Raw genomic sequence first — 56230 nt, 5'->3', positions numbered from 1 at the left:
AAGGAAATGGGAGCGATGAACCATTGAATCGTCAAAACGCATATAAAGGTCATGGGCATATAAGTGATTAGGCAGTGTCACCAACGCTCCAAGCGGGATGCGCAACATACTTGCGAGATGATAAATTAAGGGGGCGAGATGATAAATTAAGGGGGCGAGATGACAAATAAGGGGGCAAGATAGCGAGCGATTTTATCCTTATTGGAAAATGAATCTTGCTCAATGTCAAGGGAGAGAGAATCTATGTCACGCATCCCTCTATATCTTAGAGGATTTTCAAGAAGAATTTACAAAAAAGCTGCATAATCGGTGCAGCTTTTTTATTGGTTCTATATTTTATGAAGGAAAAGTTTTTAAAACTTGAAAGAACCTCTACGGCTTCTGTAACCATAATAACCACATACACTCGAAATAACGGCACCAATCAGGCTGCCTAGAAAACCCCACCATCCCATATGTGATGCTTTTGTAACAGCTTTATTCGCAGTATGACGGGCATCTTTTATCGAGCTATCAAGCTTTTTAGAGAGTTTTTCAGTTTGTTCTTCGAGGGCTTCAATTGCCTGGGCAGTTTTTTCCTCTGCTGTTTGATAAATATGAAGCGCAGTGTTGGCAGTTTTTTGTGCCTGTGCACGCGACATGCCATTGTTCATAAGGCCATTGATGATATCGCTTCGATCAAACTTTGCCGTGATGGCTTGTGCACGATCAGAAAGACGATCACCTAGGTCTTTTAAGATAGTGCGGTAGTGAGAAGGATCATTCTTAAAAGCCGTTACCGCAGAACCAATATCCTTGAGAGCTGCCTGATAAGACTGTTTCAAGCGCTCAGGGTTAAGAGAAGGAATGTCACTTTCGTTGAGAAATGTGTGCAATTCACCGCGTAGTTTATCAAAATCAACGATCTTATCTGTTTTCGTTGTTAAAAACTTTTCAAAGTCTTCGCTATTGAATTTTGAAAAAAGGGGGGAAATATTCGTTTTGAAGCTGTCTAGGGGTTGTTGAATCATGGAGCTATTTTCTAGGGCAGCTTTAGCACCTATTTTTGTTGTACTTGAAACAACGTGAATGGCTTGGATGGTCATGAGAAGTGTTAACAGAGCCCAAGTGAGAAAGCCGTGAAGGCTTCCTGACGATTCTGCAAAACGTCCAGCAACAAATCCTCCCAACGCAAGGCTGATTAGTGCAATGATAAGAGAGCCAATGCCAAAAGACAAAAAAGAGCCTTCAAAAGGGGTTGAAGAGGTGAAATCCATTTGACTTAAGCCTAACGCTGCAACCAAAAAAGAGAGGCAGATCGATGTGGCGAGGGATGTCACAAGTCCAGCAAAGATTGCCGACCATGAAATGGGTGTGTAAAAAAGTGGATACTTTTCTTCTAGTGAGCTTTCTCCTAAAAAGTGTGTATCGAATGATGTTTCTATCGGAATACGGGTTTCCATGTGTTTATCTCCTTGAATGATGCTGGAGATAAAATGAACCTTTAGCAATTATGTTCCAAAAGTGAATAAATATGCACTCAAAAGAAAAAAAACAAAAAAATAGTGATTATGATGGATTTTTATCGTAGGTGGGTATCAAGGATTTTGATAATGGAACTATTATGGTTAAATCTTTTTTTGCGAAATTTTGCTCCAGAGAACAGTTTATTGAGAATTTGAATTACTAGAGATGGTTTGGAGGAAAGAAACAGAAGGGTGCATAACGAGGTTGTTTTATGAAATGATTGCTTGTTCTGTTTGCGATGTTGTGAAATTGGAAAATATTTTCAAATTTTATGAAAACATACTACCGGTCGTTTCGATAAATTAATTCCTTTGCGATTGTATCAGAAAGTTTAAAGAGAGGTTGTGTTAGGGTGAAGAATGTTTTGTTCAACTTTTTTTAAACAGAGAGAAAAATATGGACCGCTTTGTATCGGTTTTGATCCTAGCCATAAAGTCTTGCAATCATGGAATTTAAGCTGTGATTATAAAGGCTTAAGAGAGTTTTGTGATATCCTCTTAACAGCGGTTATTGGAAAAGTGGGTATCATAAAGCCGCAAGTTGCATTTTTTGAATTATATGGCGTTGAAGGACTTCAAGCTCTCAAAGAACTTATTGAAAATGCACATGAACAAGGTTTATTGGTTCTGGCTGATGCAAAAAGGGGGGATATTGGCTCTACTGCTGAAGCTTATGGTCAAGCTTGGCTCGGTCCAAACAGTGCGTTTAAAGCTGATGCCATGACAGTCAATTCTTTTTTGGGTTTTGATGCTCTTATTCCTCTGATCAAGATTGCAGAGGAAACAGGAGCAGGGGTTTTTGTGGTTGTTCAGTCCTCTAATCCAGAGGGAAAACAAATACGAAATGCGCGCATTGGTGATCAAATACTTTCTATTCATTTGGCACAACGTATTTGTGATTATAATTCTCAGTCTCCGGTTCTCCATCATAATATTGGCCCCATAGGTGCGGTTATAGGAGCAACGTTGGGATCTGAATCAAAAGACACAATCGAACAGTTAAAAAGAGGAAAACTTTGTAAACGCTTCTCCATCATTGATTGTGTTTGAAGGTAAAAAGTGAAATTCTGGAGTCTTTATTTTATTATTTCATTTTTTGTAAAACAATGTGTTTTCTAAAATTTTAGTTTTTTGTACTGTACTTATAATTAAAAGAATGCTTCAATTATTTAAAATAAATATCAAAAGTATTCAATTTAAAAATCTATGAGAGATAAAAGAGAAGAAAGAAACATTGGTGTTCTAAGCTGTTTTTCGTTCTCTTATTTCTCTATATCAAAACAATGCTAGAAAAATTTTCTAAGTTATTTGAGTAAAAACTTCCAGAACCAGGGAGGAAAATTCAAAAATTTTGAGACAATGTTTAAAAGTTTTAAGGTTATCTCCAAAGGTTGTCTTTTAGTTTCGCACTCAGGTTTTTTATACAATATAAAATCACTTTGGTTTGATGGACCGTTTTGTATTGAATAGATAGTACAATTTATAAAAGTTGTGCGATCTTGGGTATTGAGAGGATTATGTGTTATAATCGGTTCATAGATGTTATAGGTCTCAATTTTTGCATTTATGGCCGTCATGCGTTCTGTTTCAACTGTGCCTTTATAAACGTTGCTTTGCACTCTTTGAGTTTACTGCCGGTTAAAGTATATTCACCGACTATTCTTTTCATGAACGCATCGATGTTATTTATTTTGATTGTAAAATTTTTGAAATATTTAACAGATAGGATTTCTATGATCGTTTTCATTTTATCAAGCGTTTTAGACATCTTTTCTGCTAAAGGCTCAAGAATGCCTTTAATGTTTAAAAAGTCGAGAGCATCAAGTTCATTGATGGTATCATAAGGCCAACCTGAAAGACAGGCAAGCATTTCATATGATCGTTCGATGCCTTCCTTTCTCTCTATTGCTTTTAAGTCTTCACATTTTGGGCGACGTAAGGTAATTTCTGTGTATGTTTTTCCTTCAACTTTAATGGGTACAAGTAACGAGTATGTGATTGGTAGCTCCATATTCATTAATAGTTTCCCCTTTTTTCTAAGTTAGATATAGATTGATTCATGAAAGCAATAATATATGATATTTATCAATAAGTTGTACAATAAAATTTTGAGGATTATGTAAGATGAAAACTTAAAAAAATGTACAAGATGAATTTGGATTTTAGGGGGAGACAGAAACACAATTTACTTTATAATATTAGTGGATTATTAAGTTTATTCGTTCAATTATTTGTGTTGATAAAGGCTTTTCCATGAGCCACTATTATATGCTGTATTGTTATAATAATATTTGCGTGGATAGTTTTTTAGGGGAGGGTTTGTATGTTTATCTTTTTTTGGAGCGTTGTAAACCAATTCTGATAAAAGATGTTGTCGAGAGGGTGATGTTGTTATTATGGAGAGGGGATAGAGTTTAGGAGCGTTTTTATTGATAATATCAATGAAAAAAGCTGATGACTGTAGAGAGACATGAATACAACAAAATGCGCTATTTCGGATTGGGAAATATATCTCTGAAGGGGGGGTTTGATCTTTTAGATTCTTTTGCGTATAGTTTTAAAATTGCGATTTGCGCTGCTTTAAAGTTAATTATAAAGTGAAGTACTAAGTGTTTATTTACGTGTTGAGTGTGTGTGCAGATCATACATTGGATTTATACATCAACAAGATGAATTATTATCAAATAAAGTAAAATAATAATTAAAAGTTATTATTATATTATCTGTGTATAAAGTTAAAATAGATTTATATTTATAAATATAAACTATTATTTTGCTAAACAAGTAAAATTAAATATTTTTAAGTTTAATAAATGTGAATTTCCTGATGAATCATAAATATACATTACCGTTCATTATACTTATCGTATGTTTATTAACAGGAGGTTTGATTTCTACCGATATTTTTCTTCCGGCCCTTGAAGATATGCGTCAATCTTACCAAGTTACGGAATCCAAGATCCAGAGTGCGGTAGCAATTTTTCTCTTTGCATTAGCTATTGGGCAGCTCATTTATGGACCACTTAGTGATAATTTCGGGCGTAAAAAAACGCTTCTTTTTGGCTTGTTTTTGTGGCTTTTTACTACACTTAGTGTGATTTATACTGCTAATGTTCACGCTTTTCTTGCGTTACGATTTTTGCAAGGTCTTGGAGCTTGTGCTGGTATTGTTTTAAGTCGTGCCATTATTAATGATTTATTTGATAAACAAGCAGCAGGAAAGCTTTACTTGATTGTTTTCCCCTTTGTTGGGCTGTCACCAGCGATTGCACCTTTAGTTGGTGGGTTGTTGGTACAGGCTTTTCATTGGCATGCTACTTTTATCTTTTTAAGTTTTTTTATATTCCTGACTATTTTACTATGTTGTTTTGTATTAACGGAAACTCTACCACTTCAAAAGCGGCAGCACTTTTCTTCTAGAGGATTTGTGAAGGGGTGTTTGGGAGTTCTCAGAAATAAACAATTTATTTTTTATGCACTTATTCCGTGTTTCTCTTATATGACTTATTTTGCTTATATTGTGGAATCGCCTTTTTTACTGACAATTTTGGGTTTATCACCGGTATATATTGGTTACAGTTACATTGGGGTTTCATTGTCCTATATTGTGGGAAATCTCATGGCACGGTGGTTCTTCAAACGAGAATCTATGGAAAGAACTGTATGGCGAGGGTATATCATTTTTGTTATAGGGGGAATGCTATTTGCTTTGCAAATGTATATGAGTCCATGGCCACTTGTGACGAGTTTTGTAGCTATCGCTGTTCTTACTTTTGGGAATGGTTTTTTATTGCCATTAGGGACAGCATTGGCTATTTCATCACATCCACAAGCTGCTGGGGCTGCATCTGGTATGATGGGGGCTTTACAATTAGGGAGTGCAGCATTGAGTGCTGCGGTTATTGGAAAGATATCTGGGCACAATCCACAAACTATGGCAGCTTTATTGGCTTCCTGTTGTTTATTAGGTTTTATAATTTATATCTGCAAAGCGCGTAGTTTTATGCATTCGGAAATGGACTGAGTGAGATGAGAAATAGAGAGCATCATGCATAAACATTTTGGTGTTATTTTGCTTGAGTGGAAGTGATCATAGCTGAGAATGAATTTTAATTAAGCTGGTGGCATTGAGGATACTTAAAATTTATCCTAGCTTATTTAGTTTTAGTATAATTGACTATTCTTAGCGATTTTACGGGGAGGAGGATTTTATGCATGATAGAGCTCCATCATGTTTGGGTTTTCAGAGTTATCCTCACTGGGGATGTTGCTGCTACAATCTACATTTTAAAATAAAGAGGGGCGGGAGATAGATAATGAGCCGTCGTGTTGTTATTCTTTCTCCTGTGATGCCAATTTGGGATCATGGTGTTTTTTGTTCTTCCTTTACAAAGCTATGTTTGGCAAAAGGATTCTCAATTACTCTACTTGATACATTGTCCCTTTTTCCCCATAATTCTGCTTTTTATAATGAATTTCCTATGGGAATTTTGCCTTTTATTACAGAGAAACTTGAAAGATATCTTAAAGAGCCTTCAATTCTTGTGGGTTTTTCTATGGCTGGAATGTTGGTACAGATATTGGCTGCGCAACTTCCAAATGTTCGAGCTTTGCTTGCCGTGAATGCGCCAGGCTATCCAGACGCTCTTTTGCAACGGCGTGTTGGATGTGTTCTTAATTTTCTGAAAAATAAAGATTTATCAGGAGCTCTAGAAACACTCAATGCTTTTATGCACCCTCGTGGTGTTATGAAGAAAAGAGCCTTATTGGAGATTTCTGATGCGCAAAAAAGCATAGCCATTGAACGTATGACAAGAGGATTTAAATTGTTGTTAGGAATGGATGCTCGAAATGAGATTATCAAGTACGCTGGAAAATTTTTAGCTTTGATAGGTGAAGAGTCGCAACTTGCAACCGTAGATAATCAAACAAGAAGTCATTGTTTCAATCATGAATATAAGATCATCTCTGGTGCTGGTACGCGTTTGTGGGATGATAATCCTGTTATGACGAATAGAATTCTTGCTGAATGGATGAGTGGATTATGAAAAAGAAGGTTCTTGTGTTACCTGGTGATGGGATAGGATCAGAGGTTTGTGATGCTGCACTGATGATCTTAGAGCAATTCCAATTGCCGATTGAATTAACTTATGGCGATATTGGTTGGGAATGTTGGAAACAGGAAGGAGATCCTGTTCCTCAAGCGACGTGGCAAAAAATCACTGAGAGTGATGCTATTTTGCTTGGTGCTGTGACCAATAAAGGAAAAGAAGCTGCTTTAAAAGAACTTGAGCCGCATTTGAGAGAGCGTAAACCTACGTATGTTTCTCCTGTACTTCAACTACGCCAAAAGTTAGGTCTGTTTGCCAATGTATGCCCTGTCAGATACATCTTTGGTCCGAGAAAGCCTTTTCATTTTTGTGTTATCAGAGAGAATAGTGAAGGTCTCTATGCGGGGTTAGATTTTCGAGGCATAACATCTGAAACAGCGGCATGGCTAAGACATCCCAATTTAGAAAAATATGGTCTTAAGGAGGCGGCGTGGACAGTCAGTTTGCAGACACGCTTTGGTTTAGAGCGGTTGTTTGAATACGCTTTTTCTTATGCACGAAGGTATGATTTTAAGAGGGTTACTTTTGCTGATAAGCCAAATATTGTGCGGGAGAGTGGTCAATTTACTCAAGAGATTTTTGAGAAAATTGCTAAAAATTATCCGGAGATCGAAACAGATATTCACAATGTAGATGCGGTTGCTCTGTGGATTTCAACCAAGCCAGAGCAATTTGGGGTGATTGTTACTGAAAACATGTTTGGCGATATTCTCTCTGATCTTGCCGCTGGAGTCATGGGAGGATTAGGGCTTGCACCTAGTGCAAATGTGGGAAGCAAAATTGCTTATTTTGAGCCTGTTCATGGAAGCGTACCGCGTATTGCTGGACAGAATAGAGCAAATCCTTCTGCCATGCTTTATACCACGGCTTTACTTCTAGATCATTTAGGTTTTAAAGATGCCGCACAACAATTATCTGAGAGTGTTGATCAGGTTATTCGCGCTGGAAAAACTGTATCTTATGATTTAGGAGGCTTAGCCTCTACACGTCAAATGGCTGAAGCTGTTCTCAAATCTGTTGTAAATCCTGTCTCTGTTTGTCGTGCTGCGATTATTACTGTTGGTGATGAACTTCTTTCAGGGCAATGTTTGAATACAAATTTGCAGGATTTGAGTCAGAGCTTGAATAAAAGAAATATTCAAGTTACGCGTCATTTTGTTTGCGCCGATCAATTACAGCAAATTAGTGAAACAGTGATTGCTTGTCTTGGGCAAGAAGATCTCATAATTATCAGTGGCGGATTGGGTCCAACATCGGATGACATAACACGCGATGCGGTTGCAAAAGCCGTGCAGCGGCCTTTGATTCATCATGAAGCTGTTTGGCAAACGATAAAAGGTCAATTGCAGCGATTAGGGATCGCACCGGATAAGAGTAATGCTCGTCAAGCGTTGTTTCCTGAAACAGCAAAAGTGCTTGATAACCCTATCGGTACAGCGCCTGGTTTTTATCTCTCTTGTGATGGGAGTTCCCTTGTTGTCTTACCTGGTCCACCTACGCAAGCTCTTGCGCTTTTAGAACATTATTTAGAACATGGTGAGAAGAAGTATTCTTCTGTATCGCGCGCTCAATATGCGTGGACTTTGATTGGAATTGATGAAAGTACCGTTGCACATTGGGTTGATGATCATCTCGCCAATGAACCCTTTGAGCGGCATTTTTTATGGAAAAGTCCTTATGTTCTTGTGCAGTTTGTTGGTCAGTCATCGGCACCCTTGGCACAGCATTTAATCGAACAATTTGAAGATCGTTTTCGTCCATATTTGGTTGGTGCAGAAATTACCACTGCCCGTGAACAACTGGAAAATCATGCAGAGGTTCATTGGTTTGCCAATGATCCACACCTTTTAAAATATTTTCAACCAATAGAAAAAGGGATAAAAGATATTCAACAACTTGAGGTTGAGGTTAGCTTGTTACCTTCTTTGGAGACATTGGAAAATCAGAAGGAAAGTCTTGGACATGCCATCATGACTGTACGGATAAAGGGCTATGGTGAGGATCATATTTCTTTTCCCTATACGCGACCACTTCTAGGTGTGGTTTTACAGGAATATGCGGCTTGGTCTGTTTTAAAAAGATATTTGAAAAGGGAGTGTGATAGTCAATAATATCTTGTGAGATTAATGCAAAAATACGCAAAAAAATTATTTGCTGTATCCTCTTTATTTTGAGAAAAAATCTATGGGGCGTATTCTTTAAAGAGATATTTCAGCTGTATCTCTCAAACCTTTTTTCTATCTGGTTTGTGAATGTATAGTGAAAGTTCTATTGCTACCACTTCCTTTACGTTTATAAGGGGAAAAGCCAGCCGTATCATTATTTGACCAGTTTCCAATGTTGGCACCCTTTGCAGTAAGATGGTTGATGAAGGGCACATTTAGTTCTTTCGCCAATGATTTTTATTCACATGCCGATCCCTCTCTTGATCTCTGATTAAACAATTTTTGCTTATTGAATGTGAGGATTTGAGATAACAAATCTTACTGTATTGGGTGTTCGCATTTACTTTGCAAATGATGAATTATCTTTATAAATCAATTTATTGATTTGAAGATGTAGAGGGAAGTAAAAAATTTAACGGAGATAGAATTCTTTATTGAACAAAAAAAGAATCTTTATCGCTTTTGTTATGCTCAGGAAAGAGCCTTTTAAATTCCATTGAAATAGATGCCCATGAAAGATTAATTGCACATATGATTAACCAGCTTTTGTCAAGAAATTGCCGCAAAGTTTTTTAAGGGTATTTTTTGATAAGTCAGAAGTATTGTGATGAAAATGAATGCTCTTGGCTACTCGTAATAGGAAATGCAAAGTGTAGCTATACATTATTTCAGATTTATAACAAAAATAACTTTGTAAGGTGCATATTTTAGATAAATATTAAATGAGTAATTTTGTGAATGTTTTGCCTATTGTGCTAATTAATTTATAAACATTATATTAATAAATAAAATTATTAAAATATATTTTTAGTATATCTGTAAGTTTTTTATTATATTTTGATATAATGTTGATATTTTATTGTTTTTTGATAATTATTTTATTTTATAGATATTTTATTATTCATGTAAATACTAATAACTTGTTAGATATGTATTTAAAATAATTGTTCTCCAATGGCGTTAAGGCTCGTTTTGAATATGATCTGTTGTAATGTGTGATGGCACAAGTGAATTAGACAAGAAGAAAGGATTTTTCTATGTATCATATTGATTATAATAGTTATCGTGCTGTCAAAAGCTTTAATCGTCGCGTTCATTTTCTTGTAATGCATTACACCTCTATTGACTTTAAGGCTTCCATCGAAGCCCTTACAGGGCTTAAGGTCAGTGCTCACTATCTTGTGCCTGATCCTTCAGAAAAAACGTATATTGAAGCGGGGTTTAAGGATATGCGTATTTTTAATCTTGTTGATGAAAACGAACGTGCATGGCATGCTGGTGTTAGCTCATGGGCTGGACGTAATAATCTAAATGATACATCTATTGGCATTGAAATAGTCAATTTAGCGACTGAACATACAGATTATTTTGAGGAAACGTATCTTAAAGCCGGACTGAAGGATATGCGTGGTTTTAATCCGGTTGATAAAGATAAGCATGCACAACATGTTGGTGTCCACTTATTGTCTAAGGATAGCAAATTAAATGATAAAGCTGGTGAGCTTGGGTCAGTTGATTTAGTTCCCTATGATAATGAGGTATATACGTTTCCTCCCTATAATCCGATACAGATTGATGCAGTTAAACAGCTTGCGTTGAATATCCTTCAACGTTATCCAGATATTATGCCAACCGATGTCGTTGGACACAGTGATATTGCTGTTGGGCGAAAAAGTGATCCAGGGGCTGCTTTTCCTTGGAAAGAACTTTATAAAGCGGGTATAGGCGCATGGTATGATGATGAATTAAAAGATCACTATCAGAAGCAGTTTTGTAAAATTCTTCCAGATAAAGCGGATATTTTAGCTAAACTAAAACAATATGGATACGATATTTCGATTGCCTCTACAGAAAGCGGGTATAAGAATTTAATACGAGCTTTTCAGCTCCATTTTCGTCAAGAGAATTATGATGGGGTTCTCGATATTGAAACAGCCGCAATTGTCTATGCATTGGTAGATAAGTATTTTCCGTTGGATTAATTCAGCTCACCTTAGTTTAAATATGTATAAATTACTACAGCATACTTTTTTTGTTAACAGTGGTTTTTTAGGTTCTGGAGATTGGTTCTTGTGTAAAAGAAAGAAGATTACTTGTGGTGTGAGCACAAAATGGTAAGTACAGGAATTAATGGGAAAAAGAAGAAAAGGCGGCTTTGTTTGTAGAGGCAGACTTTAAGGTTACGTTTCTTTACCATAGTGACTACACTTCTCATTAAAAAAAGATACATGAAGTTAAAGTGTTGTGCACAATACAAAAGAACATGGTTACCAAGAGTGCTTAGAGAAGAAGTGGCGTGTTAGATTAATGCACATCTATGTATAATATCAGATATGAAAAGCAAAGATTGCTGGATTTACATTTTTGGCATGCAAGCAAAAACCGATAATGTGTGAAAGAAGAGAGCAAGAAAGGCACATGTGTTGCGGAAAATGGGGGTGTCATCCCTTCCATAATTGTGAAAAAGAGACAGTGCCGCTCTTTTGTGAATATTTTAACATATTCACAAATTACTGGAGATACAAAAAATTCTGTTCTTCATTTTAGCAATGTCATTTTTATATGATCTATTATTTTGAAAATATATCCAGCTTGTTTTTGATGATGCTAAGCTGGGAGGTGTATAGGCATAATTTTGATAATAAATGCAATGATAAAATTTATATTCTTTGAATCACGTGTGAAAAACCTATGAAGTGTGTGCGGCAGTATTCGTTTGGTTAATTTGTTTGGATGGTTTTTGAAAGGTAAACTGTTTTTTGTCAGAGATAGTATCTCATAAATATCATGAGATATTGTTATGTGATTATAGATGGTTAAAAAATAAAAACTGGCAACAGACGCTGCCAGTTTCAAAAAAGTGTAAACTTATAAGATTAGAATGAGCGCTGAAAGCGAATCATACCTTGCAAAGCACTTTTTCCTTTCAGAGCATGTGTATATGTATCACTGTTTACATTCTTGAGAGTGCGATCATCATTCCAGGAAACATAAGTTAATTCAGGTGTAATTACGAATCCTGGAACCAGCGTGTATTGAATATTTACAGAAGTTGCAAAGGTTTTTGCAGCACTATAAGAAACTTGAGCATTCAAATTTGCTTTTGGAGTAAGTTTGTAAGTTGCACCAGCCCAAGCAGCCCACTTTCCTCCCCAATTTGCATAAATCGTTGTGCTCTGTCGTGATAGCACATTGTTATCATCCTTTGTGTAGTAATCAACGTTATTTTTATAGCCACCCATTACCCACAGGTTGAAACGATCGTTAACATTGAAATCTATGCGCACTTTACCAGCCCACTTTTTATAATAAGCATCGTAAGCTGCAACCGTTGAAAAACCACCCCATTTTTGCATGAATTTTATACCGAAGACTATATTGGGAGTATATTTTTTTATTCTTTTACTTGGAAGCTGATCGTTAGGAACGCCAGCAATCTTATCATCTTTATCTATGTAATAGTATGTATCTTCGATAGGGGCGGGACCATCGGCATTACCTAATTCAGCTCCGATAATGGCAGAAAAGCCAGTGTCGCCACTAAAGGTGTAAGAAACAAAGTTGGTGCGTGTTGCACCTGCCGGAGCTATGCTGTCGCTGTTCATAACATTACCATAGCCGCCGGTCCAGTTGTTGAAAATTGTATCATCAAGACCTATACGAAAACCACCAAGTTCGATGTAAGCGGCTGCGAGTTTTGTACCAGATCCGTTACTACCATTTTTCCAGTCTGAGGAAATTCGCGCATACGAACGAAGTGTTCCTAATTCTGTTTCAGAAGCAGCTTGAAAAACAAGAGTTAAGCGTGATGATGCACCATAGGTTTTCCTTTTTTTAGCTAATTCAGCATCAGTTTTTGCACCGATGTTATCACCACCTAGAAAATCAGCGCGAACATTTCCTGACAAACGCATGCAGGTCTCTGTTCCAGGGATGTAGAAATATCCTTTACCATATGCATCGCAAACACGAACATATTCTACAGGTTCTGGTTCTGGAATCACTTTTGAATCTGCTTGTGCTCCAGAAACAACTAGCAAAGCTGCTGTAGAGCTTAAAAAGAAGGACTTAACACTCATGTGGATCTCCAATGAAGATAGTTTATCTTTTTTGTTAGGGAATATTATTTATTCAACTTATTAAAGGCAAAAATACGCGATACTCATAATCCGTTCTAGCTATACTGATCTTTTTTAGATATACAAATATGAAATTAACTTTTTGAAAGATATTTGTTTACTATTCAAGGTAATGTGGCAAAAAAGACACAATTTTATTCTCTTAACTTTTATCCTATTGGATCAAAAAAGAAAAATCTCAGATATTTTTGAAAAAAATCGAAAATGTCTTGAACTTTCTGTTGATACCATTTATGCACTCCCTTGGAGAGGTGGCCGAGTGGTCGAAGGCGCTCCCCTGCTAAGGGAGTAGGGCTCAAAAGGCTCTCGAGAGTTCGAATCTCTTCCTCTCCGCCATTTTCAGTAAAATCAATGATTCATAAATAGGGTTGGAAATTTTTGGTGCTTTGATCGCTTAATTTGCTTTTTACCCATCTCCGATCTTTTCGTAGTTTCTCGATTTTTTCCATTGTGAGCCTTTTTCTTTTCAGTTATTTTGATGGAGAGCAATGCTGTATTATATTCACTTCAGCCTAAAAGCGTATTCATTTATGAAAGTATAGTTCTTACATTTATCGTATGCATTACTACTAACTTTTTCTTAATCCATGTGCTTATTTTATAATTTTCTAGATTATAACGTGCTGCACAAAGTAAGTTGCAAAGACTTTTTTTGGTAAATTTATTTTCGCTTTTCTCACAAGTGAATGTTTCTTTTGATAGTTAAATTTCAAGGATTATGGTGTGTTCAGGTCAAATAGAAAGGCACTTGTTTAGAGTTGAAACTTTTGGTCTTAAAGTGAAAAGTGCACCAGTACCGTGAGGGAAAGGTGAGATGTTATCTTTCATGTCTTCCCATTGATGTAAATAGAATTACCATAATGCACTTTGTGCCAGAGAGAACACCAATCCAAGTTTATCCATAAATTTTAAGGTTTCATCATTGGTGATGTTTTTTTCTGTTTTTTCTGTCTAAATAGGAAAAATTTATTTGTTTTGAGAGATGTTCTTTTCATGCTTTAGGCCGCTTATCTTCTAACAAACCTTGACCAATTGTTTGTTCAGAAAGTTCTAAGCTGTTATGGGGAATCCTTTGCACTATTTTTTGCTGTGATGAACTGTTTTTTTGATTTTGATGTGAAGTGTTAAAACTTGATGCTTTCATTAAAATGAATGAGAGGAGGGCGTTGTACAGTTTTTGTTTTTATGCTCATTTTTTCGAGTAGTTATGTAGATGAAATCTCAATAAGGTTACTTTGTTTTTGTAGGGGATATGCATCTTTTGCAAAATAAATTTTAGATATTATTTTTTAAACTGTTTTTTGTGCAACATATTAATTTTATTAAAGTAATATAATTTTTTAAAGATATTGAAGGTAAGTTTTTAAGTCCTAAGGATTGTAATGTGGTAAGAGAAGGACTCAAAAGTTTTTATTTTTCAAAAATGCTAACATTTTGGAAGTTTAGGGTAACTAAAAAATACCTCGAAAAAATTCTGATTCAGAATAAATTGCAGAAGTGTGTTGGAAAATCCTATTTCCGACTTTTATTCACGCATCTGATACTTAAAAAAAGACGTAAAAATCAACAAATTATTTGCAACATAAAGTCCAATGGTGCCCAAAAGAGGACTCGAACCTCCACGCCTTACGGCACAGGTACCTGAAACCTGCGCGTCTACCAATTCCGCCATCTGGGCTTAAAATTCATCTAAGCTTGTGAAGCAGCTCTGTCAATAAAATTATAGAATTTATTCTGCAGTTTAAAATGTTTGAATTCTCTGGGCGACTTCTTCAGGTTTTTTATAACTCTAGAGACTTAAGGTGTAATGATTGTTTTTGAGGCGATTGTTGAGTCGGGATGAAATGTATAAATAATAGGAATGCCGGTGGCTAATTCTTGAGAGATAATTTCTTCACCGTTTAGACCTTCAAGCGCCATCATAAGAGCACGAAGAGAGTTGCCGTGTGCTGCGACCAACACAGTTTGACAACGCAAAATATGTGGTTGAATATGGTGAAGATAATAGGGCCAAATGCGTGCACCAGTATCGCGTAGGCTTTCTCCATTCGGAGGTGCAATAGTATAGGAGCGACGCCATATTTTCACTTGTTCTTCTCCCCATTGTTGGCGTACTTCATCTTTATTCAGACCGGAAAGATCACCATAATTACGTTCATTCAATGTGGGGGTCTTTATTAGTTTTAAGTCTGATTGTTCCATTTGTTTTAAAATGTGCTGTGCCGTTTTTTGTGCACGCTGTAGAGCAGATGTATAAGCGATATCAAATTTTAAACCAGTTTCTTTAAGTTTTTTTCCTGCTGCTATTGCTTCTGCATGGCCTTTTTCTGTCAAATCGGGATCTTTCCAACCTGTAAAAAGATTTTTGAGATTCCATTCACTTTGTCCATGACGGATGAGTACAAGTGTGCGTTCCATTCGTGAATTTCCTGCATTATATTGATTGTTTAAAGTTCATTGTTCAATCCCAAAACATCAAGCATTGAATAAAGACCATTTTCATGGGTTTTTGCCCATAAAGCTGCCTTTAAGGCGCCATCGGCAAAGATAGAGCGTTTTTGCGCTGCGTGTGAAAGAACGATGCGCTCATTGGAGCCGGCAAAAGTGACACTATGGTCGCCAACAACCGTTCCACCTCGTGAACAGGCAAAGCCAATGGCGCCTTTTTCACGCTTACCTGTATGACCACTGCGTCCACTGATAATAACATTTTGTAGCATAACATTGCGACCTTCGGCTGCCGCTTGCCCAAGAAGAAGAGCTGTTCCAGAAGGGGAATCAACTTTGCCAGAGTGATGCATTTCGTAAATTTCAATATCAAAATCATCAGATTCTAATGCTTTTGCAGCCTTCTTTACAAGGTTTGCTAAGAGATTTACTCCAAGGCTCATATTTCCAGATTTGACAATAGTTGTATATTTTGCAAAATCTGCAATTTCCGCTTCTTCTGTTTCGCTAAACCCCGTTGTGCCGATAATATGAACGAGGCCTTTTTGAGCCGCATAGTTGGCATAGAGAATACTTGCTTGTGGCTGAGAAAAATCTAAAATGCCTTCTGTGTTAGAAAAGGCGCTTTCGGGATCATCAGTGATGCGAATACCAAGAAAATCTGAACCAATCAATGTACTGGCATCTTTATTTATAAAAGGTGATCCCTTGCGTACAAGCACAGAACAAAGTTCTATATCTTTTCTACATTGGATAGCTGTAATGAGTTCGCGTCCCATCCTTCCATTAGCACCAACAACTGTAAGGCGCATATTTTTCTCCTTATGACACTGTAATTTTTGTAGTATAGGCAAATTCTTTCCTTCTTTCCAACAGTTCTTTTTCTCTACAGGGGAAAATTTCGCTTCTTTAGTTATGTAAGGAAATTGTTAGTTTATGAAAGCGTATGATGAGAGATACTTTTGCTCTTGCTATAGAGTAGATAATGTGAATGTTACGCAATACATTTTTTAACATGTATTTTTGCAGGATGAAGGATTACAAATTGGCACCGTCATTCTATTTGCAGCTCCCAATGTTGCTCCTGCTCTTGCATCAAGTGGCTTTATAAGAAGCACATCTGCTTTTTTCAACGATTTTTTCCATATATTGATGTTGATCTCTCTTGTGACATACAAGAAAATGTTTTTATGATTCATCATAAGAGTAAGATAGGACAAGATGGGGATAAAATGAGAGAATATTGCTGTATTTGAGGAGATCATTCAAGTTATGAATGATGCATTATCTTTTAATGCTTTATTACATAGTGTATAAAATGCATAAGAGCTTATTGATGTAGAAGTATATTATTTAACAATGTGAGTATTTCTTTCGCTTTTTGAGAAAGGTGCTTAGAAGTCAAGATCTGTATAATGAGGGCTTGCTACAATTCCTCGGATGCGATCTGTTAAAAGAGAGCGAAAAGAAGGTCGCGATTTAATCCGCATATACCAGTCTTTGGCGGCAGGGGATTGCTCCCAGTCAATTTCCCCCAGAAAATCAAGTACGGAAACAGAAGCTGCAGCTGCCAGATCGGCATAGGATAATTCAGAGCCGACTAACCAATCGCGAGATGCGCAGAGCCAATTTAGATAGTTCATATGTGGTAGAATATTAGCGCGCGCGTTGCGTAAAATTTGTGAATTGGGGGCACCACCGCCAATGGCTAACGGCATTTCACGTTTATAGATGCGTTCTCGCACAATATGGCGCGTAGCTTCATTGTCAAATTTATTTAAAAACCAGTCATTGAGACGGCGTACTTCGGCACGATCTAAAGGATTTGCCGGAAAGAATTTATTCTCTTGTCTCAGACTTCCGTATGTTTCATCTAAATATTCATAGATAACAATGGCTCCTGATAAGGGAACTTCGTGTTCATCAAGAAGAACGGGGACATGACCAGCTGGGTTCATTGCGAGAAATTCGTGTCTTCTGGCCCATTCATGTTCTTCGATCAGTTGAGTGTTTACACCATATTCCCCAAGAATAAGGCGTATGAAGCGGGAGGCAGAAGATAGGGGAGAGTGAAAAAGTGTCAGCATAATTTATGTTATTAAATGGAGTTGATGAAAATTCTTTCAAGTAACAGGAATTTTTATAAAGGTGCTTTATTGGAAGTACAAGTTTATTAGCAGCAGCTAGCAATTATGTTTAACAAACTATTAATAATGAATGTTTTCTATATTGCAATCGCTTGCAAAATGGCAGTACGCAGTTCTTCCAAACCTAGTGCTTTTTCCGAAGATGTTACAAGAAGTTCAGGATAAGCTGCTGGACGTTTAAGAAGCTTTGTTTTTGTGGTTATTATTAACCTTTCAAGGATATTCGATTTTATTTTATCACTTTTAGTTAAAATAATTTGATAAGAAGTGGCTGCTTTATCAAGAAGATCTAGAACATCCGCGTCATTCTTTTTTATTCCATGACGTGAATCAATCAAGACATAAACACGTTTTAATGTTGTGCGACCCCGTAAATAATTAAAAATCAAATCTGTCCATGCATCAACCAGTTTTTTAGGAGCTTCAGCAAAACCATAACCTGGCATATCTACGAGCGCTACAGGGGGGAGATCTCCTGGTTGCCCACTGAAACCATCGGGTACAAAGTAATTAAGTTCTTGGGTACGTCCTGGTGTATTTGAGGTACGTGCCAAGCTTTTTTGTTGGACCAGCGCATTGATCAGAGATGATTTTCCAACATTGGAACGTCCCGCAAATGCGATCTCCGGTGGTCCTTCGGGTGGAAGAAAGTGTATTGTTGGCACACCACGGATAAAAATCCAATTGCGAGAAAAAATTCCAGGAAGAGAAGGATATTTTGTCATTCCTGCGCTTCTTTTTTGGGTGATCTTCGCCACATGGCTTTAAGATTATCGAAAAGCTCAATTTTAGCTCCATGACGTTTCATCATGATACCTTGCTGAATCATTGATAATATATTGTTCCATGCCCAATAGATAACAAGACCAACAGGGAAGGAAGCGAGCATAAAAGTAAAGATGACCGGCATCCACGCGAATATCATAGCTTGCGTTTGGTCTTGAGGAGCCGGGTTCATACGCATTTGTAAAAACATCGTTATTCCCATAATAAAAGGCCATGCACCAATCATAAGAAACGTTGGAGTCGCGTATGGCAAAAGGCCAAACAAGTTAAAAAGAGAAGTTGGATCGGGTGCTGCTAAATCTTTAATCCAGCCAAAGAAAGGTGCATGCCGCATTTCGATGGTGATATACAGAACTTTATAAAGAGCAAAGAATATTGGAAATTGAACCAACATTGGCCAACAACCTGCAAGGGGATTAATTTTTTGGGTTTTATACAGTTCTATTATTGCTTGTTGTTGTCTGGTTCTATCATCTGGATATTTTTCTTTTATCTCCAGCAACATCGGTTGTATAAGCTTCATGCGCGCCATAGATTTGTAAGACTTATTTGCCAGCGGGAAGAGAAGCGTTTTCAAGAGAACTGTGACAAGAAGAATGGCGACACCAAAGTTGCCTGTTTGCTTATAAAGAATGTCAATGAGAGAAAACATTGGTTTGGTGATAAAATCAAACCAACCCCAATCGATTAAAAGAGCAAACTTCTTAATTTTCAGGCCATTTTGATAATGATTAATGATTTCAACTTGTTTTGCACCAGCAAAAAGATGATTTGTGACGGTTTTTGTTTCATTTGGGGCAATAGTTAAAAGTGACCCTAGCACGTCAGACTGATAATGCGTCTGCAAGCGATCAAAATAAATAAAACGGCTTGTATATTCTTTATCTTGTGGGGGAATAACCGCTACAGCCCAATATTTATCGGTAATACCAATCCAACCTCCTGTCACTTTGGAGAAAGTTATACTTTTTTGACCATTATCAGGATTAGGATCAAGTTCCGCTAAGTTTTTATATTGCTCAGTTTTGAGTGAATCACCTGCAATACCTATCATGCCTTCATGAAGCAAATAGGTTGCATTTGTATGTTTTGGTGGAGCTGCACGCGCAACGCGAGCATAAGACGAGATATATATTGGTTTATCTCCTTCATTGCTGATAGAGTCCTCAATGGTAAACATGTAGTGATCATCAACAGAAAGGATGCGGCGAAAGATCTGTCCCTGTCCGTTATTATAAATTAAAGTGACGGGTGTTGAAGGGGTTAGTGTCGTATTGTTTCCCTCTATTTGCCATTGTGTATTAGATTGTGGCAAGGTCTCTGCTGACAAAGATGAACTTGCAAAACCAAATTCAGCAAGGTAGGTCGTCGTGAATCCTCTGGGGTTCAACAAAGCGATTTCTGGTGATTTCTTATCTACTGTCAGGCGATATTTTTTGAGTAGAAGATCATCAAATTGCGCTCCAACAAGATTAATGGAGCCTTCAAGTTCATCGGTTTTGATCGCAATACGGTTTGTTTTGGCTAATACAGCATTCCGGATTTCAGGAGTCATTGGTCTATCAATTATAGATGTTGATCCGTACGTTGGTGCACCGTCAGAAGAATTCATCATAGGAGTAGAAAGTACTGGCTGTTTTTTTTGTAACTCAGCCTGTTTGGGAGCAATATAAAGAAGTTGCCATGCGATAAGCACTATGAAAGATAATCCAATGGCGATAAAGAAATTACGGTTATATTCCATTCGTACTACCCTGTTGCCGTTGCTGGTGTTTTGTTTTTGGTTTTATTCGTCGGTTTAATTCACTGATCAAAGATGTAAAAGGCGCATGGAGCACATCAGGATGTGCTACGATAACATAGTCTGTTCCTGCCTCTATGTTATTTGTTAAACCAACCCTCACTGCTTCGCGTAGACGTCTTTTGATACGATTGCGTTTGACAGCATTGCCGTTTTTACGTGTAACAGTGAATCCTATACGTGCAACAAGAGAAGATTTCATTTCTGCTGTTTGTTCATGGGACTTAACTTCGAGCAAAAATAAAGGACCACGTCGCTTTTCTCCTGTGCGTACAGCCAAAAAATCCGCTCTCTTACGAATGCGGCAGAGATATTTTTTCTTCATAAAGAGCGTTTCGCAATTTTGCTAAATGCCTGCAAAAGCAGGTATCAGAGGTTCACAACGAAAATTTCACAACGAAGAAATTATGAGAAATATTCGACTATTGTGAAAATTCAAATGGTTAAGCGGATAACCGCTTACGTCCACGAGCACGCCTTGCAGCGATAACTTTACGGCCACTCGCTGTTGCCATACGTGCACGAAATCCATGGCGGCGTTTACGGACGAGTTTAGAGGGTTGGTAAGTACGTTTCATTTATTTAAATACCGCAGAGTGCGGCCCTTCTTAATTCTATGGGCAATTATGCGCTAGATGAACAGTCTTATCCTATCATATGATCGTTAATCCATAAGGAAAAACATAAAAAAAGTCAATCTTAGATTATTTTTCTATCTCTTTTAAAAATATAAGAAACTCCATGGTGGATATGCATTTTATTCGTAACGTTTTCAAATTTAAGAAAAATAACTATTGGCTACAACGACTTAGTTTACAGTTATTTTTTTGTAACACAAGTGAGTGACTAAGATGTTAAAGGAGTAAAGAAAGAATCATGACTTTTTGTTGTATAATGACAACAAAGTGTACTTGTTTTAACATAAGGAATTTGTTCAGATTTTTTTCTTAAAGGCTTTTATAGAAACATTCGTAAAGTGATTGTACGACAAACATGTTTAATGGAATTTTAACCAAATTTTATGCTCGAGGTTTTCATTTGTGGTTGGTTTAGTGTTTTAAAAGAGATAAAATATAAGGTATGTACATTTTATTATTCTCATAAAGTAGGAAACTTCAAGTGGTTAAGTTGAAGTGTTTTTGGTTCTTATTGCTATATTTTCTGGCATTTGTATAGAGAGGAAAGGACATGAGTCCTATCACAAGCGAGGCTATCCGCAACGCGTTACATCAAATCAAAGGACCGGATTTTGAAAGTGATATTGTATCATCGGGACTTCTTTCAGAAATATTGATTGCTCATGGAAAAGTTTTCTTTTCCATTACTGTTCCAGATGGACGTGTGCAAGAATGGGAAGCGTTGCGTCGTGCTGCTGAAGAAGTGGTGAGTGCTATGGATGGGGTTGAATCTGTTGTTGTCACACTTACGGCAGAAAATAAGCCAATGCTGTCTTCTCAAGTGCGTAGAGATACTGTTTTTTCTAAGCCAAAACGTAAAATAAATGCATTGCCTGTGAAAATACCGATAGAAGGTGTACGGCATGTGATTGCGGTTGCTTCTGGAAAAGGGGGAGTTGGCAAATCTACGATGGCAATAAATATTGCCTTAGCTTTACAAGATTCTGGTTTCAAAACAGGTTTAATGGATGCTGATATTTATGGTCCGTCCTTGCCACGTTTGACAGGACTTGTTAACCAAAAACCACAGCTCATTGGTGGGAAAAAGCTTCAACCTCTTGAAAAATTCGGTCTTAAATTGATGTCGATGGGATTTTTGGTTGAAGAAGAAAAGCCGGTGGTATGGCGTGGTCCCATGGTAATGGCGGCTGTGACCCAATTGCTAAGAGATGTTTTATGGGGACCTCTTGACGTTTTGGTGGTTGATATGCCACCAGGTACAGGGGATGCACAATTGACGCTTGCTCAACAGGTGCAGTTGACGGGTGCATTGATTGTTTCTACTCCGCAGGATCTTGCCTTGGTTGATGCGCGTAAAGCAATAGAAATGTTTGTGAAAGTCGATGTTCCTATTTTAGGGCTCATTGAGAATATGAGCTATTTTATTGCTCCTGATACGCAAAAACGCTACGATATTTTTGGCTATGGTGGTACCCGTGCAGAAGCAAAATGCCGAGGGCTGCCTTTCTTAGCAGAAGTGCCGCTTGATGCAGCTTTACGCTCTTCTTCGGATGATGGCGTGCCAATCTTTGTTGCTAATCCTGATGAGGAGCATGCCAAGCTTTATCGTGGGATTGTTGATCAAGTGAAAAACAGATTTCGTTAGATTTACGTTTTTCTCATAGGGGTTGCTATAATACACTGTTAAAAAATATAGGGGGCTGTTTTACAGAAATTACGGAACATGGACGTTTTGTTGTAGGGTTAAAGGTTTCAGATGTGAAATAAACCAAAAAATAACCATGCAATGGGTGATAGTTTTTTTATAAATAGGCTGTTCATCGGTTTTTGTTGAGGAGAGCGAATCGGTTAAAGATTTTGATGCAGGTACAAAAAATTATTTTTTACTATGAAATTTTGTATATTGGTCATACCGTTGTAAAAGCTGTGAAGAGCACTACAAAATGGGATGTTTTGTGGCTAATGATTCATGTTTGCTTGGGCTGACAATTTTGACATTGGTACATGAGGCTGATTTTAAAAATGCCGATTATAGAGATTATCCGGAATTTAGCTCTTAAAAAAGTTGGATAAGATCGTGATGTAGGGATGGATAGAATTATCAATTCGGTTTTTGAAGAAAAACTTTACGCAAAGCTATAGGAACTTATGTGGTGTTGATAACTGGAAATTCATTTTATTGGAAGCATAATGATGGTGAAAAAATGCGTTATAACACAAAGAAAAGCATGGATATTGATGCAAACCATCTTATGATGGCACGGACGATTATTCGAGCAGTTTATTCTTTCGTAATGACAACAAAATTGGCAAAAATGGATGATGCTCACGGATGAAGATTTTAACGATGGTTGATGAAGAAAGGCTCTTTGATTATGAAAGAAAGGCATGTGTGAAAAAGCATATTTTATAGGCACTCATGCTTACTGTGCACCTGTTATAGAACCAGGGCTTTATCTCGTGGCAACGCCTATCGGAAATCTTGCAGATATCACTCTTCGTGCTTTGCAAGTGCTCGCGGGGGTTGATATTTTAGCGTGTGAGGATACACGGGTGACGCGTGTTTTGTTGGAACGCTACGGTATTCAGAAAAAGCCCTTTCTTTATCATGAACATAATGCACAAAAAGCAAGGCTGAAGTTATTAGCGGCTTTGGCAGAAAATAAAACTGTAGCGCTTGTATCAGATGCTGGGACACCGCTTATTTCTGACCCTGGCTTTCGCTTAGTGGAAGAAGCACGCAAAGCTGGTTACAAAATTATTCCAATTCCTGGCGCATCAGCTCTTTTAGCTGCTCTTGTCACGGCGGGACTTCCCACTGATAGCTTTTTCTTTGCTGGTTTTTTGAGTACACGAAAAGGACAGCGTCAAAAGCGCTTGGAACAATTAAAAACCATCCCTGCAACTTTGGTTTTTTATGAATCGCCGCATCGTCTTGTCGAGACTTTACAGGATATGGTCTCTCTTTTTTCGGCTGATCGTCCTGCTGCAATCTGCCGTGAATTAACAAAAAAGTTTGAAACAGTAGATGTTTCCAATTTAGGAAATTTGTTCGAAAATTACAGGAAACAGGCACATATTCGTGGAGAAATTGTTGTGCTTGTTGGGGAAGAACTTTCTTCTTTGGAAGTGATGAGTGATCAAGAAGTTGATGAAATGTTATTAGAATTAGCGCATACGCATTCTGCAGCTCAGGCAGCTGCTGTGGCGGCGAAGAAAACTGGCTTAAAAAAGCAAGAGCTTTTTCAGCGGTTGAATTTTTTGAAGGATGCGTAAGCTTATGCAAAAAGAACACAGGCAAAAATCTTTCTATCGAGGTATTCGTGCAGAAAAATGGGCAGCTTGGTGGTTACGTCTCAAAGGGTTTCATATTGCTGAAATTCGTTTTAAAACAAAGTGTGGTGAAATTGATTTAATTGCGCGGCGTGGAAATCTTGTTTTAATCGTTGAGGTAAAAGCGCGTTCAACATTGGCTGAAGCAATGGCTGCGGTTTCTCGGGTGAATGAGAAGCGCATTGAGGCAGCAGCTGATATTTGGCTAGCACGACAAAAAGATTATGCTCTTTTATGTGTACGCTTTGATTTAATCGCTATTTTGCCGTGGCGTTGGCCGCAGCATATCCCCGCATTTTTTATGTCTGATAAATAAGAGTTTCTCAAGTGTTTTAACAATAGTAGATGAAAAACATTTTGTTTTTATATCTACATCAGTTAGAAAAAGTGTATCACGGTTTGAGCATTATGAGGAGCAAAATGTAGATGATTATGAAAAGTTTGCAACGGGTTTGTTGATTGTTTTTGGAGCGCTAACTATTGGTGGTTTAATGGCAATGCACATTGTCCTTATGAATAAGCTAGGTTTTTTATTTGCATTAGCGGCTGCTGTCGTTGGTTGGTTTTCTGCTTTTGCAGTCCTTTTTGATAAACCCAAAGTTTATTTGGGATTAATTATTCTCGCTATGTTGTGTGTTGCGTCTTCAATGAGTATTTATGTCAGTTAAAATGTATGAACTGTTGGTGGATTTCCCTTTTAAAATTATTAAGAGCAAGGAGTAGAAATGAAAGTTGGTTTTTTGGGAACAGGTAAAATCAGTGTTTCAATGGTTGATGGTTTAATGAAGAGCGCTTTTGACGTTTCTTCTATTATAATTTCACCACGCAATGCGCAAAATGCAGAGCGTCTTTCGCGCAATTATGATAAGGTCATAATTGCTGAAAACAACCAAGCGTTGCTGGATGTCAGTGATTGTGTTTTTCTTTGTTTGCCCAACCAAATTGCAGAAGAAATTCTGCGTCCACTTCATTTTCGTTCGGAACAGCTTGTCATTTCTGTTCTTGCTATGGCAAAAGCAGCAAAAGTTGAAAAGTGGATCAATCATGAAGTTTACCGTGCTGTTCCGCTTCCTTTTGTAGCAGAATGCAAAAATTTGACACCAATTTATCCGGATCATCCATTTCTACGCACTTTATTTGATGCGTTGGGCGGTACATTGGTGTTGGATGCGGAAGAGCAGTTTAATCTTTTCATGACTGCTGGTTCATTAATGGGGGTTTATTTTAATTTTATAGAAACAGCACATCAATGGTTGGTGACGCAAGGGTTAAAAAAAGAGCAATCAGCAAATTTTCTCGCCATGATGTTTGGAAATCTTACCGATGAAATGCGCAAAATTATAGCTACTGATTGTCTTACATCTCTCGATTTTGCACTGCTTGAGAAAGAGTTTTCAACGAAAGGAGGAACAAATGAACTTTTGTCAAACTGTTTTTCTCGCCAAGGGGGAAGGAATGCTTTAATAACAGCCCTTGAGGCCACTTTGCAAAAAATGAATGCTCCCTTTACACATTAAAATGTTGGATTCGTATTTTTTGATTTCAATGAGAAGGGTATTGGTGCATCCATTTAATTCTGCGTGGACACAGAGCTAAAAAATTGTCTGCTATACATATTTTAAGAGCAAGCAGATTGACATTCAGGATTTTCCTACAGTAATAAATTGATTTATAGAGATAATTCATTGTTCGCATCTTGAGTGAGAACATTAATGGTAGGCTTTTTTCATTTTAACCCCTTTTATCATGAATAAAAAATATTTTTGTATGTTACAAAAGAGATTAACATATCAATAAAAAACTATTTAAGAATGGAGAATGTGCTGCTTATGAATCAATCTCATAATACAAAAGTTGGCGCAACATTTTGAGCGGAGAAGTAGAATGGTGATATCGGTTTGTACTTTTATAAACATACAGGGTGATCGCGTTTAATGGATCTTGTCTTATGCTCTTTGTGGAGGAGGATTTAGAAAGGGGAGAATTGCGTAGAGACGTTGCTCTAAAGTAAATTTATGAATGAGTAGCGTAATGGTGTGTTATTTTTTGTAAGGAAAAAGAATAAGAAAAGTAAAAATGTGAAGCGGCATCGCGCAATCTCTACCATTTAAAAGATATTGTTGTGGGGGTTTTTGAAGAACGTAAAGCTAAACTAAAAAGAGATTATGGAGACGCGCGATGGTTTGCGCCTTTATGAAAGAAGGGCAAAAATATCTTCATCATTTATAGATAAAAAATTTTTAATAACAGCATGTTATAGATTTTTCTTATAAAAAATGATGCGTTAGTAAGAGTGTTTTATTGTGGGAGTGGTGATAAAATATGTTTTGCTTTGTGAAAGAACATGTGCGTTGATGGTATCAAATGGGATTTTGGTTTAAGAGAAAGCGCCCTTGTTGATTGCGTTTTTTTACGTTCTTATTTTGGTGGAATGAACAAATGATTACATGTTCAGATACAAGGGACCTTCATTGCCTTGCGGACATGTCCAATTGATATTTTGATTGGGATCTTTGATGTCGCAGGTTTTGCAATGTATGCAGTTGGAAGCGTTGATAACATAAGTTTCGTGATCATTTTGGTCTAGCCATTCGTAGACAGCGGCAGGGCAATAGCGTGTGGAAGGTCCTCCATAGATTGCATATTCGGAGTCTTTTTGTTTATCAAATGAGGCTATTTTTAAATGGCAAGGTTGGGTTTCTTCATGGTGCGTATTAGAAAGCGCGACACTGGAAAGGCGGTCGAAGGTTACAACACCATCTGGTTTTGGATAAGCAATGGGTTGAAATTTTTCTGCTGGTTCAAGACACGCATAATCTGCTTTTCCGTGGGAGAGTGTTTTAAATAAGGAAAATCCGAACAATTGTTGCCACCACATATCAAAACCGGCAAGCTTAATTCCGTATTTTGTGCCGAATTTTGCCCAGAGTGGTTTGACGTTGCGTGCTTTATAAAGATCTTCACCAATGGGACTTTTTCGCCAATGTTCTTCGATTTCGTTGACTTCATCATGGGCGCGACCTTGCGCAAGAGCTGTAGCGATTTTATCGGCTGCCAATATGCCAGATAAGATAGCATTATGTGACCCTTTGATACGAGGGACATTAACAAAACCAGCAGAACAGCCAATAAGTGCTCCACCGGGAAAGGTAAGCTTTGGTACAGATTGCCAACCACCCTCGCTGATGACACGTGCACCATAGGAAAGGCGTCTTGCGCCTTTGAAGATTTCATAGAGTTTTGGATGTGTTTTAAAACGTTGAAACTCTTCAAAGGGAGAAAGATAAGGATTTTTATAATCTAAGTGTACAACAAAACCGGCAGAAATTAAATTGTTTTCTTGATGATAAAGAAAACCGCCACCGCCGGTGTCGTTGTCTAAGGGCCAACCAGCAAAATGCTGAACTAAACCAAGTCTATGTTTTTGGGGATCAACTTCCCAGAGCTCTTTGAGACCGAGACCAAACTTTTGTGGTTCACGGTTTTTACTAAGATCGAATTTCTGTATCAGTCGTTTTGCAATGGAGCCACATGCCCCTTCCGCAATGAGAGTATATTTTGCTAATAAAGCCATACCAGGCATATAATTTTTTCCAGGGGTTCCATCTTTGTTAAGACCCATATCACCTGTGAGAACACCAATGATAGCTCCATTATCGTTCTGGATGGTTTCCGATATGGCAAAACCGGGATAGATTTCAACGCCGAGTGCTTCGGCTTTTTTGCTTAGCCAACGGCAGACATCACCGAGTGAAACAATATAGCAACCATCATTTGATAAGATTTTTGGGCGAAAAACATTGGGAAATATTGTTGCGTGTTTTGGCTTTAGAAAAAAAAATTGATCACTGGTGACAGGTGTTTTGAAGGGATGATCGTGTTCATTTCTCCATTCTGGCAAGAGCGTATCAATGCCGATGGGGTCAACAACTGCTCCAGATAGAATATGCGCACCAACTTCAGTGCCTTTTTCAACGATTGTGACAGAAAGTTCGGGGTTAATCTGTTTTAGACGAATTGCGGCAGAAAGTCCTGCAGGCCCCGCTCCAACAATCGCTATGTCGAATTCCATACTTTCACGTTGGTGATGCAGAGGTGCATTCATGGTTTATAAAGCTTTCTCCAACTCCGGAATAATTTGGTGAAGGTCGCCTACAAGGGCATAATCAGCAATTTGCATGATGGGAGCTTCTTCATCTTTATTAATGGCTACAATAACTTGTGCATCCATTATCCCAGCTAAATGCTGAATTGCACCGGAAATTCCAACAGCGATATAGAGCTCAGGGGCAATGACTTTGCCTGTTTGTCCAATTTGCCAATCATTAGGAGCATAGCCTGCGTCAACTGCTGCGCGGCTGGCACCTAAAGCAGCTTCTAGCTTGTTTGCAAGGGGTAGAAGGAGTGCCATAAACTGCTCCTGTGAACCAAGACCACGTCCGCCTGATATAACAACACGTGCTGAGGTAAGATCAGGGCGATTGCTTTTGTTGGTTTCTGCTTTTATGAGAGAAGAAAGGTTTGGATTGGGGGCTGGTGTTATTGTTTTAATGGGAGCAGCGTTATTTTGGAAGGGGGCTGGTGTGAAAGAGGCTGTACGGACTGTTATAACCTTTTGACGATCATTGCTGCGTACAGTTTCAAGTGCATTTCCTGCATAAATTGGTCGTTTGAAAGTATCGGGTGCAAGAACAGCGACAATATCTGAAATTTGCATAAAATCAAGAAGAGCAGCTACGCGCGGCATCACATTTTTGCCAGTACTGGTGGAGGCAGCCATGATCACATCATAATCATTTGCCAATTTGACAATTGTATTTGCCATAGGTTCAGCCAGTTGATGTGCTAAATAATCAGCTTCAGCGATAAGAACTTGTCGCACACCGGAGAATTTGGCGCTTTTTTCGGCAAGTTTTTGAACCTTTGTTCCACAAATCAAAATATCAATATTATCGCTGATTGCTCGAGCTGCGGTAAGTGTTTTTGCGGTTTCTTCTGTGTTATGTTCGGCTAATAAAAGAATTGCCATAAGTTTTTACCTTTTTATGCGGTGTTGCTTTTGATCGCTTGTTTATAGAATGTTAAATGCATTTTTTTTGTTTTAACGCGTTGACAAGTTCTGCTACATCAGCCACTTTGATCCCTGGTTGGCGGGTTTTTGGCTCTTCAACGCTAAGGACTGTTAAACGTGTTCGCGTATCTATGCCAAAATCAGCAAGTGCCTTTTGTTCAATGGGTTTCTTTCTTGCTTTCATAATATTGGGCAGAGAAGTATAACGCGGTTCGTTTAAACGCAAATCAGCGGTCATAACCATGGGAAGGGGAAGGCAAACGGTTTGTGTACCGTTATATACTTCGCGAATGACTGTTGCGTGACCGTTTTTTATGTCTAAATGTGAGGCAAAAGTTGCTTGCCCCCATCCAAGAAGAGCTGCGAGCATTTGTCCAGTTTGGTTACTATCGTCATCAATAGCTTGTTTTCCCAAGAAAACCATATCTGGCTTTTCTTCATCAACAATAACCTTGAGAATCTTAGCAATTGCTAAAGGTTCAAGTGTTTTTTCCGTTGTTACAAGGAGTGCACGATCGGCACCCATTGCAAGTCCTGTTCGTAAAGTTTCTTGCGCTGCTTCTGGTCCAATGGAAACAAGAATAACTTCGGAAATTTTGCCAGATTCTTTTTGGCGGATTGCTTCTTCCACGGCGATTTCGTCAAAAGGGTTCATAGACATTTTTACATGAGATAGATCAACGCCTGTGCCATCAGGTTTGACGCGTATCTTGATATTATAATCAACAACACGTTTGACAGCGACAATTATCTTCATAGTGATCCTCTTTGTTTTTCTGATTACAAGTTTATAGTAACCTTCACAAGAAACCAAATCGTTTAAGACTGAATTTTACCTATCATTGATTTTCTCATTATATAAGCTTTCTTACATCTGTTTATACCCTTTTATCATTGTTATTAATCTCTATTTTGTTTTTTTGTGCAATTTAATAATTGTTACCTTTGTTTGAATAAAAAGTAAAAAAACAATGAATATTTATTTTAATTGAATGCGTTCGTCATAGTTTGTAAAACAGTTTTAAAAGAACTTAAAATAAAGGATGCAGAATGGTAAATGGTATCCGAATAGCAAAATGAGGATATTCTTTTTTAGTTCCGCATGTGGTTGACTGGTCAATAGGACTTTGATGTAATGGCAAAAGAGCAAAAAAGCAAAAGTGGGAGAATAATTCTTCAGTATAAAGCTTGAGAGTAGTAAAATCAAATTCATTCATTTGAATATTTTTAGAAAATGTTTTTGAAAATTCTTAAAGCTCTATTTACCAAAATAAAGCACACTTCTCAGTCATTTATGAGATTCTTTGCAGAAAATTAATGAAACGTAACGTTTGTAAAGGGAATGAGGGGTAGCGTTTTTGAATACGAAGAGTCATACTGTAAAACAAGTTAAACATGATAAACCTTCTTTTTTTGTTGTTGAGCAAAAGGAGAGGATGAGCACGCCTACTGAAGTAACGATGTCGGACATTGCTAAAAAATTACGCTCTGTTTATGCACAAATGCAGATGAAGCGTTCACCTCGCCATTTGACATCGCAAAGTTTTGTGGAAGAGAGTTTTAAATCTTACTTGGATGACATTAGTCGGGCAATTTTGGCTGAGCACTATATACGTCGCCAAAAAGAAAAAAAGCTTTTTGAGCATTTAGAGCAGATTAAAACACTTGTTCAGAATTTGCATAGCGAAAAGAAAAGCTCAGAAGAAGCAGCGGTAACACGACGTATGTCTCGTTCAAAATCGCTTGATTCTGTTGTGCAGCACCTTGCTCATATGGCATGTGAAGGAAATCAAGAACGTTCTTCTCTCCAGGAGGTACCAATTTTTTCAGGACAAAACAGCATAACTCCAAGCCAAACAAATGTTGAAAACGCGTTGCAACAAGGCGATAAAAGTTCTTCCCCAATAGATGCCATGAAGTCTTCTTTAAAAGAGGATGAGGAGCTTGTGGAGCGTTCTGCAATGGTAGAAGAGAGGTGCGCTAATGTTCAAGCATCTGGTCGTTGCATTGAGAATGATCAGTTTCCTTCCTTAAAAGCGGAGCCTGTAGGAATCTCCTTTTTTTTACGTTATCCTGTTAAAAAAATTCTTCTTTGTTTTTTATTCATTGCATTTGTGGCAGCGATAACGTTATGCTTTTATGGCTTTTTAAGAGGAGTTCGTTTTTTTTAATTTTATAATGTTATGTTAGTAGATGTGAGGTGTATTGTGCAGTCGTAATTTTGCAAAGGCGTCTATGACATCTAAAATTTTCCTTTTAAACACGCAACGAAGATTATTGAAGAAAAGCTTTAAAAACTATCCAAAATAAACTTCAAATTGTATTGAAGGTTCTGTAAGTGAGTATTTATTTACCAATTGCTGAAATGTCGCTTAATATGCTGATCTTGATTGGTATGGGGGTGGTTGCTGGTTTTTTTTCAGGTCTTTTTGGGATTGGTGGTGGTTTTCTTATTACACCTTTATTGATTTTTTATAATATTCCTCCTGCTATTGCTGTTGGAACAGGGGCTAACCAGATGATTACATCATCTGTAACGGGAGCAATTACACATTTTAGAAGACGCACTCTTGATATTAAACTTGGTATTCTTTTAGCGACTGGAGGAGGGATCGGCTCTCTGATCGGGATTCAGATCTTCTCTGTTTTGAAGAAATTGGGTCAATTAGATTTAATGATCTCGCTTCTTTACGTGGTTTTACTCGGAAGCGTAGGAAGTTTGATGATTATTGAAAGTTGGTGCGACATGATGCGTCAGCGCAAGACACAAAAATCTAATATTCGTCTTGCTGGTAGACATAATTGGATCCATCGTTTGCCGTTGAAAATGCGTTTTAGGACATCAATGATATATGTTAGCATCATTCCAGTCTTAGGGATTGGTTTAATTGTTGGGTTGCTGTCTTCTATCATGGGAATTGGCGGGGGATTCTTTATGATACCAGCATTGATTTATCTTCTGCGTGTCCCAACCAGTGTGGTGATTGGAACTTCACTTTTTCAGATTACATTTGTATCCTCCTTTACCACAGTTTTGCAGAGTGTAAGTAATCATTCAGTTGATATTGTTTTGGCTTTTTTGTTGATGCTTGGGGGCAGTATTGGTGCGCAATATGGAACGCGAGCTGGACGAAAGTTAAAGGCTGAACAATTGCGTATGGCACTTGCATTTTTGGTGTTGATTGTATGTATGCGTCTTGCTTTTCAATTATTTGTACGTCCTGATAATCTCTTCTCTCTGGATGTTCTTATGAGATAAAAATGGGTAGATCATTTTCTTTATGCATCATTGCAGGTTGCTTTTGTGTAGTTTCTTTTTCTATGTGGGCACATGTTGGTGCGAAAGCTGCATTCATTGATCAAGTTGATCACGAAACTATCCAAATTATTGTAACAACCAATACGATCACGGTTGACGCACATTTCGATGGTCGTGATCTTTACATTGCGGGTGTTTTAGAAAATATTGATCCGTTATATTCTCAACAGAACCGTTATGATATTGTTGTTAGCTTGGAAGGGCAAGCTCGACCAGTTGTCATGCGAGAAAAAAAACGTAATGCTGGAGTTTGGGTTAACGCAGATTCCCTTATTTTTAAAAATGTTCCTCTTTTTTATTCTATGGTCACAACGCGTGAGATTGAGGATATTACTAGTGTTGAAGATTATAAACGCTTAGGTTTAGGATTATCTTATTTTTTGCTGCAGACGGATGAACAAGATCAGAAGAAAATACAAATTTTTCGTGATGAACTTATAAAATTGCAAAAAGCTAAAAATCTTTATAATGAGGAAGTTGGTGGTGTTCGTTTTGGTTCTGGCACACTTTTTACAGCACATTTTCGATTGCCGGCAAATACTCCTGTTGGGCACTATCAGGCTCGTGCTTATCTTTTTCGAGATGGGCAGTTTATTGATAGTGCGACAACGACTCTTGAAATCGCTAAAGCACATATTACCTACACAATTTTCCAAGCAGCTCACAAGCATGGTTTTTTATATGGTATTGTTGCGGTGATTGTAGCTGTTAGTACAGGTTTTTTATGTCGTTTAATTTTTCGAAAAGACTAGCAAAGGGAAACGCTAAGGCACTTATTTTTTATGAAAAATGCGTAAAAAAAGGAAAATAGGCACAACAATGATTGCTCCCATCATGGTCATGTAGAAGACGTTTGCAAGAGTTATAAATCCTGCTTCCCATAGAGATTTAAAAAATTCTGTTATTGTTCGCATGAGACTCCGAGGTGTCCACCCAAGAAAGTTCATCACGATTCCGACAAGAAGTGAAAGAATAAGCAATTTTATAGCAACATATCTTAATGTGCCTCCAAGAAAAGCATGAAAAGAATTGGATATATTTTTTCTTTTGTTCATTTTAACAAATCCCTAAACATATTGCGTTCCCGTTGCATGATACACAGTGTCATCACCATAAAGAAGAGTAATAGGATTTTTTACCTATTTGTTTTTCCTTTTGTTTTTTTTCGCTTCTCTTTCGAGTTTACCACCTTGTAATACTGGTGTAACGTCTGTACTGGTTTCTGAAACACGCTCGTGTTCAGTTGGCATTTTTCGTGATATTTTCATAGTATTTCCTTTATTAGTTTGTCGAATATTATTTTGTTTGTAAGAATTATAGGCGGACGTTTATAATGTTTCGATGCTTGGTATGACGGTAAAAACTTTTTAATACATCAAAAACCCCCCTACAATAGAGTAATATGTTGCGTATAGAATGAAATTTCAAGACATTATATTTTAGAGAGACTATCCATTTCGATAAAAGTATGTATATGTGAGTATTAAGATTGGATATTTCAACGTCACTGAATTAAAAAAATAATAAATTTGTTTGTTGAAAAAATAGGAGAAATGAGTTTAGCAGAATTTAGTCTCTCTAAAATAGCGGGGGCTTTAAAATGTATTGTTGGAGAAAAGTTTTGTTATGTGCAGGTACGTGGGAAATATCAGGTTTTTGCGGCATCCATGCTTTGGGTTATGTCTCTTTTTGTTTTAAAAAATGATCAGATGTGATTGAAGGTTGTTGTCTGGAGTGGAATTATGGAAAACTCAAATTTCCTCCGGAAGAAGGGATGAAAGTGATCGCTGTTGGCAAATTTACGACCTCCTTTGGTTCATCGAAATACCAGATTGTTATTAAAGCGTTTGAGCCAACAGGGGTAGTGCTTTGATAACATTGCTAGAGAATCGCAAGAAAAAGCTTGCGGATGAGGGATTGTTTAATGAATCCAATAAGAAATTTTCGCCTTATGTGCCCCGAATTATAGGCGTTGTGACATCACCAACAGGCGCTGTTATTCGTGATATCATTCATAGGATATCGGATTGTTTTCCGTTACATATTTTGGTTTGGCCTGTATGTGTTTAGGGGGAGTAAGGGGGTAAGAAGTAGTTATTGTTCTTGAAGGTTTTATACTTTGCTTCTAGGAATTATGGTTCCTAAGTTTGATTTTATTATTTTGCACGTTATTGTTGCATAAGGAATTTATGCAATAACCTTTAAAAGGAAAATTCTATGAATGTGAAAAGAAACATATTGAAAAAGAGCAGTTCTTTTGTTTCTGCTGTTCTTGCAATGGGGATGTTTGTGCAACAAGTTTCAGCAAAAACACCTGCCGATACGCTTGTGATGGCTTGGAATCTCGATGCAATCAGTACATTTGATCCTGCGCAAATCAATGACCGTTATGGTAATGAAGTTCTTGTCAATGTTTGTGATAATTTAGTCGTTTCTGCTACAGATGATGCAGCTAAACTTGTTCCCTCTTTGGCGAAGAGTTGGGATGTTTTAAGTGATGACCAGAGTACGGTGATTACTTTTCATTTGCGTGATGGTTTAAAGTTTAACGATGGTCGTTCTGCTCATGCCAATGATCTTGTTTGGAGTATGAAACGGGTTGTGAAATTAAAATTGTCTAATGCGGCAACATTTAATGAATATGGGATTACAGAGCAAAACGTTGATGAGGCTTTTCAAGCACCAGACGATAAAACGGTGGTGATGAAATTTGATAAGCCTTATCCTGCAACACTTATTCTTAGCCATTTTGCCACTGGTCGTACACTTGCTTTGCTGGATCGTGAGACACTCATGAAAAACGAACAAGATGGCGATATGGGAAATCGGTATTTGGCCAGTCATTCTGCTTGTGTTGGTCCTTATCAGATAAGCAGCTGGCGTTCTGGAGAGGCTCTTTTATTGGGTGCAAGCTCCAATTATTGGGGGGAGGCGCCGAAATTGAAGAAGATTTTAATTCGCCACGTTGCGGAGCCTGGAACGCAACGTTTATTGTTGGAAAAACACGATATCGATGTTGCACGTAATCTGATGCCAGAGGATTTGGCAGATCTCCAAAAAACAACAGATATTAAAGTTGAAAAAGTATTAGAACCATCCGTGATCATATGGGGGTTTAATACGACGAATCCAATTTTTGCTAATGAAAAAGTGCGTTTGGCGATGCGCTATCTTATTGATTATGAAGGTCTTGGAAAGACTCTTCTCAAAGATGTTGGTATTCCACGTGCAAGCTTTATTCCTCTTGGTAATCTTGGGGCTTTGGATGAAAAAGAAGGACAACCCTTTAAACTTGATCTTCAAAAAGCAAAGCAACTTTTAACAGAGGCAGGTTATCCGGATGGTTTTGAAGCCAATATTTTTGCAGGGGCATCTCCTTATCCTTTTGCTTTGCCTATTGCTCAGTCTTTTCAAGACAATGCAAAAAAAATTGGGGTGCATTTTAAAATTGAACGTTTTGTAGGCACACAGTTACTTTCCAAATTATCTTCACGTAACTTTGATACAATTTTTTTCGGATGGAATAATGATTCTGCCGATCCTCATACAATGGCCTTACGCCTTATTTACAATCCTGATAATCGGCTTGAGGCAAAAAATACGGGCTATGCTAGTTGGTGTCATGGGTATTTTGATAAAACTATGAATCAAAAGGTCCAGGATGCGTTGTTTGAAAAAGATCCCCAAAAACGCGTGCAAATATATGCTGATTTGCAACGTGAATTTATGCAGAAAGGACCTTATGCTTTTATTTATCAGACGTATCACACTATAGCGATGACACCTGATGTCAAAAAATGGGTTTGGAATAGTGCACCACGTATTTTTTATAGTGCAATTGAGAAATAAGATGGTATCAAGTTTATAAAATACAAAAAAGTATGATCATGATATATTTGACGTATTGCAAAGCATTTAAGAACTTTGCAATACGTTGAATTTTATAGGTTATGGATTGATATGGTGTGTATAGAATATCATTTCAAAATAGCCTGTTTTAGAGAGAGATTCCACTCTTATTAAAGGTGTTTTTGTGTGGGTATTAAGATTGGATATTTTAATTTTGGTTGATACAATTTTATAAGATGGAATAATGCTCTGTGAATTCCATATGATGACTTTTGGTGTTATTTATAACGTTCATAATCGATTTGAAGCTAAAAATACAGATATCCTAGTTTGTGCTATGGATTTCGGATAAAAATATAAATTAAAGGGTTAAAGATGTTGTGTTTCAAAAAAGATTTACAGAAAAAAGCGTGAAGAATTGAAAAATGGTAAGTTTGTTTGGTGAAAAAACAGGTGCAACGAATGTAGCAGAATTTACTGTTTCAGAAATAGCAGGGGCTTTAAAGCGTGCTGTTGAAGAGAAATTTGGTTATGTGCGGGTACGTGGGGAGATATCAGGTTACCGCGGTGCTCATGCTTCGGGGCATGCCTATTTTGCTTTAAAAGATGATAAGGCGCGGTTGGAGGCTGTTATTTGGCGTGGCATTATGGAAAAGCTCAAATTCCCTCCGGAAGAAGGGATGGAAGTGATCGCTGTTGGCAAGCTTACAACTTATCCGGGGTCATCAAAATATCAGATTGTTATTGAAGGGCTTGAGCCAACGGGGGTTGGTGCTTTGATGACACTTCTAGAAAATCGCAAAAAGAAGCTTGCTGATGAAGGTTTGTTTGACGAATCCAAGAAGAAACCTTTGCCTTATATGCCCCGAATTATAGGTGTTGTTACATCACCAACAGGCGCTGTCATTCGCGATATTATTCATCGTATATCAGACCGTTTTCCTTTACATATTTTGGTTTGGCCTGTTCGTGTTCAGGGAGAAACAAGTGGGCGGGAAGTGGCTGCTGCTGTTGAAGGTTTTAATGCTCTCCCTTTAGGGGGTATTGTTCCAAAACCTGATCTTATTATTGTTGCACGGGGAGGAGGAAGTTTAGAAGATTTGTGGGGGTTTAATGACGAAGCCGTTGTTCGTGCTGTTTATGCATCCGCTCTTCCGGTTATCTCTGCTGTTGGGCATGAAACAGATTGGACTTTGATTGATTATGTCGCCGATTGGCGCGCTCCAACTCCTACAGGAGCGGCAGAGAAGGCTGTTCCTGTCAAGCTTGATCTCGAAGTGTACGTGGCATCGCTTGGTGCACGTTTGCGCAAGGGACTAGCGCGTTATTTTGATTTTTATCAACAAAAATTGCGTGCGATTATGCGTGCTCTTCCAACTGCTGACCAACTCTTCGCTTTACCGCGGCGTGGTTTTGATGAAGTTTCAGGTCGATTACAACGTGCTCTTTGTGTTAGCTGCGATAAAAAACGCTTTTATTTCCGTGCACTTGGTGCTCGTCTTACGCCGCGTTTATTAAATACTGAAAAAGCACAACGCAATACAAGGGAATATGCTGTGCGTTTGCAGCGTGCTCTTTGTGTTAGCTATGATAAAAAACGTTTTTATTTCCATGCACTTGGCGTTCGTCTTGCGCCGCGTCTACTAAATACTGAAAAAGCACAACGCAATACAAGGGAATATACTATGCGTCTTTATCGTGCTTTTTTGCGCAATGTTGAAAAACAACGCGCTGAGCTAGAGGTCGCGTTTAGGCTTTTAAAAAGCACTTCGTATCAAGATATTTTAGAGCGTGGTTTTGTTTTGGCTTTGGGGCAAGATCATAAGCCTATTAAACGGTTAGCGCAGTTTCCTGAAACGGGGCAATTAAATTTACGCTTTTTTGATGGTGAAATTAGTGTTTCAATGTACGATCTTGTTCTCAATCGGTCTTCAAAATCTAAACGAATCAAGTCGAAGCAAGATGATCAAGGAATGCTCTTTTAACATGATAAATGCGATGCTTGATGAAGGGCTTCTCATGGGAGCGGATGGAAAAGTTCGTTGTGCATGGCCGGGAACTGATCCACTTTATTGTGCTTATCATGATAATGAATGGGGAAAACCTGTTTTTGAAGATCGCCGTTTGTTTGAAAAAATTTGTCTTGAAGGTTTTCAGGCAGGACTTTCTTGGCTCACAATTTTAAAAAAAATCTCTTTTTTTCGAAGTGCATTTGATCACTTTGACTTTGAAAAAATTACTCATTATGACGAAGTAAAGGTGCAAATGTTGATGCAGAACAAAGATATTGTTCGTCATCAAGGAAAAATTCGATCAGTGCTTAATAATGCATTTAGAGCGCAGGAAATTGTAAAAGAGTGGGGGAGTTTGTCTCACTATTTTTGGTCTTTTCAACCACCACAATCGGAGCGTTATGAAAAGGTAGATTTTCAAACACTGTTGGCTAATTCCATAACACCTGCTTCTCTTCGTCTTTCTAAAGACTTGAAGGAACGCGGATGGACATTTGTTGGCCCCACAATTTGTTATGCTTTTATGCAAGCCGTAGGAATTGTCAATGATCATCTTGAAGGGTGTTTTTGTCGGTAAATTTGAAAAGCAGCTGTGAGGGGTATTGTTTAGTAGAGCAATAAAAGAATAGAGAATATTTTTTCGATTTTTCATCTCCTTGTTATTATTGGATTATTTCTTCTTAGCATGGATGGTGGAGGGCTAGTTTTGTAAGAGACAGCAATGTGATGTTAGAAAAAATCAAGAAAAATCAGTTGTCAGTTTTCAAGAATGGTTTTTAAAGTTTTTTATTTCTGAAATCATTATGAGAGCAATTTATATTATTGATTTTTAATAAATATGTGTCTGTTTTTATTTATATAGCGGTTATCACAAAGCAAATGATGGATATTTTATTTGTGGTTATGGATGAAGGCAAATTTGTTTTCAAATTTTTCAGCGTGGCGCTCTTATTGTATTGGTATTTTTGTTAATTTTTTGTTGAATGTATAATAATTGTTTTATTTATATAGCATCTGATTACCAAGTGCTTGTGTTACGTTTTATTATCTGATAGCTTTCATGTTGAGAAAGTAGTTTTGCTGCATGTGCGCTCTGGTTTTTGGGGGAATGCTTGAACTCAGACAGATTTGTATCCGCTACATCGCTTGGTTAAATCTCTAGAATTTTCCGTTGGAAACAAGGGTTTCTGCGGTATTTTTTTGGGTGTCCATTTTTGTGGTTGCAAAGAAATGATGAACGTTGAAATTTGGAAGGGTTTATAGCCAATGATATTTTTGGGGGTTAGGTATGGTGAATTTTGTTTTTTCCAGTGAAAAGGTGCTTTTTATTGGTTACGATGTTTTTGGAAAGATACAGTTAGAGGGGTTGGTAGTTTTCGTTGCCATTTTATCTCTGTTGACTCGTTTGGGATTATTGATAGATAAGAGGAGTTTTCTTTTGCGCTTTATTTTCAAAAGATTAAGCAGTTTTTTTATGGGTAGCAGATTTTAGCGGAGATGTTTTTTCGTGTTTTTCTGCTTTTTCGCGTAGCATTTGACAATGCAGTAATGGTGCGTGTGCATCTTGAAGCTGAGGGTCCGAGAAAATACGATTATTTTTAAAGTTTGCACATTGATTATTTTTAATACAGTTTAAAAGAACAAAATGGTGAACTTATGAATCTCAGTGCGATGATTTTTTGAAAGTTTACAGTTTCCGTATTCGATTTGGAAACAGGTATGGCTTAATGGGGAGTGCAAAGAGGTATTGGGATGTGAATGTAGTGGTGGTTGACGGAAGATGTGTTATGTATCTGCTATAGTTTAATTGAGCTGAAACTTATGAATTTAAAAGTAAATGTCTCTTTATGGTGCGATCTGTGTGTATTTATTCAATCTCTGTTGTACAAAATTGCTTGTGTTATTTCAGAATAATTAGTTGATATAATAAACTTTAAAAGGAAAAGTCTATGAACGTAAAAAAAGAGATATTGAAAGGCAGTACTTCTTTTATTTCTGCTGTTCTTGCAATGGGGATGTTTGTGCAACAAGTTTCAGCAAAAACACCTACCGATACGCTTGTGATGGCTTGGAATACCGATGCAATAAGTACATTTGATCCCGCGAAAATTAATGACGTTTATGGAAGTGAAATTGTTCTCAATGTTTGTGATAACTTGGTCAGTACTGCTACAGATGATGCAGCTAAAATCATTCCTTCTTTGGCAACCCATTGGGATGTTTCAGGTGATGACCAGAGTACGGTGATTACTTTTCATTTGCGCGATGGTTTGAAGTTTAATGATGGTCGTTCTGCTCATGCCAATGATCTTGTTTGGGGCATGAAACGGATTGTTAAATTAAAAATGGCTAAGGCGGCAACATTTAATGAATATGGAATTACAGAACAAAACGTTGATGAGGCTCTTCAAGCACCAGACGACAAAACGGTGGTGATGAAATTTGATAAACCTTATCCAGTAGAACTTATTCTTAACAATATTGTTGCAAGTCATGCTACCGCTTTGCTTGATCGTGAAACAATCATGAAACACGAGAAAAATGGTGATATGGGAAACCAATATTTGGCCAGTCATGCTGCTTGTGTTGGTCCTTATCAGTTAAGCAGTTGGCGCCCTGGAGAATCTCTGTTATTGCGTGCAAGTTCCAATTATTGGGGGAAAGCACCTAAATTGAAGAAGATTTTAATTCGCCATGTCGCGGAGCCTGGAACGCAACGCTTATTATTGCAAAAACATGATATTGATGTGGCACGTGATTTGACGCCTGTGGATATCGCAGATCTTCAAGCAACAACCGATATTAAGGTTGAAAGAGTGTTGGAGCCTTCCATGATGTACTGGGGATTCAATATGACGAATCCAATTTTTGCTAATGAAAAAGTGCGTTTGGCGATGCGCTATCTTATTGATTATGAAGGTCTTGGAAAGACTGTTCTGAAAGGTGATGGTATTCCGCGTGCAAGCTTTATGCCCCTTGGAACACTTGGAGCTTTGAATGAAAAAGAAGGACAACCCTTTAAACTTGATCTTCAAAAAGCCAAGCAGCTTTTAACAGAGGCAGGTTATCCGGAAGGATTTGAGGTCAATTTGTTGATAGGAACATCTTATTATGCTTTGCCAATTGCCCAAACACTCCAAGACAATGCAAAAAAGGTCGGCGTACACCTTAAAATTGAACGTCTTGCAGGTACGCAGCTATTTTCAAAATTTTATGCACGTGCCTTTGATACGATTTTTGTCGGCTGGAATAATGATTCTGCAGATCCTCATTCAATGGTTGCATACATTGTTTATAATCCTGATAATCGATTTGAGGCTAAAAAAACAGCCTACCCGAGTTGGAAGCACGGATATTTTGATGCAGAGATGAATAAAAAGGTTGAAGATGCATTGTTTCAAAAAGATCCACAGAAGAGGGCACAAATATATGCTGATTTGCAGCGTGAACTTATGCAAAAAGGACCTTATGCTTTCATCTTTCAGAAATATGCTGTTGTGGCTATGACACCTGATATAAAAAAATGGGTTTGGAATAGTGCACCACGTATTTTTTATAGTGCAATTGAAAAATAAGCGGGTATAGCGGGTATTAAGTGCTGTAAAATACAAAAAGAGCGTTGTGTGACGTGGAATGATGAGAACATCCCTCCGCATAGAGTGGTTTTAAAGCCATTTAAGGCGTGAAATTGTGTGTGGGGCTTTTCTACAGTACGGTTTATATGCGGCTTATAGTTTATAGAGGAAGCGATATTGATAAGTATGAAAAGTAATATTTTTTGGGATATTTGTTCACTGTGGTACAGATGGTATGCATCTCAATTATAGGTTGATGTCTGAAAGGCTTATTTTATGAATATTCGATCAGTGAAGTTGATATCTTATGCTATGCTGCTGAGAGATGAAAGAGAGAAATTAAAAATACTCTGTGTGAAAAAGATAAAATAAAATGCAAAAGGAAATAATGAAATGAGAAGAAAAGGAATGTTAAAAAACTTTTGTATTTTGTTAAGCATAATTGGCTTTTTAAATGGATCTGTATCATCAGCACTAAGTGCACCATCTAAAGATACATTGGTGATGGCATGGAATATTGATTCAATTAGCAGTTTTGATCCAGCTCAATCGGTTGAGGTTGTAACGAGTGAATTATTGACGAATATTTGCAGTGCGTTAGTGCAGTATGATAAGCATGATCCCACAAAAATTCGCCCTGCTATGGCCAAATCTTGGGATGTTTCAGACAATGGGAAAAGAATTGTTTTTCATCTTCGTGATGATTTAAAGTTTGATGATGGAAGAACCGCGACAGCGCAGGATCTCGTGTGGTCAATGCAACGGATTGTTAAGTTAGGATTGAGCTATGCTCAATCTTTAATGGATTACGGGTTTACTAAAAACAATGTTGAAACAAATATCCAAGCCCTTGATGATAAAACTTTACAACTGAAATTAGATAAACCCTATCCTATCCAGCTTATATTGACGGTAATTGGGCAGTCTTATGCTTCTGCTTTGCTTGATCGACAAACAATTGAAGAAAAGAGTGTTGGCGGGGATATGGGTAATAAATATTTGGCTACGCATTCGGCTTGTGTTGGACCTTATAAATTGGTACGTTGGAGTCCTGGAGAAAAAGTTGTATTACAGGCTACCCAACATTATTGGGGGGATGTGCCTAAAATTAAGCAGATTGTTGTGCAGCATGTTGCCGAGTCAGCGAGTCAGAGACTTCTTTTGGAAAAAGGTGATGTGGATATAGCGCGTGATCTTTCTTCAGAAGATGTTTTGGATATTGAAAGACAAGGGGGAGCTGTTAAAATTGACCGTGTTTTGCGACCGCAAATTATTTATCTATCGCTAAACAATAAGAATGCAGTTTTTGCTAACGAAAAAATGAGATTGGCATTTCGTTATTTGATTGATTACGAAGGTCTTGGAAACACTGTTTTAAAGGGCATTGCAGTTCCACGTGCGAGTTACATGTCATTAGGAATCCCTGGCGCTTTGGATGAAAAAGAGGGGTTGCCGTTTAAATTAGATTTAGAAAAGGCAAAACAGTTGATCCGTGAGGCCGGTTATCCCGACGGTTTTGAGGCTAATCTTTTAATTGGCAGTCTTAGTTATATGTCATCTGTTGCGCAGTCTATTCAAGCTAATGCACGCAAAATTGGTGTTAAGCTCACAATTGAAAAAATGGCACAAAATCAATTGTTAAGCCGCGTCCGGGGTGGGAATTATGACACTGCTATTATGGGGTGGGGGAGTGCTGATCCTGATGGCCATCCTGCTTCATTAAATCATGTTTTTAATCCTGATCCAACCTTTACAAAAAAACATAATATGTATTTGGCTTGGCGTGCTGGATATTATGATGAAAATGTTAATAAAATGGTGATGGACGCTTTGTTTGAACAAGATCAGAATAAGCGTATTTCACAGTATCGTGCTCTACAGCACTATGTGTTTGAGCATGGTCCTATGGTCTATTTATTTCAGACATACTATACCATCGGTATGGGACCGGCAGTAAAAAAATGGGTTTGGAATAGTTTTAGACTTTACTACAATGATGCAGAAAAATAGAGCATGTTATGAAGAAAATCTTAGAGTGTGCTTGATGCGGCTTTTCTTGCTTGTATAAAAAGGTGTTATCTTTATGTTTGGTAGCTATCGAGGGGGGATATTGTAATGGTTTTGCCATTTTCAGAATCTGAAAGAGCAGTATCACAAAAGCAGAAAAAAATGTTCGTATGGGACTTTTTTTTCAAGATACTAAAATTGCTTATTTCAGTTTTTTTTACGCTGCTTGGTTTGGTGACTGTCACTTTTTTTATTGGTCATCTGCTTCCTTTAGATCCCGTTCTTGCTATTCTTGGTGATAATATTAGTCAGGAGGCTTATGATGCGATGTTTCATAGGTTGGGTCTTGATAAGCCGTTAATTATCCAGTATTGGAATTATATTCGCAATATATTTTTGTTTGACTTTGGAGATGCTTTAACCTCAGGGCGTCCTGTCTTGGAAGATATTATGCGTGTGTTTCCAGCAACGTTAGAGCTTGCCACAGTTGCTATTGTGATTGGTACGAGTCTTGGTATTCCATTTGGTGTTTTTGCGGCAATGTATCGCGATTCATTTATTGATTACTTTGTTCGTACTTTTACACTCTTGAGTTATTCAACCCCGACTTTTTGGCTTGGATTAATGGCGTTATTGATCTTTTATGCCAAGCTTGGTTGGGTTGGTGGTCCAGGGCGTATTGATTTTATTTATGAATATTCTTTTGAACAAAAAACGGGATTTTTTCTCTGGGATACCGCTCGTCAAGGGCAGAGAGAGGCTTTTGGAAACGTCTTCGGCCATATTATTATGCCTGCTTTAATTTTAGCTTTTGGCGCTATGGCTTATATTAGTCGTATGACACGTGGATTTATGATTGAACAGCTCAATCAGGAATATATCATTACTGCGCGTGTGAAGGGGTTATCGTTGGCGCGAACAGTTTGGGGACATGCTTTTCGTAATGCTGCGGTCCAGGTTATCACTGTTGTTGCACTTTCTTATGCTTTTTTATTAGAAGGTGCTGTGTTAACGGAGACGGTTTTTGCTTGGCCTGGTTTTGGGCATTACTTGACTAATGCTCTTTTAGCCGGAGATATGAATGCAGTTGTCGGATGCACACTGCTTGTAGGATTTCTCTTTGTCATTATTAATTTATTTTCTGATTTGCTTTATCGAATCTTTGATCCGAGGACACGTTGAATATGACAATAACTAATCATCATGAATCGCAATCGTTATTTTCTTTGGGGCGTTGGTTAAATGAATCTGTTCCACGGTCAGTATTGCAGGCAAATGTACAAAGAATTTATCATGCATGGATCAAGTTTTCTCATAATTTTTCAGCTCTATTCGGTCTGATTATTGTTTTTATTATTGTCTTATGTGCAATTTTTGCTCCTTGGATTGCTACTGATGATTTTGTTAGCAATGATCTTGCACATCGATTGCAGCCACCCTCTATGTTACATTATTTTGGAACAGATGAATTGGGGCGTGACATTTTTAGTCGTATCATTTTTGGCGCGCGTATTACGCTTTATATTGTTTTTCTCACTACAATTATTGTGGGGCCGGTAGGACTCATTGTTGGGGCTGTATCTGGCTATGTAGGAGGATGGGTTGATACTACTTTTATGCGCATTGTTGATATTTTTCTCGCTTTTCCAGCTTTGATTTTAGCTCTTGCTTTTTCAGCGGCTTTGGGACCAGGTATTGAAAATGCATCTATTGCCATTTCGATTGCAGCATGGCCGCCAATAGCGCGTTTAGCACGTGCTGAGACTCTGACAATACGTTCATCTGATTATGTTTCTGCTATTCGTTTGCAAGGGGCATCTGCCTGGCGGATTATTTTATTTCATATTGCACCGATGTGTATTCCTTCAGTAGTGATACGGTTAACATTAAATATGTCTGGAATTATTCTAACCGCTGCTGGTCTTGGTTTTTTAGGGTTGGGAGCTCAACTACCAAGTCCTGAATGGGGAGCAATGCTTTCATCTGGTCGTGAATTTATGATGACGAATTGGTGGTTAGCGGCAATACCGGGTTGTGCAATATTATTAGCAAGTCTTGCTTTCAATTTGTTGGGTGATGGACTTCGTGATGTATTGGATCCACGCAATGGCTAAAAAATTATTAGAGATAGAAGATTTACGTATCGCTTTCCCCACAAGGCGTGGCATTGTAGAAGTTGTGCGCGGCGTTAGCTTTTCTGTTGGAAAAGAAAAAATTGGAATTGTTGGCGAATCTGGGTCTGGAAAATCAATGACTGGACGTGCAATACTCAGACTAAGTCCAAGAGCAGCAATTGTCAAAGCTAAAAAAATGCGCTTTGATGGTGTTGATTTATTGCGTGCAAGTGAGCCTCAGATGCGAACTATCCGGGGTAAGCGTATTTCGATGATTTTACAGGATCCAAAGTATTCACTTAATCCATTAATACGGATTGGGGAACAGATTATGGAGGCTTACCGTATTCATTATCGTGTTTCAAAAGCTGATGCGCGGGAGCAGACAATTTCTATGTTGGAATCTGTTCATATTCGTGATCCAGAACATGTAATGCGATTATTTCCTCATGAAATATCAGGTGGTATGGGGCAGCGTGTGATGATTGCAATGATGCTTATTCCTAAACCTGATTTAATTATTGCAGATGAACCAACCTCTGCACTTGATATTACAGTAAGACGCCAAGTCTTATCAGTATTAGATGAGCTTGTGACTAAATCTGGAACGGGACTTATTTTTATTAGTCATGATTTGAATATGATTGCTGATTTTTGTGATCGTGTTTTGGTTATGTATGCAGGTCGTGTGTTAGAAGAATTACCTGCGTGTGATTTATCGCGCGCTTGTCATCCTTATACTAAAGCTCTATTAGCGAGTTTGCCACGGCTTGATAATCCTATTGATGTTTTAGCTGTTCCTGAACGCGATCCTGATTGGCTGCATAATCCTACGATTGTTAATGGTGTTGAAGGAGTTACCCCATGACCAATCGTAAGAATATCATTGATGTTTCTAATTTATCGGTAACTTTTGGGCACAGCCACAAAGCAGCAACTGTTGTTAAAAATGTCAACTTTCATATTAAGCATGGCGAAGCTTATGGCTTGATTGGTGAATCAGGATGTGGAAAATCAACTATTTTGAATACATTGGTTGGGCTTATTCCAGATTATAGTGGGCGTTTTGTTTTTGATGGAGAAGAAATCGCAAAAAAAAGAGATAAGAATTTTTTACGCCGTATTCAAATGGTTTTTCAAGATCCTTATGCTTCGCTTCATCCAAGAAAAATGGTTCATACTGTTCTTTCTGAATCTCTCAAGATCCACGGGATGGATAACCCAAAGGAGCGGGTGCATGATGCTTTAAATTCTGTTGGTCTAAATTCTTCATTTCTTTATCGTTATCCGCATGAGTTATCTGGAGGACAACGTCAGCGTATTGCTCTTGCACGTGCTCTCATTATCGAGCCGGAGGTCTTGTTGCTTGATGAGCCAACATCTGCATTAGATGTGTCGGTTCAGGCTGAAATTTTAAATTTATTAAAATCGTTACGAGAGGAAAAAAAGCTCACTTATTTGATGGTATCCCACGATCTTGCTGTTGTGGCACATATCTGTGAACGTGTTGGAATTATGCATAAAGGGATTATTCTTGAAGAGCTTAGTAATGATGATTTGCGCAGTTTACATGCACAGCATAACTATACAAAGATGTTTTTTGAAGCAAGTATTGAGCCTATTGTTCGTAGAGAAGAAAGTGTGTGATGAGTTTTATAAAAGAAGAAAGTATAATTTCTTCTGTTGTAGGTTGCTAGAAATATTTCGCATTGTTGTTGCAAGAAGGAGCTTTTATATTTTTTATAGTGTGAAATTTTTCTATTATAATTTACTAAGAGGGAGTTTAGATATATACTTTTTTAATTCTGTTGGTCGTGCTGCGTTATAAATCATGCAGAGGCTCGTAGCGTGTATTATTTTCTAATATTATTATACTTTTTTTTGATTATAAATTTATGTTTAGAAGTTTTTATTGTAGAACTTTGAGTGCTCGGTTTGTGAGCGATTACAGGTGATTCATGATGCTGTATTTTCCGAAAAATTTGGTTCTTTTGTAGAGTTTAGTTTTTATTGTTTTTTACTCTTAAAAAGAGGTTCATTGAAAGAAAACAGATTTTATGAATAAGAAAGGCAGCATATTATGTTGCCATTTTTGATAAAGTGTATACGTATAACAATACGTCTGTTGTTACAGTCTTATCTTGAAACTAATAGCGTATTCTACTTCAAAAAACAGCACAGTTAAAACTTCTTATTTTGATCGCTCAAAAGGGCAGCAATACCAAGTCAAACATAAGACAGGGGTTAGCGGACCTGTGCGTCGTCTGCGGACTTGTTATACCTGCAAGGAAGAGGCGTTAGCAGCAGCGGCATCAGAATCAGACCGACTTTGCCGTGCTGTGGGGAGTGGTTCTTTGACCCTTGAGGGTTATCCAGAAATCATGGCCGATCAACCTCTTTTGCTACAGGGGTTCCGCAGCGAAATCAATGGTTCATGGAAAGCCGCAACCGTCACCCATCGCTATGAGAAATCAAGCGGATACACCACAGAAATTACACTGGAAGCACCAAACAAAAGGGAGGAGAGATAAAATAAATAAAGGCTGGAAATAGAGGCTGGTAGGAAAAAAATCAAAGAGACAGCTTGACCCTTTGATCGGCGTTGAAGAGTATTGAGACCAAAATCAAAAGTTCGTACTTTGGTGTGGAGGTAAGGAATTGATGCAAGTTGCACCAATTGCTGAAATGAGCAGAGCAATTTCAGATCACAATGAAATCGCCTGTGAGGGAAATGAAAAATCAAAGGTGCACCTTGCACCTTTGATCTGTCGTGATGCCTCCTGAAATCAAAATGCAATGTCTGCATTTTGGGTGGGAGAGAAGAATAGGGACAACTTGATCCAATTGCATGAGTACAGCAATGGGGTAATGTTTATCCAATTCCTAAAAGAGCAATAGTGCAAACATTGCACAATTGCATACTGAAGAGCAATTCGGTCAACTTGACCCAATTGCTTAAACATTTGTCTCTTTAGTAATGTGCTTATGATACAGAAAAATTATCAGTCAATTTGACTAAAAGAGGTCACTACATCTTATAAATGCTGCTTCTCAAATAATCCGACTTGGGCTCAAGAACTTATCATTTCAAATTGTGATTTTTAGAAGAAAAGAAAAAAAACTCATTCAAAGGGTCTTTAAGTGACCTTTTAGAACCCCTTAAAAAACCCTGTGAAAAAAAATAAATTGGTGCAAAACTAGGTGGCTAATAGTGCAAAACTAGGTGGCAAACTACAGCTGGCAAGCTACAATACTGAAAAAGAAACGGTAGCGGAGGAGGGATTTGAACCCCCGACACAAGGATTATGATTCCTCTGCTCTAACCTACTGAGCTACTCCGCCTAAACTAAATAAATATGACTGCAACTTATCTCACCTTTTGCGGATATAAGAGGTAGAATAGTAAGATGTCAAGCATCGTTTTTAAGCTTTTTGCTTGTCATTCTATTTTATCCTCGATATGGAGTATAGGGAAATATAATTTTTATATGATGAGTAGGGTAGGCATAAAAATGGTGCCACGTGTAGCGGTTTTAGGGTGCGGTCATTGGGGTGGAAATCATATACGAACACTCCAGAAACTTGGAGCTTTAGTAGCAGTTTCTGATGTTAATGTTGATCGTGCTGCAAGTTTTGCAAATATGTATGGCGTGGACGTTGTTGCGCCTGATGATCTTTTTGCTCATAACGATATTGATGCACTGGTATTTGCGTTGCCTCCACAATTTCATACAGAAAATGTTATACGTGCTGTTGAAAATGGTAAAGATGTCTTGGTTGAAAAACCTATTGCCTTAAATGTCGCTGATGCTGAACGTCAAGTGCAGGTTGCCAGCCAATATGAACGGATTTTGATGGTGGGGCATATTGTGCGGTTTCACCCTGCTTTTGAAAAAATGTGTGAATTGGTAGAAAAGGGAGAATTGGGCGATATACGTTATATATATTCTCACCGATTAGGTTTTGGGAAATTTCATACACAAAGCGATGCTTTATGGGATCTTGCTCCTCATGATCTCTCAATGATTTTGGCTTTGACAGGATGTGAACCCTCAGAAATTCGAGGTGAGGGAGCTGCTGTCATTGATCAGTATTCTGATTTTTCTCATATTCATATGACTTTTCCAAATGGTATACGTAGTCATCTTTTTACTTCACGCCTTAATCCCTATCGTGAAAGGCGTTTAACTATTGTTGGTACAAAGGCTATGCTCGTTTTTAATGATATGGAACCATGGGATCGTAAATTGGCATTACACCGTTTTGCCGTTTGGAAAGAGAATCAAGAATGGGCCTTTAGCACTGATGAATTGGATTACATTGATGTTTGTGAAGATTTACCGCTTACTTGTGAATTGCAACATTTTCTTCATTGTATTGAAACGCGTCAATCGCCTCGCACAAATGGTGATGATGCTCTTGCTGTTTTACGGATTTTAACTGCTGCTAGTGTCAATTATCATAGATAAAAGAGATAAATAGTATTTTTGCATTCTTGTGATTATCAATGGAGTTAATATGCAATTCATCGACCTTGGAGCGCAGCGTGTGCGCATTGAAGATAGAATTAATTCTGCAATTGCGCATGTGATCGCTAGTGGTAAGTATATTTTAGGGTCAAAAGTTACAGAGTTTGAAAAGCAATTAGCAGATTATCTTGGCGTTAAACACGTGATTGCATGTGCTAATGGAACTGATGCGTTGAAGATGCCTCTTATGGCTCAAAACATTGGTTTAGGTGATGCTGTTTTTTGTCCTAGCTTCACGTTTTGTGCAACTGCTGAAGTTGTCGCTTTGGTAGGGGCCGAACCTGTTTTTGTTGACGTCCTTCCTGATACATTCAATATTGATGTTGAGAAACTTTGTGAAGCAATAGAAATGATTAAAAGAGAGGGGCGTCTTAAACCAAAGGCAATTATTGCTGTTGATTTATTTGGGCTTCCTGCTGATTATGCGCAAATTGCTAAAATAGCTATACAGGAAAATCTTTTTGTTATCGAAGATGCTGCCCAATCGATAGGGGGAAGAAGCGGTAATATTATGTGTGGAGCTTTTGGTAATGTTGCCGCAACAAGTTTTTATCCTGCAAAACCATTGGGATGTTATGGCGATGGAGGTGCTATGATGACCAATGATGATAATTTAGCGGCACTTTTACGCTCTATTTTGTTTCATGGTAAAGGTGAAACGCAATATGACAATGTGCGTATCGGTATGAATTCGCGCCTAGATACTATTCAGGCTGCAATTCTGCTAGAAAAGCTTGTAATCTTTGAAGATGAGATGGAAAAACGAGTGGCAATTGCTCGACGTTATTCCAATGGCTTAAGAGGTATTGTCACAGTTCCAGAAGTGGGAGAGAATATGCGTTGTGCCTATGCTCAATACACTATTAAGGTGGAAGAGCGTGATAGATTAAAGGACTATTTACAGAAAAAATCTATTCCTACAATGGTTTATTATAAGACTCCCTTACATCAACAGCCAGCTTATAAAAACTTTCCTTATGTAAAAAATTCTCTTTCTGTTTCCGAGTCTTTGGTAGATTGTGTTTTAAGTTTACCTATGCATCCTTATTTAACGCAAACTGATCAGGATATAATTATCCAAGGAATAAGGGATTTTTACCATTCTTGAGAGAAGATTTTTATCCTGAAAGCTGGTTTAGTAGGGAGCTTTGTTTTTGTTATTTTTTTGGAGGGTATGTTTGATTTGTAATTAAAAAATAAAGTCAAAATAAGCAGTCCTTCTGTTAAAAGAATGGCTTACGTATCAAAGACATGTCTTATTAAAAATAAGCTATGTACGAGGTATTTTTTTTGTGGAGGCTACTTTTTCGCGAATAAGTGATGCCAGGTCGTTTTTGCTTTTAGAATTTTGGATCAGTATGTTTATCGGGAATGATTCACCCTCTTGTAGTGCTATTTGAGCAGCTAACGTTGCTGCTAATTCCTTTGTTTCTTCACGCAGCTCGTTTAAGAGTTGCTGGTGCGTTGTGGTATCAAGCTCATTGGTTTGAATTTTTTGTAAAAGTTGCTGATAATGTGCGATTTTTTCACGCATGGTTTTGATTTCCATTATAAAAACGTTTGTTGCAACGGCATTTTGTTCGATTGTGAGTGTTTCTTTTTGGGAAAAAGGTGTATTTTGTGTGGGAAGACATAATCGATAAAGCTGTTCGGTTACTTGGCTGAGTTGTACTTTCTGTTGGGCATATTTTTTTTGCAAAGAATCGTATTTTTGTTCATCACGTACTCGTTTTACAGCATGTTGTGCACAAAGAAAATCATGGTTTGCTTGTATTTCAGTGTGTGATAACGGAATTTGCGCAGAAACATATTTATGCGCAAAGTGAAGGGCTCTGCGCCAAATAATAGGGGCAAAAAACACGAGTAACCAAGAAGTGCAGGCAACTCCAAAAATAAAAAAAATAACCGATTGGATAAGCATAAATCCCCTTTTCAATGAGAATCCGTTTAAAATGGATTCCATGTTGGTCTGTGTGTCAATTTTAAATATCCCACATTTATGCCAAGGCGTGCACCAATTCCTGTGCGTACTGGAATTAACAAGACATTATGGCGTTTAAGGACATGAAAACCAACACCTGCTATTAAATAGGCCGAGCCTGAAATACCACCATAGCGCCCCCATAAATTATTTATACTATTAAGATCATAAACTAAGATCATTAAACGGGAACCTTGTCCGCCAAAATCCCATCCCACGGAGGGACCTTGCCAAAAAACTTTATGCTGACCATAGTTTTTGGTAAAAAGTATCCCTTCACCATAGGTTAATCCAGCAAAAAAAGCACCAGAAGCTTCTTCTCCTAAAATATAGGCATTTGGATAACCGTATTGTGAAAAGATCTTTTGAATTGCTACTGCCATACTGCTAACGGTTTTTCCAAAAAAAATATGACCAGAATCAATAATTTCTTGCAGCGAATAATAGGGTTCATTTTGTTCTATTGGTTGAATTTGAGCATTTGCAGTGTTCATGATTACGAATAAAAGGAAGATTACAGATACAATACTTTTGTACCAGCATTTTAGAAGAGAGAGAGCCATAGAATTTTTTCCTTTTATTAGTTACGAACAAAAGATAATATTAGGATTTTCATTCTATTCAAATAAAAAATAAGATATAAGGTTATTTGAATCTTATTCTGAAAAAATTAGCATGATTATTAAAGTTCCATGTATGTATGCATTGGATGTTAAGATTTTTCCTTTAAAAGGAAGCTTATTTTAAGATTCTTGGAGTTCTCAAAATTATGACGTTAGCTGTTTCTTTGAAGCCTACCGATCTTGCTGCTTTGCTTTGTAGCCGTATTTGCCATGATTTGATTTCACCTGTTGGTGCTATTCAAAATGCGATGGAGCTTTATGATGAGGGGGGGGCTGAAGAAGATGCTTTGCAATTGGTGCGCTGGTCCGTTGCGAGTGCTTCTGCACGTCTACAATTTGCACGATTGGCTTTTGGTTTTGCAGGGACAAGTGGGGGACAAATAGATACATGTTCTGCTGAGCAGGTTGCGCAACAATATATGGAGGAAGAAAAAGCAATTTTAAAATGGCAAGCTCCCTCTCTGCTTTTACCAAAAAATGAAGTTAAACTTTTACTTAATTTGTTATTGATTGCAAACGCAACAGTTTCTCGTGGGGGAGAAATCATTGTTATGATTTTGCAGGAAGAAAATAAACGTGTCTTTCGCTTTGAGATTTTCGGTAAAACTTTATGTATTCCTTCTCATTTTATTGCGTTATATAATGGGAATATTCATGGAGAATTTATCGATGCTCATACTATCCAGTTTTATTATACAGTGTTACTTGCTGAGATGACAGATGTACAAATAAATATTGATAAAACTGAAAGTTGTATTATTTTGGAAAGTATAAAAAAGCTTTGAATAAGATAGAGGTGCTTAAGTTGTGTTGAGAAAAGAGGGTTTAGATTGTATCCGCGAGCGATAAAGTTATATCTGTAAACGGGAACAGTAACTTTTTTGGGCTTTGAGCATTCTCATATATAAGAGATTCTTAGTGTGCGAGCCTTTTATTGTAACAGAAAAAAATCCCGGCCCGCTACACTCCGAGATTTTACAATGTGCATTCCACTGCTTAAGCGGTTTTACGTACGGTTTCTTCGACCGGATCACGTAACACATAGCCGCGTCCCCAAACTGTATCAATGTAATTTACATGAGAAGAGATTGCTTCCAATTTCTTCCGCAGTTTACAGATAAAGACATCGATAATTTTAAGTTCTGGTTCATCCATTCCACCGTAGAGATGATTGAGAAACATTTCCTTGGTGAGCGTAGTCCCTTTGCGTAGAGAGAGAAGTTCTAGCATCTGATACTCTTTACCAGTTAAATGAACGGGATGTCCAGCAACTTCGACTGTTTTTGCATCAAGGTTAACGGTGAGATCGCCGGTAACAATAATCGATTGTGCATGCCCTTTAGAGCGACGAACAACTGCATGAATACGCGCAATTAACTCATCCTTATGGAATGGCTTTGTCATATAATCATCCGCACCAAAACCAAAACCACGCACCTTGTCTTCAATGGCATTCATGCCGGAAAGAATGAGGACAGGGGTTTTTATTTTTGCCAATCTTAGGGTTCGCAAGACATCATAGCCTGACATATCAGGTAGATTCAGATCAAGCAAAATGATATCGTAATCATAAAGCTTACCTAAATCAATGCCTTCTTCACCTAAATCAGTGATATAGACATTGAAGTTTGCGGACTTTAACATTAACTCGATACTTTGAGTCATTGTTTTATCATCTTCAATTAATAATACGCGCATTTTAGATCCCTCACTTTGCTCCTTCGAATCAAAAGAAGCACTCTTGTTTTATAACAGCTGGTAAAACCGCTGTTGATAAAAACAACCCATGAAATCAAACACTTCTAATAAAAGTGTCTATGAAAATTTCAGCGGTACGCGCAACAATCACCACTGAACTACTCACTATCTATGATAGTGGTTAACAAAATATTTTTATTTTTGAAAGAGGATATAAAATTATTTTAGAAAAATCGCGTATTTTTTAATTAATGAAAAAATGAAGTGCTTTTTCCACTAACCTTAATTTTAAAAAACTTATAAAGGATTCTTTGTAAATTACTTTTTTACAATTTCAGTGTTTATTTACTGAGCTTTAAACCTCCTCACTCTATAGTGTAGGTGAAAAGTAAAGAAATGGTTATATTTCTTTAAAGCAGGCTGTGTTCACAGGTACTTTAAGGGAAGGCGGATAATGTATTTGCAAGTTAAAAAATGAACGGTTTTCGTTAGAAAGGCTATAACTAAAGGTATATGAAAGAGCATGAATGCAAGTTTTGAGTTGGCGTAATCGAGGAGTAGTAAGTATGAAGCCACGGGAGAGTATGGTGCGATTGAGAATGTTTCAAGCGCGTGGAAAGCGTCGTGAAATTGCACAGCTTGAGATGATGATCGCAGAATTTGAGAGAATGGTGTTAGAACTGGAAGCGCAAATTATAAACGAAGAACGTAAATCTGGAAACAATGATGTCCATCATTTTGCTTATTCTACTTTTGCCCGTGCAGTGCGGCAAAGGCGCGATAATCTTATAAATTCGATTCGTGATTTGCAGAATCAAAAAACAAATGCTGAAATTGCTCTCCATGAAGTCAATACAGAGTTGCAACACGCACAGCTTCTTGAGGAACGGGAAAAGAAGGCAGCAGCAAATAATGAGAGTGTTGTAATTCATTCGAGCTCAATGACTGGATGATAAAATCCATAGTTTGAAAATAAATTCTTTGAGATACTTCTGTGCTGAGAACACAATAAAACAGCCAAACTTTTATCAAGTTTGGCTGTTTTAGGAGTATTTTAAAGCCGTTACCAAATCATTATCAATAGCAATTAATGCCTGTAATGTTGAATTCTGGTTGTCCGTAATCCAGCTAAACCGTGTTCATCGATCAAACTTTGCCATGAAAGAAATTCTTCTACTGTCAAAGTATAGCGTTGACACGCCTCATCAAGACTTAATAATCCACCTCTAACAGCCGCAACAACTTCAGCTTTGCGGCGGATCACCCAGCGCCGTGTTGTTTTTGGCGGTAGATCGGCGATTGTAAGTGGATTTCCATCTGGTCCAGTAACATATTTCATTTGTGTTTTTATAAAATTGGTCATTCGTATCCTCTACCTT

Annotated in this window: 47 protein-coding genes, 3 tRNA genes and 4 pseudogenes; 32 read left to right on the top strand and 22 right to left on the bottom strand. The window is 37.7% G+C overall.

The genetic code is table 11. The annotated features are described in order from the left end of the window. Window positions 1-353: 353 nt before the first annotated feature. Complete coding sequence (locus V4P57_RS06220; protein WP_455465718.1) at window positions 354-1442, bottom strand: DUF3792 domain-containing protein; 1089 nt, start codon at window positions 1440-1442, stop codon at window positions 354-356. A 423-nt stretch (window positions 1443-1865) separates the two neighbouring features. Between V4P57_RS06220 and pyrF the strand changes: the two are divergent. After that, window positions 1866-2510: pseudogene (gene pyrF, locus V4P57_RS06215) on the top strand (orotidine-5'-phosphate decarboxylase); the annotation flags it as partial. 568 nt (window positions 2511-3078) lie between these two features. On the opposite strand, the gene V4P57_RS06210 reads toward pyrF, so the two are convergent. Beyond that, window positions 3079-3522 carry a phage tail assembly protein gene (locus tag V4P57_RS06210; RefSeq protein ID WP_455465717.1) on the bottom strand — a complete coding sequence of 148 codons (444 nt, stop codon included), beginning with the start codon at window positions 3520-3522 and terminating at the stop codon, window positions 3079-3081. An 810-nt stretch (window positions 3523-4332) separates the two neighbouring features. Between V4P57_RS06210 and V4P57_RS06205 the strand changes: the two genes are divergently transcribed. From V4P57_RS06205 to V4P57_RS06190, 4 genes are all read left to right on the top strand, one after another. Then, window positions 4333-5529 carry a multidrug effflux MFS transporter gene (locus tag V4P57_RS06205; protein ID WP_455465716.1) on the top strand — a complete coding sequence of 399 codons (1197 nt, stop codon included), beginning with the start codon at window positions 4333-4335 and terminating at the stop codon, window positions 5527-5529. A gap of 292 nt (window positions 5530-5821) precedes the next feature. Continuing rightward, window positions 5822-6553, top strand: coding sequence for an alpha/beta fold hydrolase (locus V4P57_RS06200; RefSeq protein WP_455465715.1), 732 nt, complete (start codon window positions 5822-5824; stop codon window positions 6551-6553). After that, window positions 6550-8727, top strand: coding sequence for an isocitrate/isopropylmalate family dehydrogenase (locus V4P57_RS06195; protein WP_455465714.1), 2178 nt, complete (start codon window positions 6550-6552; stop codon window positions 8725-8727). The genes V4P57_RS06200 and V4P57_RS06195 overlap by 4 nt, the downstream gene beginning before the upstream one ends. 1091 nt (window positions 8728-9818) lie before the next feature. Next, a complete protein-coding gene (locus V4P57_RS06190; RefSeq protein WP_455465713.1) occupies window positions 9819-10763 on the top strand; it encodes an N-acetylmuramoyl-L-alanine amidase in 945 nt (314 codons plus the stop codon). 894 nt (window positions 10764-11657) lie between these two features. Here the strand turns inward: V4P57_RS06190 and V4P57_RS06185 are convergent. Next, window positions 11658-12860: a porin gene (locus V4P57_RS06185; protein WP_455465712.1), complete on the bottom strand. Its 1203-nt coding sequence runs from the start codon at window positions 12858-12860 to the stop codon at window positions 11658-11660. 305 nt (window positions 12861-13165) lie between these two features. On the opposite strand from V4P57_RS06185, the gene V4P57_RS06180 reads away from it, so the two are divergent. Beyond that, window positions 13166-13256 (top strand) — tRNA-Ser (locus V4P57_RS06180). 1257 nt (window positions 13257-14513) lie between these two features. On the opposite strand, the gene V4P57_RS06175 is transcribed toward V4P57_RS06180, so the two are convergent. The 9 genes from V4P57_RS06175 to rpmH form a co-directional block, all read right to left on the bottom strand. Then, a tRNA-Leu gene (locus tag V4P57_RS06175) sits at window positions 14514-14598 on the bottom strand. A 119-nt stretch (window positions 14599-14717) separates the two neighbouring features. Beyond that, window positions 14718-15338, bottom strand: a complete 621-nt coding sequence (locus V4P57_RS06170; protein WP_455465711.1) for a 2,3-bisphosphoglycerate-dependent phosphoglycerate mutase — start codon at window positions 15336-15338, stop codon at window positions 14718-14720. 29 nt (window positions 15339-15367) lie between these two features. Then, window positions 15368-16180, bottom strand: coding sequence for a 4-hydroxy-tetrahydrodipicolinate reductase (gene dapB / locus V4P57_RS06165; RefSeq protein WP_455465710.1), 813 nt, complete (start codon window positions 16178-16180; stop codon window positions 15368-15370). A gap of 198 nt (window positions 16181-16378) precedes the next feature. Next, a complete protein-coding gene (locus V4P57_RS06160; RefSeq protein ID WP_455465709.1) occupies window positions 16379-16501 on the bottom strand; it encodes a hypothetical protein in 123 nt (40 codons plus the stop codon). A 261-nt stretch (window positions 16502-16762) separates the two neighbouring features. Then, on the bottom strand, window positions 16763-17455 hold the full coding sequence (locus tag V4P57_RS06155; protein ID WP_455465708.1) for a glutathione S-transferase family protein: 693 nt from the start codon (window positions 17453-17455) through the stop codon (window positions 16763-16765). A 137-nt stretch (window positions 17456-17592) separates the two neighbouring features. Next, window positions 17593-18240, bottom strand: a complete 648-nt coding sequence (yihA, locus tag V4P57_RS06150; RefSeq protein WP_455465707.1) for a ribosome biogenesis GTP-binding protein YihA/YsxC — start codon at window positions 18238-18240, stop codon at window positions 17593-17595. Then, a complete protein-coding gene (gene yidC / locus V4P57_RS06145) occupies window positions 18237-20045 on the bottom strand; it encodes a membrane protein insertase YidC (RefSeq protein ID WP_455465706.1) in 1809 nt (602 codons plus the stop codon). Before yidC ends, yihA begins: the two co-directional genes overlap by 4 nt. Then, on the bottom strand, window positions 20035-20427 hold the full coding sequence (gene rnpA, locus V4P57_RS06140; RefSeq protein WP_455465705.1) for a ribonuclease P protein component: 393 nt from the start codon (window positions 20425-20427) through the stop codon (window positions 20035-20037). Before rnpA ends, yidC begins: the two co-directional genes overlap by 11 nt. A gap of 118 nt (window positions 20428-20545) precedes the next feature. Further along, window positions 20546-20680 (bottom strand): 50S ribosomal protein L34, encoded by a 135-nt coding sequence (gene rpmH / locus V4P57_RS06135; RefSeq protein WP_011181069.1) that lies wholly within the window; start codon window positions 20678-20680, stop codon window positions 20546-20548. A 610-nt stretch (window positions 20681-21290) separates the two neighbouring features. Between rpmH and V4P57_RS06130 the strand changes: the two genes are divergently transcribed. From V4P57_RS06130 to V4P57_RS06105, 6 genes are all read left to right on the top strand, one after another. Beyond that, window positions 21291-22385, top strand: a complete 1095-nt coding sequence (locus V4P57_RS06130) for an Mrp/NBP35 family ATP-binding protein (RefSeq protein WP_455465704.1) — start codon at window positions 21291-21293, stop codon at window positions 22383-22385. A 559-nt stretch (window positions 22386-22944) separates the two neighbouring features. Next, on the top strand, window positions 22945-23076 hold the full coding sequence (locus V4P57_RS06125; RefSeq protein ID WP_455465703.1) for a hypothetical protein: 132 nt from the start codon (window positions 22945-22947) through the stop codon (window positions 23074-23076). A gap of 52 nt (window positions 23077-23128) precedes the next feature. Beyond that, on the top strand, window positions 23129-24016 hold the full coding sequence (gene rsmI, locus V4P57_RS06120; protein WP_455465702.1) for a 16S rRNA (cytidine(1402)-2'-O)-methyltransferase: 888 nt from the start codon (window positions 23129-23131) through the stop codon (window positions 24014-24016). Between the two features lie 4 nt (window positions 24017-24020). Then, entirely contained in the window at window positions 24021-24389 is a 369-nt protein-coding gene (locus tag V4P57_RS06115) for a YraN family protein (RefSeq protein WP_455465701.1), read from the top strand. Window positions 24390-24438: 49 nt separating this feature from the next. Next, window positions 24439-24741 carry a hypothetical protein gene (locus tag V4P57_RS06110; protein WP_455466980.1) on the top strand — a complete coding sequence of 101 codons (303 nt, stop codon included), beginning with the start codon at window positions 24439-24441 and terminating at the stop codon, window positions 24739-24741. Between the two features lie 57 nt (window positions 24742-24798). After that, a complete protein-coding gene (locus V4P57_RS06105) occupies window positions 24799-25590 on the top strand; it encodes a pyrroline-5-carboxylate reductase (RefSeq protein ID WP_455465700.1) in 792 nt (263 codons plus the stop codon). Between the two features lie 926 nt (window positions 25591-26516). Here V4P57_RS06105 and V4P57_RS06100 read toward each other — a convergent pair. The 3 genes from V4P57_RS06100 to V4P57_RS06090 are packed head-to-tail and all read right to left on the bottom strand — an operon-like array spanning window position 26517 to window position 29901. Then, entirely contained in the window at window positions 26517-28178 is a 1662-nt protein-coding gene (locus V4P57_RS06100) for a 4Fe-4S dicluster domain-containing protein (RefSeq protein ID WP_455465699.1), read from the bottom strand. Between the two features lie 3 nt (window positions 28179-28181). Further along, window positions 28182-29102 carry an electron transfer flavoprotein subunit alpha/FixB family protein gene (locus V4P57_RS06095; RefSeq protein ID WP_455465698.1) on the bottom strand — a complete coding sequence of 307 codons (921 nt, stop codon included), beginning with the start codon at window positions 29100-29102 and terminating at the stop codon, window positions 28182-28184. A gap of 52 nt (window positions 29103-29154) precedes the next feature. Then, window positions 29155-29901 carry an electron transfer flavoprotein subunit beta/FixA family protein gene (locus V4P57_RS06090; protein ID WP_455465697.1) on the bottom strand — a complete coding sequence of 249 codons (747 nt, stop codon included), beginning with the start codon at window positions 29899-29901 and terminating at the stop codon, window positions 29155-29157. Between the two features lie 601 nt (window positions 29902-30502). Between V4P57_RS06090 and V4P57_RS06085 the strand changes: the two genes are divergently transcribed. From V4P57_RS06085 to V4P57_RS06075, 3 genes are all read left to right on the top strand, one after another. Continuing rightward, entirely contained in the window at window positions 30503-31315 is an 813-nt protein-coding gene (locus V4P57_RS06085) for a hypothetical protein (RefSeq protein ID WP_455465696.1), read from the top strand. Window positions 31316-31482: 167 nt separating this feature from the next. Then, a complete protein-coding gene (locus V4P57_RS06080) occupies window positions 31483-32403 on the top strand; it encodes a sulfite exporter TauE/SafE family protein (RefSeq protein ID WP_455465695.1) in 921 nt (306 codons plus the stop codon). A 2-nt stretch (window positions 32404-32405) separates the two neighbouring features. Next, entirely contained in the window at window positions 32406-33215 is an 810-nt protein-coding gene (locus tag V4P57_RS06075; protein WP_455465694.1) for a TIGR02186 family protein, read from the top strand. Between the two features lie 21 nt (window positions 33216-33236). Here the strand turns inward: V4P57_RS06075 and V4P57_RS06070 are convergent, their stop codons facing one another. Next, window positions 33237-33518, bottom strand: coding sequence for a DUF6460 domain-containing protein (locus tag V4P57_RS06070; RefSeq protein ID WP_455465693.1), 282 nt, complete (start codon window positions 33516-33518; stop codon window positions 33237-33239). 84 nt (window positions 33519-33602) lie between these two features. Then, the gene (locus tag V4P57_RS06065; protein WP_455465692.1) at window positions 33603-33731 is read right to left on the bottom strand and encodes a hypothetical protein; all 129 of its coding nucleotides are present in this window, start codon (window positions 33729-33731) and stop codon (window positions 33603-33605) included. A 255-nt stretch (window positions 33732-33986) separates the two neighbouring features. Here V4P57_RS06065 and V4P57_RS06060 point away from each other — a divergent pair. The 13 genes and pseudogenes from V4P57_RS06060 to V4P57_RS06000 all read left to right on the top strand — a co-directional run. Beyond that, window positions 33987-34530: pseudogene (locus V4P57_RS06060) on the top strand (exodeoxyribonuclease VII large subunit); the annotation flags it as partial. 150 nt (window positions 34531-34680) lie between these two features. Then, on the top strand, window positions 34681-36312 hold the full coding sequence (locus V4P57_RS06055; protein WP_455465691.1) for an ABC transporter substrate-binding protein: 1632 nt from the start codon (window positions 34681-34683) through the stop codon (window positions 36310-36312). A 425-nt stretch (window positions 36313-36737) separates the two neighbouring features. Beyond that, a complete protein-coding gene (xseA, locus tag V4P57_RS06050) occupies window positions 36738-38297 on the top strand; it encodes an exodeoxyribonuclease VII large subunit (protein WP_455465690.1) in 1560 nt (519 codons plus the stop codon). After that, window positions 38275-38901 (top strand): DNA-3-methyladenine glycosylase I, encoded by a 627-nt coding sequence (locus V4P57_RS06045; protein ID WP_455465689.1) that lies wholly within the window; start codon window positions 38275-38277, stop codon window positions 38899-38901. The genes xseA and V4P57_RS06045 overlap by 23 nt, the downstream gene beginning before the upstream one ends. A 1372-nt stretch (window positions 38902-40273) precedes the next feature. Next, window positions 40274-41899, top strand: coding sequence for an ABC transporter substrate-binding protein (locus tag V4P57_RS06040; protein WP_455465688.1), 1626 nt, complete (start codon window positions 40274-40276; stop codon window positions 41897-41899). Window positions 41900-42292: 393 nt separating this feature from the next. Next, complete coding sequence (locus tag V4P57_RS06035) at window positions 42293-43909, top strand: ABC transporter substrate-binding protein (RefSeq protein WP_455465687.1); 1617 nt, start codon at window positions 42293-42295, stop codon at window positions 43907-43909. A 105-nt stretch (window positions 43910-44014) separates the two neighbouring features. Next, window positions 44015-45088: an ABC transporter permease gene (locus tag V4P57_RS06030; protein ID WP_455465686.1), complete on the top strand. Its 1074-nt coding sequence runs from the start codon at window positions 44015-44017 to the stop codon at window positions 45086-45088. A 2-nt stretch (window positions 45089-45090) separates the two neighbouring features. After that, the gene (locus V4P57_RS06025; protein ID WP_455465685.1) at window positions 45091-46020 is read left to right on the top strand and encodes an ABC transporter permease; all 930 of its coding nucleotides are present in this window, start codon (window positions 45091-45093) and stop codon (window positions 46018-46020) included. Continuing rightward, window positions 46013-46888, top strand: coding sequence for an ABC transporter ATP-binding protein (locus V4P57_RS06020; RefSeq protein ID WP_455465684.1), 876 nt, complete (start codon window positions 46013-46015; stop codon window positions 46886-46888). The genes V4P57_RS06025 and V4P57_RS06020 overlap by 8 nt, the downstream gene beginning before the upstream one ends. Further along, window positions 46885-47667 carry an ABC transporter ATP-binding protein gene (locus V4P57_RS06015; protein WP_455465683.1) on the top strand — a complete coding sequence of 261 codons (783 nt, stop codon included), beginning with the start codon at window positions 46885-46887 and terminating at the stop codon, window positions 47665-47667. Before V4P57_RS06020 ends, V4P57_RS06015 begins: the two co-directional genes overlap by 4 nt. Window positions 47668-48197: 530 nt before the next feature. Continuing rightward, window positions 48198-48551: pseudogene (locus tag V4P57_RS06010) on the top strand (hypothetical protein); the annotation flags it as partial. A gap of 130 nt (window positions 48552-48681) precedes the next feature. After that, the gene (locus V4P57_RS06005; RefSeq protein WP_455465682.1) at window positions 48682-48804 is read left to right on the top strand and encodes a hypothetical protein; all 123 of its coding nucleotides are present in this window, start codon (window positions 48682-48684) and stop codon (window positions 48802-48804) included. 208 nt (window positions 48805-49012) lie between these two features. Further along, a pseudogene (locus tag V4P57_RS06000) lies at window positions 49013-49125 on the top strand (DNA adenine methylase); the annotation flags it as partial. Window positions 49126-49288: 163 nt separating this feature from the next. On the opposite strand, the gene V4P57_RS05995 reads toward V4P57_RS06000, so the two are convergent. After that, window positions 49289-49362: transfer RNA gene (locus V4P57_RS05995), tRNA-Met, on the bottom strand. Window positions 49363-49532: 170 nt separating this feature from the next. Here V4P57_RS05995 and V4P57_RS05990 point away from each other — a divergent pair. Together V4P57_RS05990 and V4P57_RS05985 are read left to right on the top strand one after the other, a co-directional pair. Next, window positions 49533-50489 (top strand): Gfo/Idh/MocA family protein, encoded by a 957-nt coding sequence (locus tag V4P57_RS05990; protein WP_455465681.1) that lies wholly within the window; start codon window positions 49533-49535, stop codon window positions 50487-50489. 49 nt (window positions 50490-50538) lie between these two features. Continuing rightward, the gene (locus V4P57_RS05985; RefSeq protein WP_455465680.1) at window positions 50539-51657 is read left to right on the top strand and encodes a DegT/DnrJ/EryC1/StrS family aminotransferase; all 1119 of its coding nucleotides are present in this window, start codon (window positions 50539-50541) and stop codon (window positions 51655-51657) included. A 162-nt stretch (window positions 51658-51819) separates the two neighbouring features. On the opposite strand, the gene V4P57_RS05980 is transcribed toward V4P57_RS05985, so the two are convergent. Together V4P57_RS05980 and V4P57_RS05975 are read right to left on the bottom strand one after the other, a co-directional pair. Next, entirely contained in the window at window positions 51820-52470 is a 651-nt protein-coding gene (locus V4P57_RS05980) for a hypothetical protein (RefSeq protein WP_455465679.1), read from the bottom strand. Between the two features lie 26 nt (window positions 52471-52496). Next, entirely contained in the window at window positions 52497-53093 is a 597-nt protein-coding gene (locus tag V4P57_RS05975) for a DUF1134 domain-containing protein (RefSeq protein WP_455465678.1), read from the bottom strand. Window positions 53094-53299: 206 nt separating this feature from the next. Between V4P57_RS05975 and chpT the strand changes: the two genes are divergently transcribed. Next, window positions 53300-53938 (top strand): histidine phosphotransferase ChpT, encoded by a 639-nt coding sequence (chpT, locus tag V4P57_RS05970; protein WP_455465677.1) that lies wholly within the window; start codon window positions 53300-53302, stop codon window positions 53936-53938. A gap of 211 nt (window positions 53939-54149) precedes the next feature. On the opposite strand, the gene ctrA is transcribed toward chpT, so the two are convergent. After that, window positions 54150-54851 carry a response regulator transcription factor CtrA gene (ctrA, locus tag V4P57_RS05965; protein ID WP_455465676.1) on the bottom strand — a complete coding sequence of 234 codons (702 nt, stop codon included), beginning with the start codon at window positions 54849-54851 and terminating at the stop codon, window positions 54150-54152. A 566-nt stretch (window positions 54852-55417) separates the two neighbouring features. Here ctrA and V4P57_RS05960 point away from each other — a divergent pair. After that, window positions 55418-55804, top strand: coding sequence for a flagellar export protein FliJ (locus V4P57_RS05960; protein WP_455465675.1), 387 nt, complete (start codon window positions 55418-55420; stop codon window positions 55802-55804). A gap of 134 nt (window positions 55805-55938) precedes the next feature. Here V4P57_RS05960 and sciP read toward each other — a convergent pair whose 3' ends face one another. Beyond that, window positions 55939-56214 carry a CtrA inhibitor SciP gene (gene sciP, locus V4P57_RS05955; protein ID WP_455465674.1) on the bottom strand — a complete coding sequence of 92 codons (276 nt, stop codon included), beginning with the start codon at window positions 56212-56214 and terminating at the stop codon, window positions 55939-55941. Window positions 56215-56230: the final 16 nt, after the last annotated feature.

The organism is Bartonella sp. B39 (assembly GCF_053795145.1).
This window is presented reverse-complemented; position numbering and strand designations above follow the sequence as displayed.

Excerpts from the sequence above, each read along its gene's own strand:
- xseA (WP_455465690.1), top strand. The coding sequence starts at position 36,738 with ATGGTAAGTTTGTTTGGTGAAAAAACAGGTGCAACGAATGTAGCAGAA.
- chpT (WP_455465677.1), top strand. The coding sequence starts at position 53,300 with ATGACGTTAGCTGTTTCTTTGAAGCCTACCGATCTTGCTGCTTTGCTT.
- V4P57_RS06195 (WP_455465714.1), top strand. The coding sequence starts at position 6,550 with ATGAAAAAGAAGGTTCTTGTGTTACCTGGTGATGGGATAGGATCAGAG.
- dapB (WP_455465710.1), bottom strand. The coding sequence starts at position 16,180 with ATGCGCCTTACAGTTGTTGGTGCTAATGGAAGGATGGGACGCGAACTC.
- V4P57_RS06005 (WP_455465682.1), top strand. The coding sequence starts at position 48,682 with ATGCAAGTTGCACCAATTGCTGAAATGAGCAGAGCAATTTCAGATCAC.
- V4P57_RS06025 (WP_455465685.1), top strand. The coding sequence starts at position 45,091 with ATGACAATAACTAATCATCATGAATCGCAATCGTTATTTTCTTTGGGG.
- rnpA (WP_455465705.1), bottom strand. The coding sequence starts at position 20,427 with ATGAAGAAAAAATATCTCTGCCGCATTCGTAAGAGAGCGGATTTTTTG.
- yihA (WP_455465707.1), bottom strand. The coding sequence starts at position 18,240 with ATGACAAAATATCCTTCTCTTCCTGGAATTTTTTCTCGCAATTGGATT.
- V4P57_RS06205 (WP_455465716.1), top strand. The coding sequence starts at position 4,333 with ATGAATCATAAATATACATTACCGTTCATTATACTTATCGTATGTTTA.
- yidC (WP_455465706.1), bottom strand. The coding sequence starts at position 20,045 with ATGGAATATAACCGTAATTTCTTTATCGCCATTGGATTATCTTTCATA.
- rsmI (WP_455465702.1), top strand. The coding sequence starts at position 23,129 with ATGTGTGAAAAAGCATATTTTATAGGCACTCATGCTTACTGTGCACCT.
- V4P57_RS06170 (WP_455465711.1), bottom strand. The coding sequence starts at position 15,338 with ATGGAACGCACACTTGTACTCATCCGTCATGGACAAAGTGAATGGAAT.
- V4P57_RS06040 (WP_455465688.1), top strand. The coding sequence starts at position 40,274 with ATGAACGTAAAAAAAGAGATATTGAAAGGCAGTACTTCTTTTATTTCT.
- V4P57_RS06095 (WP_455465698.1), bottom strand. The coding sequence starts at position 29,102 with ATGGCAATTCTTTTATTAGCCGAACATAACACAGAAGAAACCGCAAAA.
- V4P57_RS06125 (WP_455465703.1), top strand. The coding sequence starts at position 22,945 with ATGCGTTATAACACAAAGAAAAGCATGGATATTGATGCAAACCATCTT.
- ctrA (WP_455465676.1), bottom strand. The coding sequence starts at position 54,851 with ATGCGCGTATTATTAATTGAAGATGATAAAACAATGACTCAAAGTATC.
- V4P57_RS06020 (WP_455465684.1), top strand. The coding sequence starts at position 46,013 with ATGGCTAAAAAATTATTAGAGATAGAAGATTTACGTATCGCTTTCCCC.
- V4P57_RS06075 (WP_455465694.1), top strand. The coding sequence starts at position 32,406 with ATGGGTAGATCATTTTCTTTATGCATCATTGCAGGTTGCTTTTGTGTA.
- V4P57_RS06055 (WP_455465691.1), top strand. The coding sequence starts at position 34,681 with ATGAATGTGAAAAGAAACATATTGAAAAAGAGCAGTTCTTTTGTTTCT.
- V4P57_RS06065 (WP_455465692.1), bottom strand. The coding sequence starts at position 33,731 with ATGAAAATATCACGAAAAATGCCAACTGAACACGAGCGTGTTTCAGAA.
- V4P57_RS06045 (WP_455465689.1), top strand. The coding sequence starts at position 38,275 with ATGATCAAGGAATGCTCTTTTAACATGATAAATGCGATGCTTGATGAA.
- V4P57_RS06190 (WP_455465713.1), top strand. The coding sequence starts at position 9,819 with ATGTATCATATTGATTATAATAGTTATCGTGCTGTCAAAAGCTTTAAT.
- V4P57_RS06015 (WP_455465683.1), top strand. The coding sequence starts at position 46,885 with ATGACCAATCGTAAGAATATCATTGATGTTTCTAATTTATCGGTAACT.
- V4P57_RS05990 (WP_455465681.1), top strand. The coding sequence starts at position 49,533 with ATGGTGCCACGTGTAGCGGTTTTAGGGTGCGGTCATTGGGGTGGAAAT.
- V4P57_RS06100 (WP_455465699.1), bottom strand. The coding sequence starts at position 28,178 with ATGAATGCACCTCTGCATCACCAACGTGAAAGTATGGAATTCGACATA.
- V4P57_RS06070 (WP_455465693.1), bottom strand. The coding sequence starts at position 33,518 with ATGAACAAAAGAAAAAATATATCCAATTCTTTTCATGCTTTTCTTGGA.
- V4P57_RS06030 (WP_455465686.1), top strand. The coding sequence starts at position 44,015 with ATGGTTTTGCCATTTTCAGAATCTGAAAGAGCAGTATCACAAAAGCAG.
- V4P57_RS05975 (WP_455465678.1), bottom strand. The coding sequence starts at position 53,093 with ATGGCTCTCTCTCTTCTAAAATGCTGGTACAAAAGTATTGTATCTGTA.
- V4P57_RS06185 (WP_455465712.1), bottom strand. The coding sequence starts at position 12,860 with ATGAGTGTTAAGTCCTTCTTTTTAAGCTCTACAGCAGCTTTGCTAGTT.
- V4P57_RS06090 (WP_455465697.1), bottom strand. The coding sequence starts at position 29,901 with ATGAAGATAATTGTCGCTGTCAAACGTGTTGTTGATTATAATATCAAG.
- rpmH (WP_011181069.1), bottom strand. The coding sequence starts at position 20,680 with ATGAAACGTACTTACCAACCCTCTAAACTCGTCCGTAAACGCCGCCAT.
- V4P57_RS06115 (WP_455465701.1), top strand. The coding sequence starts at position 24,021 with ATGCAAAAAGAACACAGGCAAAAATCTTTCTATCGAGGTATTCGTGCA.
- V4P57_RS06155 (WP_455465708.1), bottom strand. The coding sequence starts at position 17,455 with ATGCTGACACTTTTTCACTCTCCCCTATCTTCTGCCTCCCGCTTCATA.
- V4P57_RS06220 (WP_455465718.1), bottom strand. The coding sequence starts at position 1,442 with ATGGAAACCCGTATTCCGATAGAAACATCATTCGATACACACTTTTTA.
- V4P57_RS05980 (WP_455465679.1), bottom strand. The coding sequence starts at position 52,470 with ATGCTTATCCAATCGGTTATTTTTTTTATTTTTGGAGTTGCCTGCACT.
- V4P57_RS05960 (WP_455465675.1), top strand. The coding sequence starts at position 55,418 with ATGAAGCCACGGGAGAGTATGGTGCGATTGAGAATGTTTCAAGCGCGT.
- V4P57_RS06130 (WP_455465704.1), top strand. The coding sequence starts at position 21,291 with ATGAGTCCTATCACAAGCGAGGCTATCCGCAACGCGTTACATCAAATC.
- V4P57_RS06200 (WP_455465715.1), top strand. The coding sequence starts at position 5,822 with ATGAGCCGTCGTGTTGTTATTCTTTCTCCTGTGATGCCAATTTGGGAT.
- V4P57_RS05985 (WP_455465680.1), top strand. The coding sequence starts at position 50,539 with ATGCAATTCATCGACCTTGGAGCGCAGCGTGTGCGCATTGAAGATAGA.
- V4P57_RS06035 (WP_455465687.1), top strand. The coding sequence starts at position 42,293 with ATGAGAAGAAAAGGAATGTTAAAAAACTTTTGTATTTTGTTAAGCATA.
- sciP (WP_455465674.1), bottom strand. The coding sequence starts at position 56,214 with ATGACCAATTTTATAAAAACACAAATGAAATATGTTACTGGACCAGAT.
- V4P57_RS06210 (WP_455465717.1), bottom strand. The coding sequence starts at position 3,522 with ATGAATATGGAGCTACCAATCACATACTCGTTACTTGTACCCATTAAA.
- V4P57_RS06105 (WP_455465700.1), top strand. The coding sequence starts at position 24,799 with ATGAAAGTTGGTTTTTTGGGAACAGGTAAAATCAGTGTTTCAATGGTT.